General features: G+C 44.0%; 63 protein-coding genes (2 of these 63 cut by a window edge). 13 read left to right on the top strand and 50 right to left on the bottom strand.

Translation table 11 applies throughout. From position 1 onward, the window contains the following. From IE165_RS11085 to rplC, 28 genes are all read right to left on the bottom strand, one after another. Positions 1–482 carry the 5' end (the start) of a DNA-directed RNA polymerase subunit alpha gene (locus tag IE165_RS11085; RefSeq protein WP_189626678.1) on the bottom strand. It extends 511 nt beyond the left edge of the window, so the window shows 482 of its 993 coding nt (coding positions 1–482); its start codon is at positions 480–482; its stop codon lies beyond the left edge, outside the window. A 90-nt stretch (positions 483–572) separates the two neighbouring features. Further along, complete coding sequence (rpsD, locus tag IE165_RS11080) at positions 573–1,181, bottom strand: 30S ribosomal protein S4 (protein ID WP_189626677.1); 609 nt, start codon at positions 1,179–1,181, stop codon at positions 573–575. 66 nt (positions 1,182–1,247) lie between these two features. Further along, a complete protein-coding gene (rpsK, locus tag IE165_RS11075) occupies positions 1,248–1,637 on the bottom strand; it encodes a 30S ribosomal protein S11 (protein ID WP_037498983.1) in 390 nt (129 codons plus the stop codon). 10 nt (positions 1,638–1,647) lie between these two features. Beyond that, complete coding sequence (rpsM, locus tag IE165_RS11070; RefSeq protein WP_189626676.1) at positions 1,648–2,025, bottom strand: 30S ribosomal protein S13; 378 nt, start codon at positions 2,023–2,025, stop codon at positions 1,648–1,650. Between the two features lie 30 nt (positions 2,026–2,055). Further along, positions 2,056–2,172 carry a type B 50S ribosomal protein L36 gene (ykgO, locus tag IE165_RS11065; protein WP_013665024.1) on the bottom strand — a complete coding sequence of 39 codons (117 nt, stop codon included), beginning with the start codon at positions 2,170–2,172 and terminating at the stop codon, positions 2,056–2,058. A gap of 47 nt (positions 2,173–2,219) precedes the next feature. After that, on the bottom strand, positions 2,220–2,438 hold the full coding sequence (infA, locus tag IE165_RS11060; protein ID WP_002997456.1) for a translation initiation factor IF-1: 219 nt from the start codon (positions 2,436–2,438) through the stop codon (positions 2,220–2,222). Positions 2,439–2,511: 73 nt separating this feature from the next. Continuing rightward, the gene (gene map, locus IE165_RS11055) at positions 2,512–3,294 is read right to left on the bottom strand and encodes a type I methionyl aminopeptidase (RefSeq protein ID WP_189626675.1); all 783 of its coding nucleotides are present in this window, start codon (positions 3,292–3,294) and stop codon (positions 2,512–2,514) included. 3 nt (positions 3,295–3,297) lie between these two features. Further along, positions 3,298–4,641, bottom strand: coding sequence for a preprotein translocase subunit SecY (gene secY, locus IE165_RS11050; protein WP_189626674.1), 1,344 nt, complete (start codon positions 4,639–4,641; stop codon positions 3,298–3,300). 6 nt (positions 4,642–4,647) lie between these two features. Further along, entirely contained in the window at positions 4,648–5,094 is a 447-nt protein-coding gene (gene rplO, locus IE165_RS11045; RefSeq protein ID WP_189626673.1) for a 50S ribosomal protein L15, read from the bottom strand. Between the two features lie 111 nt (positions 5,095–5,205). Beyond that, positions 5,206–5,385, bottom strand: a complete 180-nt coding sequence (gene rpmD, locus IE165_RS11040) for a 50S ribosomal protein L30 (RefSeq protein WP_189626672.1) — start codon at positions 5,383–5,385, stop codon at positions 5,206–5,208. A gap of 5 nt (positions 5,386–5,390) precedes the next feature. After that, positions 5,391–5,909, bottom strand: coding sequence for a 30S ribosomal protein S5 (rpsE, locus tag IE165_RS11035; protein WP_189626671.1), 519 nt, complete (start codon positions 5,907–5,909; stop codon positions 5,391–5,393). Positions 5,910–5,920: 11 nt separating this feature from the next. Beyond that, on the bottom strand, positions 5,921–6,274 hold the full coding sequence (rplR, locus tag IE165_RS11030) for a 50S ribosomal protein L18 (RefSeq protein WP_189626670.1): 354 nt from the start codon (positions 6,272–6,274) through the stop codon (positions 5,921–5,923). A 5-nt stretch (positions 6,275–6,279) separates the two neighbouring features. After that, positions 6,280–6,834 carry a 50S ribosomal protein L6 gene (gene rplF / locus IE165_RS11025; protein WP_189626669.1) on the bottom strand — a complete coding sequence of 185 codons (555 nt, stop codon included), beginning with the start codon at positions 6,832–6,834 and terminating at the stop codon, positions 6,280–6,282. A 21-nt stretch (positions 6,835–6,855) separates the two neighbouring features. Continuing rightward, on the bottom strand, positions 6,856–7,254 hold the full coding sequence (gene rpsH / locus IE165_RS11020) for a 30S ribosomal protein S8 (protein WP_189626668.1): 399 nt from the start codon (positions 7,252–7,254) through the stop codon (positions 6,856–6,858). A 140-nt stretch (positions 7,255–7,394) separates the two neighbouring features. Further along, entirely contained in the window at positions 7,395–7,664 is a 270-nt protein-coding gene (gene rpsN / locus IE165_RS11015; protein ID WP_189626667.1) for a 30S ribosomal protein S14, read from the bottom strand. Continuing rightward, on the bottom strand, positions 7,657–8,226 hold the full coding sequence (gene rplE / locus IE165_RS11010; protein ID WP_189626666.1) for a 50S ribosomal protein L5: 570 nt from the start codon (positions 8,224–8,226) through the stop codon (positions 7,657–7,659). The genes rpsN and rplE overlap by 8 nt, the downstream gene beginning before the upstream one ends. After that, complete coding sequence (rplX, locus tag IE165_RS11005) at positions 8,226–8,567, bottom strand: 50S ribosomal protein L24 (RefSeq protein WP_373297921.1); 342 nt, start codon at positions 8,565–8,567, stop codon at positions 8,226–8,228. The genes rplE and rplX overlap by 1 nt, the downstream gene beginning before the upstream one ends. A 2-nt stretch (positions 8,568–8,569) precedes the next feature. After that, complete coding sequence (rplN, locus tag IE165_RS11000) at positions 8,570–8,938, bottom strand: 50S ribosomal protein L14 (protein ID WP_037498951.1); 369 nt, start codon at positions 8,936–8,938, stop codon at positions 8,570–8,572. Continuing rightward, positions 8,938–9,192 (bottom strand): 30S ribosomal protein S17, encoded by a 255-nt coding sequence (gene rpsQ / locus IE165_RS10995; protein ID WP_066754754.1) that lies wholly within the window; start codon positions 9,190–9,192, stop codon positions 8,938–8,940. Before rpsQ ends, rplN begins: the two co-directional genes overlap by 1 nt. A gap of 14 nt (positions 9,193–9,206) precedes the next feature. Beyond that, the gene (rpmC, locus tag IE165_RS10990) at positions 9,207–9,428 is read right to left on the bottom strand and encodes a 50S ribosomal protein L29 (protein ID WP_189626665.1); all 222 of its coding nucleotides are present in this window, start codon (positions 9,426–9,428) and stop codon (positions 9,207–9,209) included. Between the two features lie 94 nt (positions 9,429–9,522). Next, positions 9,523–9,945: a 50S ribosomal protein L16 gene (gene rplP, locus IE165_RS10985; RefSeq protein ID WP_189626664.1), complete on the bottom strand. Its 423-nt coding sequence runs from the start codon at positions 9,943–9,945 to the stop codon at positions 9,523–9,525. Between the two features lie 58 nt (positions 9,946–10,003). Beyond that, positions 10,004–10,801 (bottom strand): 30S ribosomal protein S3, encoded by a 798-nt coding sequence (gene rpsC / locus IE165_RS10980; RefSeq protein WP_189626663.1) that lies wholly within the window; start codon positions 10,799–10,801, stop codon positions 10,004–10,006. Positions 10,802–10,813: 12 nt separating this feature from the next. Continuing rightward, a complete protein-coding gene (rplV, locus tag IE165_RS10975) occupies positions 10,814–11,245 on the bottom strand; it encodes a 50S ribosomal protein L22 (protein ID WP_189626662.1) in 432 nt (143 codons plus the stop codon). Positions 11,246–11,252: 7 nt separating this feature from the next. After that, a complete protein-coding gene (rpsS, locus tag IE165_RS10970) occupies positions 11,253–11,519 on the bottom strand; it encodes a 30S ribosomal protein S19 (protein ID WP_037498931.1) in 267 nt (88 codons plus the stop codon). Continuing rightward, positions 11,519–12,346 carry a 50S ribosomal protein L2 gene (gene rplB / locus IE165_RS10965; protein ID WP_189626661.1) on the bottom strand — a complete coding sequence of 276 codons (828 nt, stop codon included), beginning with the start codon at positions 12,344–12,346 and terminating at the stop codon, positions 11,519–11,521. The genes rpsS and rplB overlap by 1 nt, the downstream gene beginning before the upstream one ends. Positions 12,347–12,352: 6 nt before the next feature. Then, the gene (gene rplW / locus IE165_RS10960; protein WP_037498924.1) at positions 12,353–12,643 is read right to left on the bottom strand and encodes a 50S ribosomal protein L23; all 291 of its coding nucleotides are present in this window, start codon (positions 12,641–12,643) and stop codon (positions 12,353–12,355) included. Between the two features lies 1 nt (position 12,644). After that, on the bottom strand, positions 12,645–13,274 hold the full coding sequence (gene rplD / locus IE165_RS10955; protein ID WP_189626660.1) for a 50S ribosomal protein L4: 630 nt from the start codon (positions 13,272–13,274) through the stop codon (positions 12,645–12,647). Between the two features lie 5 nt (positions 13,275–13,279). After that, a complete protein-coding gene (gene rplC / locus IE165_RS10950) occupies positions 13,280–13,897 on the bottom strand; it encodes a 50S ribosomal protein L3 (protein ID WP_189626659.1) in 618 nt (205 codons plus the stop codon). A 155-nt stretch (positions 13,898–14,052) separates the two neighbouring features. Here rplC and IE165_RS10945 point away from each other — a divergent pair, with 155 nt between their 5' ends. Further along, positions 14,053–14,235, top strand: coding sequence for a hypothetical protein (locus IE165_RS10945; RefSeq protein WP_189626658.1), 183 nt, complete (start codon positions 14,053–14,055; stop codon positions 14,233–14,235). Positions 14,236–14,267: 32 nt separating this feature from the next. Here IE165_RS10945 and IE165_RS10940 read toward each other — a convergent pair whose 3' ends face one another. From IE165_RS10940 to IE165_RS10900, 9 genes are all read right to left on the bottom strand, one after another. After that, positions 14,268–15,500: a glycoside hydrolase family 88 protein gene (locus tag IE165_RS10940; RefSeq protein ID WP_189626657.1), complete on the bottom strand. Its 1,233-nt coding sequence runs from the start codon at positions 15,498–15,500 to the stop codon at positions 14,268–14,270. A gap of 207 nt (positions 15,501–15,707) precedes the next feature. Next, positions 15,708–16,067 carry a CoA-binding protein gene (locus IE165_RS10935; protein ID WP_189626656.1) on the bottom strand — a complete coding sequence of 120 codons (360 nt, stop codon included), beginning with the start codon at positions 16,065–16,067 and terminating at the stop codon, positions 15,708–15,710. Positions 16,068–16,081: 14 nt separating this feature from the next. Beyond that, on the bottom strand, positions 16,082–17,269 hold the full coding sequence (locus tag IE165_RS10930; RefSeq protein WP_229826511.1) for a serine hydrolase domain-containing protein: 1,188 nt from the start codon (positions 17,267–17,269) through the stop codon (positions 16,082–16,084). 194 nt (positions 17,270–17,463) lie between these two features. Continuing rightward, positions 17,464–19,125: a dihydrolipoyl dehydrogenase family protein gene (locus IE165_RS10925; RefSeq protein ID WP_189626655.1), complete on the bottom strand. Its 1,662-nt coding sequence runs from the start codon at positions 19,123–19,125 to the stop codon at positions 17,464–17,466. 44 nt (positions 19,126–19,169) lie between these two features. Beyond that, positions 19,170–20,165 carry a pyruvate dehydrogenase (acetyl-transferring) E1 component subunit alpha gene (gene pdhA / locus IE165_RS10920; RefSeq protein WP_189626654.1) on the bottom strand — a complete coding sequence of 332 codons (996 nt, stop codon included), beginning with the start codon at positions 20,163–20,165 and terminating at the stop codon, positions 19,170–19,172. A 143-nt stretch (positions 20,166–20,308) separates the two neighbouring features. Next, on the bottom strand, positions 20,309–21,700 hold the full coding sequence (hisS, locus tag IE165_RS10915; protein WP_189626653.1) for a histidine--tRNA ligase: 1,392 nt from the start codon (positions 21,698–21,700) through the stop codon (positions 20,309–20,311). Between the two features lie 42 nt (positions 21,701–21,742). After that, the gene (rnc, locus tag IE165_RS10910) at positions 21,743–22,495 is read right to left on the bottom strand and encodes a ribonuclease III (RefSeq protein WP_189626652.1); all 753 of its coding nucleotides are present in this window, start codon (positions 22,493–22,495) and stop codon (positions 21,743–21,745) included. Between the two features lie 81 nt (positions 22,496–22,576). Continuing rightward, entirely contained in the window at positions 22,577–23,830 is a 1,254-nt protein-coding gene (fabF, locus tag IE165_RS10905) for a beta-ketoacyl-ACP synthase II (RefSeq protein ID WP_189626651.1), read from the bottom strand. Between the two features lie 22 nt (positions 23,831–23,852). Beyond that, a complete protein-coding gene (locus IE165_RS10900) occupies positions 23,853–24,092 on the bottom strand; it encodes an acyl carrier protein (protein ID WP_189626650.1) in 240 nt (79 codons plus the stop codon). 260 nt (positions 24,093–24,352) lie between these two features. Here IE165_RS10900 and IE165_RS10895 point away from each other — a divergent pair, with 260 nt between their 5' ends. From IE165_RS10895 to IE165_RS10880, 4 genes are all read left to right on the top strand, one after another. Beyond that, complete coding sequence (locus tag IE165_RS10895) at positions 24,353–24,859, top strand: IPExxxVDY family protein (protein WP_229826510.1); 507 nt, start codon at positions 24,353–24,355, stop codon at positions 24,857–24,859. Positions 24,860–24,977: 118 nt separating this feature from the next. Continuing rightward, the gene (pyk, locus tag IE165_RS10890) at positions 24,978–26,408 is read left to right on the top strand and encodes a pyruvate kinase (RefSeq protein ID WP_189626649.1); all 1,431 of its coding nucleotides are present in this window, start codon (positions 24,978–24,980) and stop codon (positions 26,406–26,408) included. 288 nt (positions 26,409–26,696) lie between these two features. Further along, on the top strand, positions 26,697–29,375 hold the full coding sequence (locus tag IE165_RS10885; protein ID WP_189626648.1) for a TonB-dependent receptor: 2,679 nt from the start codon (positions 26,697–26,699) through the stop codon (positions 29,373–29,375). Then, complete coding sequence (locus tag IE165_RS10880) at positions 29,368–30,234, top strand: GLPGLI family protein (RefSeq protein WP_189626647.1); 867 nt, start codon at positions 29,368–29,370, stop codon at positions 30,232–30,234. The genes IE165_RS10885 and IE165_RS10880 overlap by 8 nt, the downstream gene beginning before the upstream one ends. 34 nt (positions 30,235–30,268) lie before the next feature. Here IE165_RS10880 and IE165_RS10875 read toward each other — a convergent pair whose 3' ends face one another. Both IE165_RS10875 and IE165_RS10870 read right to left on the bottom strand, forming a co-directional pair. Then, complete coding sequence (locus IE165_RS10875) at positions 30,269–30,634, bottom strand: MmcQ/YjbR family DNA-binding protein (RefSeq protein ID WP_189626646.1); 366 nt, start codon at positions 30,632–30,634, stop codon at positions 30,269–30,271. Positions 30,635–30,636: 2 nt separating this feature from the next. Further along, positions 30,637–31,188 (bottom strand): thioredoxin family protein, encoded by a 552-nt coding sequence (locus tag IE165_RS10870; protein ID WP_189626645.1) that lies wholly within the window; start codon positions 31,186–31,188, stop codon positions 30,637–30,639. Positions 31,189–31,412: 224 nt separating this feature from the next. Between IE165_RS10870 and dnaK the strand changes: the two genes are divergently transcribed. Then, a complete protein-coding gene (gene dnaK, locus IE165_RS10865; protein ID WP_189626644.1) occupies positions 31,413–33,320 on the top strand; it encodes a molecular chaperone DnaK in 1,908 nt (635 codons plus the stop codon). Between the two features lie 42 nt (positions 33,321–33,362). On the opposite strand, the gene IE165_RS10860 is transcribed toward dnaK, so the two are convergent. The 3 genes from IE165_RS10860 to IE165_RS10850 form a co-directional block, all read right to left on the bottom strand. Then, entirely contained in the window at positions 33,363–34,076 is a 714-nt protein-coding gene (locus tag IE165_RS10860; RefSeq protein WP_229826509.1) for a TIGR02117 family protein, read from the bottom strand. An 81-nt stretch (positions 34,077–34,157) separates the two neighbouring features. Further along, positions 34,158–35,072 (bottom strand): nucleotidyltransferase family protein, encoded by a 915-nt coding sequence (locus IE165_RS10855; protein WP_189626741.1) that lies wholly within the window; start codon positions 35,070–35,072, stop codon positions 34,158–34,160. Positions 35,073–35,129: 57 nt separating this feature from the next. Beyond that, on the bottom strand, positions 35,130–36,680 hold the full coding sequence (locus IE165_RS10850; RefSeq protein ID WP_189626643.1) for a helicase HerA-like domain-containing protein: 1,551 nt from the start codon (positions 36,678–36,680) through the stop codon (positions 35,130–35,132). 139 nt (positions 36,681–36,819) lie between these two features. On the opposite strand from IE165_RS10850, the gene IE165_RS10845 reads away from it, so the two are divergent. The 3 genes from IE165_RS10845 (at position 36,820) to IE165_RS10835 (ending at position 39,546) form a co-directional block, all read left to right on the top strand. Continuing rightward, positions 36,820–37,185 (top strand): hypothetical protein, encoded by a 366-nt coding sequence (locus tag IE165_RS10845; protein ID WP_189626642.1) that lies wholly within the window; start codon positions 36,820–36,822, stop codon positions 37,183–37,185. A gap of 108 nt (positions 37,186–37,293) precedes the next feature. Next, the gene (locus IE165_RS10840) at positions 37,294–38,847 is read left to right on the top strand and encodes a SulP family inorganic anion transporter (RefSeq protein WP_189626641.1); all 1,554 of its coding nucleotides are present in this window, start codon (positions 37,294–37,296) and stop codon (positions 38,845–38,847) included. Between the two features lie 51 nt (positions 38,848–38,898). Next, positions 38,899–39,546, top strand: a complete 648-nt coding sequence (locus tag IE165_RS10835) for a carbonic anhydrase (protein WP_189626640.1) — start codon at positions 38,899–38,901, stop codon at positions 39,544–39,546. A 36-nt stretch (positions 39,547–39,582) separates the two neighbouring features. On the opposite strand, the gene IE165_RS10830 is transcribed toward IE165_RS10835, so the two are convergent. After that, complete coding sequence (locus IE165_RS10830) at positions 39,583–40,857, bottom strand: hypothetical protein (protein ID WP_189626639.1); 1,275 nt, start codon at positions 40,855–40,857, stop codon at positions 39,583–39,585. A gap of 233 nt (positions 40,858–41,090) precedes the next feature. Here IE165_RS10830 and IE165_RS10825 point away from each other — a divergent pair, with 233 nt between their 5' ends. Further along, positions 41,091–42,761, top strand: coding sequence for a glutamine--tRNA ligase/YqeY domain fusion protein (locus IE165_RS10825; protein ID WP_189626638.1), 1,671 nt, complete (start codon positions 41,091–41,093; stop codon positions 42,759–42,761). Positions 42,762–42,850: 89 nt separating this feature from the next. On the opposite strand, the gene rimM is transcribed toward IE165_RS10825, so the two are convergent. Together rimM and IE165_RS10815 are read right to left on the bottom strand one after the other, a co-directional pair. After that, positions 42,851–43,384: a ribosome maturation factor RimM gene (gene rimM / locus IE165_RS10820; RefSeq protein WP_189626637.1), complete on the bottom strand. Its 534-nt coding sequence runs from the start codon at positions 43,382–43,384 to the stop codon at positions 42,851–42,853. 77 nt (positions 43,385–43,461) lie between these two features. Further along, the gene (locus IE165_RS10815; RefSeq protein WP_189626636.1) at positions 43,462–43,992 is read right to left on the bottom strand and encodes a 30S ribosomal protein S16; all 531 of its coding nucleotides are present in this window, start codon (positions 43,990–43,992) and stop codon (positions 43,462–43,464) included. Positions 43,993–44,251: 259 nt separating this feature from the next. On the opposite strand from IE165_RS10815, the gene IE165_RS10810 reads away from it, so the two are divergent. Beyond that, the gene (locus IE165_RS10810) at positions 44,252–47,641 is read left to right on the top strand and encodes a UvrD-helicase domain-containing protein (protein ID WP_189626635.1); all 3,390 of its coding nucleotides are present in this window, start codon (positions 44,252–44,254) and stop codon (positions 47,639–47,641) included. Between the two features lie 64 nt (positions 47,642–47,705). Then, on the top strand, positions 47,706–50,594 hold the full coding sequence (locus tag IE165_RS10805; RefSeq protein ID WP_189626634.1) for a PD-(D/E)XK nuclease family protein: 2,889 nt from the start codon (positions 47,706–47,708) through the stop codon (positions 50,592–50,594). Between the two features lie 24 nt (positions 50,595–50,618). On the opposite strand, the gene hpt is transcribed toward IE165_RS10805, so the two are convergent. Both hpt and IE165_RS10795 read right to left on the bottom strand, forming a co-directional pair. After that, positions 50,619–51,167 (bottom strand): hypoxanthine phosphoribosyltransferase, encoded by a 549-nt coding sequence (gene hpt, locus IE165_RS10800; protein WP_189626633.1) that lies wholly within the window; start codon positions 51,165–51,167, stop codon positions 50,619–50,621. A gap of 1 nt (position 51,168) precedes the next feature. Beyond that, complete coding sequence (locus IE165_RS10795) at positions 51,169–53,247, bottom strand: transglycosylase domain-containing protein (protein WP_229826508.1); 2,079 nt, start codon at positions 53,245–53,247, stop codon at positions 51,169–51,171. Positions 53,248–53,607: 360 nt separating this feature from the next. On the opposite strand from IE165_RS10795, the gene IE165_RS10790 reads away from it, so the two are divergent. Next, positions 53,608–54,669, top strand: coding sequence for an Mrp/NBP35 family ATP-binding protein (locus IE165_RS10790; protein WP_189626632.1), 1,062 nt, complete (start codon positions 53,608–53,610; stop codon positions 54,667–54,669). Between the two features lie 46 nt (positions 54,670–54,715). Here the strand turns inward: IE165_RS10790 and IE165_RS10785 are convergent, their stop codons facing one another. The 3 genes from IE165_RS10785 to IE165_RS10775 form a co-directional block, all read right to left on the bottom strand. Beyond that, positions 54,716–55,873, bottom strand: coding sequence for a beta-1,2-mannosidase (locus IE165_RS10785; protein ID WP_189626631.1), 1,158 nt, complete (start codon positions 55,871–55,873; stop codon positions 54,716–54,718). Positions 55,874–56,205: 332 nt separating this feature from the next. After that, complete coding sequence (locus tag IE165_RS10780) at positions 56,206–56,502, bottom strand: hypothetical protein (RefSeq protein ID WP_189626630.1); 297 nt, start codon at positions 56,500–56,502, stop codon at positions 56,206–56,208. Positions 56,503–56,669: 167 nt separating this feature from the next. Beyond that, positions 56,670–56,758, bottom strand: the end of a protein-coding gene (locus tag IE165_RS10775) for a DUF4302 domain-containing protein (RefSeq protein ID WP_189626629.1). 1,204 nt of this gene lie beyond the right edge of the window; the window shows 89 of its 1,293 coding nt (coding positions 1,205–1,293); its start codon lies off the right edge, out of view; the stop codon is at positions 56,670–56,672.

Genomic DNA, 56,758 nt, shown 5'->3' with positions numbered 1-56,758 from the left:
GTAACTTTATTTTCTTCAGCATTTACATAACCACGTCCCTTAGCTACTGACAGCTCCACTTCGATAGTAACCGCACTATCCATGTTGCAGATCACCAAATCAGGGTTTAGCACGGTAAAGTTATTGGAAAACTTCGTAATGTCACCGGCTTTAAACTGTTCCTGACCATTGATCACGACAAACACCTTCTCGTTATCTCCCTGTTCACCAGATTTCTTGAAACGCACTTGTTTCAAGTTCAAAATGATTTCGGTAACATCTTCAACGACACCTTTAATAGTAGAAAATTCGTGGGAAACGCCTGAAAACCTTACCGACGTAATTGCATATCCTTCTAGGGAGGACAATAAAATACGGCGCAAAGCATTACCAATAGTTACACCAAAACCTGGCTCTAATGGACGAAATTCGAAAGTACCATCAAAATCCGTTGATTTCTGCATGATAACTTTATCCGGTCTTTGAAATGCTAAAATTGCCATTTATTTCTTTTTAAAAGTTTTTATTAATAACGTAAAACGCAACAAAGTAAGCGCAATCCTATCAAGAACTCCGCTTACTTTAATTACTTATTATTTCGAGTACAACTCTACGATTAAGTTTTCTTTGATGTTCTCGGGAATATCTGCTCTTTCAGGGAAAGAGACAAATGTACCTTGTAGTTCGTTTGAGTTCCACTCTAACCAACTGAACTTGTTGATTTTTCTACCTTCTACAGCAGTTGAAATTGCTTCCAATGATTTAGAACGTTCGCGAACAGCGATTACGTCGCCAGGACGTAGGCTATATGATGGGATGTTAACAACTTCGCCGTTAACAGTAATATGCTTGTGGGATACCAACTGACGTGCTGCTGAACGTGTTGGCGCGATACCTAAACGGTAAACAACGTTATCCAAACGAGCTTCCAATAATCTTAAGAAGTTCTCACCGGTAATACCTTGTTTTGCAGAAGCTTTCCCGAATAATGTACGGAATTGACGCTCTAATACACCGTAAGTATATTTCGCTTTTTGTTTTTCTAACAACTGAATTGCGTATTCAGATTGTTTACCTCTTCTTTTTGAAGGACCATGTTGTCCTGGAGGATAATTTTTCTTTTCTAGTGCCTTATCAGGTCCAAATATTGGTTCTCTGAACTTACGAGCTATTTTGGACTTAGGTCCTGTATATCTTGCCATTTTTTTTTCTGTTTGAAGTATCTGTCAGCCTATAGCTGGAGAATCTTATCTTAAACAATCAACTAATTAAACTCTTCTGCGTTTTGGAGGACGACAACCGTTGTGCGGAAGCGGCGTGATATCCTTAATGGTAGTCACATCGATCCCAACAGTCTGTAATGTACGGATAGCCGACTCGCGTCCAGCACCCGGACCTTTTACGAAAACCTCTACTTTGCGCAAACCCAAATCGTGCGCTACTTTACCACAATCGTTTGCTGCTTGACCCGCTGCATAAGGAGTATTCTTTTTAGAACCTCTAAAGCCCATTTTACCAGCTGAAGACCATGAAATCGTTTGTCCCTGATTGTTTGTTAACGTAATGATGATGTTGTTAAAGGTAGCGTTGATATGAGCTTGACCAACAGGCTCGATAACGACGATACGCTTTTTAGTAACCTTTTTACTCTTAGCCATTTCTTAATTATTATTTAGTAGCTTTTTTCTTGTTTGCAACTGTCTTACGTTTACCTTTACGTGTACGTGAGTTGTTTTTTGTACGTTGGCCACGAACTGGTAAATGTTTACGGTGACGAAGACCACGGTAACAACCAATATCCATTAAGCGTTTGATGTTTAACTGGACTTCTGAACGCAACGCGCCTTCCACCTTGATCTCATCATTGATGATGGTACGGATGGCCGACAACTGATCGTCATTCCATTCTGAAACCTTAACGTCTTCACTGATACCTGCTTTTTCCAAGATGTATGCGGCAGTAGCACGACCAACACCGAATATGTAGGTAAGGCCTATTACGCCTCTTTTGTTTTTAGGTAAATCTATACCTGATATCCTTGCCATAGTATTCTTTAAGCGATTATGTGTTTTTAACTAGCCCTGACGTTGCTTAAACTTCGGGTTCTTTTTGTTGATTACAAAAACTTTTCCTTTGCGACGGATAATCTTACAGTCCGCGCTGCGTTTTTTTATAGATGCTCTTACTTTCATTGTAATAATATTTTAAAAGCTGAAAATAGTGACCAAAGACAATGCGTTTATTTATAACGATATGTGATTCGTCCCTTTGTTAAGTCGTAGGGCGACATCTCCAATTTCACTTTGTCTCCTGGAAGAATCTTGATGTAATGCATACGCATTTTACCCGAGATGTGCGCGATAATCTCGTGCCCGTTCTCCAATTCCACCCGAAACATCGCGTTTGAAAGTGCTTCCCTAATTATACCGTCTTGTTCTATTGAGGCTTGCTTAGCCATATGCTCTTACTTAATTTACATGTTAGCCTGCACAAACAGGAGTGCAAAGATAAATAAAAATATTGAAAACCAATTACTTTTTATCCAAAACTTTCTCTACGTGCTCGAAGGTAAGAAGCACGTCCGGTCGTCCTTTTCGAATTGCGACCATCTGTTCAAAGTGCGCAGATAGCTTTCCATCGATGGTACTCACGGTCCATCCATCATCCCAAAATTTAACGCCCGCTTTCCCCTGATTGATCATCGGCTCAATACAAATAACCAAACCAGCTTCCAGTTTCGGTCCAGCACCACGTTTTCCATAATTTGGAACTTCAGGCTTCTCATGCAAATGAAGTCCTACCCCATGCCCAACCAACTCGCGTACTATACCGTAGTTGAACGGTGCAACATGTTCTTGCACAGCTGCAGAAATATCACCCACCCTCTTGCCTACGACAGCCTGTTCAACCCCTTTAAATAAAGACGCTTTAGTAACATCAAGCAATTGCTGCGCTTCAGCGGATACCTCACCCACACCAAACGTGTAGGCAGAATCGCTTATAAAGCCATTCAAGTTGACGCCTCCATCCACGGAAACCAGGTCTCCATCCTGGATTACATAGTCACTCGGAAATCCATGCACAATCTGATCGTTCACAGAAATACAGAGTGAATACGGAAAACCATGATAATGCAAAAAAGCAGGTGTACCACCGTGATCATGAATATAATCGTAAGCGAGCTTGTCCAATGACAAGGTAGTAATACCAGGTTTAATTTCCTTTGCTATCTCGGCAAGCAATAACGAGAGTACGTTAGCCGACTCTCGTATTTGCTCGATTTGATCTTCTGTTTTATAATAAACCTTAGACATTTATTAAATTGCTGATTGATCGATTCCTTCAACCGTAGCCGTTGAGCGGCCTTTTACACGACCAGTCTTCATCAATCCGTCGTAATGACGCATCAACAAATGACTTTCGATCTGCTGAAGGGTATCCAACACCACCCCCACTAGAATCAACAGTGATGTGCCTCCGTAGAAGTGCGCAAACTGGTTGTTCACGCCAAACTTACCCGCCAATGCCGGCATGATCGCGATGAACGCAATAAACACGGCACCTGGAAAAGTAATCCTTGAAATCACATTGTCTATAAAAGTGTTGGTGTCGTAGCCCGGTTTTATACCGGGGATAAAACCACCATTTTTCTTCATATCCTCAGACATCTGCTGCGGGTTGACCATAATCGCTGTATAAAAAAACGTGAAAGCAATAATCAATACGGCAAACGTTACATTATAAGCTACTGAAGTATAGTCCCGAAGCGCAAACAGGAAGTCTGACTGTAAATTTGGAAAAAACTGCGATAAAGCCATTGGCAAGAACATAATAGCCTGCGCGAAAATGATCGGCATAACACCCGCAGCATTCACCTTCAGTGGAATGTACTGACGGACACCTCCGACTTGCTTGTTTCCGACAATCTTCTTCGCATACTGTACAGGAACCTTACGAATACCCTGCACTACCAGAATAGCAAAGATGACGACAAAAAATAAGGCTACAAACTCTAATAGCAACGGGATAGGTCCACCACCGCTTGGGCTCATTCGCGACCCCCATTCGGCTACGATACCGGCAGGAAGTTGTGCAATGATGCCCGCCATAATGATCAACGAAATTCCGTTTCCAATCCCTTTATCGGTAATTTTTTCACCGAGCCACATCACAAACAAAGTACCTGCAGTCAATACGATGGCAGAAAGAATCGTAAACATCGGCTCAGCAAGCGTTTTAGCCTCTGCCGGAACCTGGGTTTTCACATAAGCAACAGCTTGTACCAAGGTGATAGCCAATGTTAGATACCGCGTAATCTGTGTCATCTTTTTACGACCAGACTCGCCTTCTTTCTGCATTTTCTGAAATGCAGGAACCGCAATCCCCAATAATTGAACAACGATCGATGCAGAGATATAAGGCATCACGCCCAAAGCAAATATTGCTGAACGCGAGAACGAACCGCCAGCGAACATATTGATCAAATCCAATATGCTGTTGCCATCGTTGCTCTTAGCGCCTAATGCATCGGGATTGACACCTGGTAGAACCACGTGACAACCGATACGGTAGATTAGAAGAAGAAGTAAAGTCGTAATGATACGATTACGTAAATCTTCGATTTTCCATATATTGGTTAAGGTTGTGATTAGTTTCTTCATGTAATATTAAAGTTTTACGATAGAACCACCTGCAGCTTCAATAGCGGCTTGTGCCGAAGCAGAGAACGCGTGTGCACTCACTTCCACTTTAGCTGTGAACTCGCCACGACCTAAGATCTTGATCAAGTCATTTTTAGAAGCCAGGCCATGAAGACGTAATGCTTCGAAATCGATAACCGTTAAATTGTGTTTCGCTACCAAAGCCTGAAGAACATCTAAGTTTACGCCTACATATTCAACACGGTTGATATTCTTGAAACCAAATTTAGGCACACGACGTTGAAGCGGCATCTGACCACCTTCGAAACCAATCTTCGTGGATGTACCCGAACGTGAACCAGCTCCTTTGTGACCACGTGTTGAAGTACCACCACGGCCAGAACCTTGACCTCTACCAATACGCTTCTTGTTTTTTACAGAACCTTTAGCTGGTTTTAAATTACTTAAATTCATTTTGTTTAAGATTGTGTTACGCCTTCGCTCTCACTAAACAGGTCGTAACGATTAAAAATAGAAATAATAAACGGGAATGGAAAGAGCCGTAACGACTCTTTCCATGTCCAATTAAATAGTTTCGATAGCTACCAAGTGGTTTACTTTTCTAACCATACCAATGATGGCTGGAGTAGCTTCAATTTCTACTGAGTGGTTGATACGTTTCAATCCTAAGGCCTCAATAGTTTTCTTTTGGCGCTCGCTTCTGTCGATAACGCTCTTTATCTGGGTGATTTTTATTTTTGCCATGATAATTAACCGTTAAATACTTTGTTTAAATCGACGCCGCGGTTCTGAGCTACCGTGTATGCATCACGAAGATTTCCCAACGCATCGATGGTCGCTTTTACCACGTTGTGTGGATTGGACGAACCTAAAGATTTTGCCAATACGTCTTTGATACCAGCACTTTCCAGGACAGCACGCATAGCACCACCCGCAAGTACCCCTGTACCGTGTACTGCAGGTTGAACCAACACACGTCCACCAGAATACTTACCGTATTGCTCGTGAGGCACGGTACCATTGATGATCGGAACTTTAATCAAGTTCTTCTTTGCATCATCGATACCTTTTGTGATCGCCTCGGTTACCTCTTTCGCTTTTCCAAGACCGTATCCCACGATACCGTTTTCATCGCCCACAACAACGATAGCAGAAAAACTGAAGGTACGACCACCTTTGGTCACTTTCGCCACCCGTTGGATGCTTACTAAGCGATCTTTTAACTCGATTTCGCTTGATTTTACTCTTTTTATATTGCTTAATGCCATGTTTTTCTTGATTAAAAGTCTAAACCGCCTTCGCGAGCACCTTCAGCCAATGATTTTACACGGCCATGGTATAAGTACCCATTACGGTCAAAAACTACTTTGCTAATTCCTGCTGCAACTGCTTTTTCTGCCACCAACTTACCGACCGCTTTAGACTGGTCTATCTTCGTTCCAGACGCTGCGAATTCTTTTGAAATCGAGGACGCCGACACGAGAGTCTTACCATTTGTATCGTCGATAATTTGTGCATAGATACCTTTGTTGCTTCTGAAAACAGATAACCGTGGACGTTCAACCGATCCAGCAAGGCTTTTTCTGATTCCTTTTTTGATTCGCTCTCTGCGAGATGTTTTATTTGCTGCCATGGTTATTATTTTTTAGCTGATTTACCTGCTTTTCTTCTCAAAATTTCACCCGCAAACTTAACACCTTTACCTTTGTAAGGTTCTGGTTTACGGAAGCTACGGATTTTTGCGGCAACCTGACCGATCAATTGTTTATCCGCAGATTCCAAAACGATCGTCGGGTTTTTACCTTTTTCAGCCGTAGTTGATACGGTAATTTCCTTTGGCAACACGAAAACAATCGGGTGAGAGAAACCTAGGGTTAGCTCTAATGTATTTCCCGTGTTCGAAGCACGGTAACCTACACCCACCAATTCTTGCGTAGTTTTGTAACCTTCTGTAACACCTACAACCATATTATTGATCAAGGCGCGGTACAATCCATGTAACGCTTTGTGTTTCTTCTGTTCAGTAGGACGTGTTACGACAATATTACCTTCTTCTTGTTGAACGGTAATGTCACGATCTACTTGTTGCGTTAATTCGCCCTTTGGCCCTTTAACCGTAACCAGATTTTTATCTGACACAGTAATCGTTACTCCCGAGGGAATAGCGATAGGCGCTTTTCCAATTCTTGACATTCTTTTGTGTTTTTACCTAGATTAATAAACGTAACATAAAACCTCACCACCTACGTTCTGTAGACGAGCCTCTTTATCTGTCATTACCCCTTTAGAAGTGGACAGGATAGCGATACCCAAACCATTCAAAACGCGCGGCATGTTTTCCACACTTGCATACTTTCTTAAACCAGGTTTACTCACACGTGTCAACGTACGAATAGCCGGAATTTTGCTAACGGGATGGTATTTCAAAGCGACTTTGATAGACCCTTGAGGTCCTTCTTCCTCGAATTTGTAGTTAGCAATATAACCTTTGTCGAAAAGAACTTTGGTGATCTCTTTTTTAAGGTTCGATGCAGGAATTTCAACAACCCTGTGGTTGGCCTTGATGGCATTCCTTACTCGTGTAAGGTAATCCGCTATTGGATCTGTATTCATTAGATATTAAATTATGACAATGGTTTCCTGAACTAACCTAAATCCCGGACCTGTTGTCTGTACATAAAATTTGCGATACAAAAAAACCCGATAAACCCATTGCGGGTTTATCCGGGCAAAAGTAATTTATTTTTTCCTGATTACCAAGAAGCTTTTTTCACTCCTGGGATCTTACCGTCTAGTGCCATCTCGCGAAATGTAACACGAGAGATACCAAACTGGCGCATATATCCTCTCGGACGACCAGTTAATTTACAACGGTTGTGCAAACGTACCGGTGAAGCATTCTTTGGTAATTTGTCTAGCGCTGCATAATCGCCCGCCGCTTTCAAAGCAGCACGCTTTTCTGCAAACTTAGCTACCAATTTTTGACGCTTTACTTCACGCGCTTTTAATCCTTCTTTAGCCATTGTTGTTTGTGTTTTGATTTTTGAATGGTAAACCGAACTGTTTCAATAACTCCAATGCTTCGATATCATTACCTGCAGAAGTTACGAACGTAATATCCATACCTTGGATCTTGTTGATCTTGTCGATGTTGATTTCCGGAAAAATGATCTGCTCGGTGATACCCAAGTTATAGTTACCTCTTCCATCAAAGCCTTTGTCGTTAATACCACGGAAATCGCGGATACGAGGCAACGATACAGCGATCAAACGGTCAAGAAATTCGTACATATTGTTGTCACGTAATGTTACGCGCGCACCAACAGGCATTCCTTTACGCAATTTGAAGTTGGAGATATCCTTTTTTGACTTGGTCGAAACCGCTTGTTGTCCCGTGATCAACGTCAGTTCGGAAACCGCGTTATCGATCAGCTTTTTATCAGCAGTAGCAGCACCAACACCTTGAGATACTACGATTTTTTCCAGTTTAGGAACTTGCATAACGCTCTTATACTGGAATTTTTCTTTAAGCGCCGTACGGATTTCTTCCGCATATTTCGCTTTTAATCTTGGTACGTAAGTCATTATTTAATTTCCTCCCCTGATTTTTTTGCGTAACGAACAATTTTGCCATCCGCATTCACGCGACGCCCAACGCGAGTAGTCTCGCCAGTTTTGGGATCGATCAATGCTAGATTAGAAATGGTGATGGCAGCTTCTTTCTCGATGATACCACCATTAGGATTAGCTGCGCTTGGTTTGGTGTGCTTTTTAACGATGTTAGCGCCTTCCACGACAGCTCTGTTAGCATCCACCAAAATTTGCAACACTTTTCCTTGCTTACCTTTAGAGTTACCAGCGATAACTTTCACTAAATCACCTTTTTTGATTTTGATTTTGTGCGTTGTTTTTGTTTTCTGTGCCATAATTATAAAACCTCCGGTGCTAGTGATACAATTTTCATGAACTGTTTCTCACGCAACTCACGAGCCACAGGCCCGAAAATACGCGTTCCGCGTGGTTCATCATTATTATTCAACAATACTGCAGCATTGTCGTCGAATCGGATGTAAGAACCGTCTTTACGACGGATTTCCTTCTTCGTGCGAACAACTACCGCTTTGGAAACCGACCCTTTTTTTACGTTTCCTGAAGGTATAGCGCTTTTTACGGTAACAACAATCTTATCACCGATAGATGCGTAACGCTTACGCGTACCGCCCAATACGCGGATTACTAAAACTTCTTTAGCTCCAGAGTTGTCGGCCACATTTAATCTTGATTCCTGTTGTACCATTATTTAGCCCTTTCTAAAATTTCAACCAATCTCCAGTTTTTTGTCTTACTCAGCGGACGAGTCTCCATAATTAATACCGTGTCGCCGATACCGCAGGTATTTGTTTCGTCATGAGCTTTAAATTTAGTAGTTTTTTTCACGAATTTCCCGTAAATAGGGTGTTTAACCTTACGTTCAACCGTTACTACGATAGACTTATCCATCTTGTTGCTAACTACTAAGCCGATTCTTGTTTTTCTTAAATTTCTTTCCATTTCGACTTTACGTTTTACGCCTCAGAGGCTGTTTCCTGTGATTTTGCTTCGTTTTTACGCTTAGAAACTTCCGTCGCGATGCGAGCGATGTTTCTACGCGCCGTTTTAATAACGTTCGGGTTTTCCACAGCAGAAACAGCATGTGCAAATTTCAACTTGTTAAGGGCAGCTTTCTCTTCTTTAAGACGAGCTGTAAGTTCCTCTTGTGATAATTCGATGATTTCTGAATTTTTCATTTTCTTTCAGTTTGTGCAGGGTTATCAATGCTGTTTATAAGGTGCCTTGTGGGTAACGGCCACAAGGCTAAACGATTGACATTACCAGCGATTTTTATGCTTCTACGTAATCTCTACGTATAACAAACTTAGTTTGAACCGGCAATTTTTGAGCAGCTAAACGTAGTGCTTCTTTGGCAATTTCCAAAGGCACACCTTCTGCTTCAAATAACATACGGCCTGGACGCACTACGGCTACCCAGTATTCTGGAGCTCCCTTACCTTTACCCATACGTACCTCTGCAGGTTTTTTGGTAACAGGCTTGTCAGGGAAAATACGGATCCACACTTGACCTTCACGTTTCATGTAACGTGTTACGGCGATACGTGCTGCCTCAATTTGGCGACTCGTGATCCATGCTGGCTCCAGTGACTTGATACCGAAAGAACCGAAAGCTAAATCCGCTCCACGAGAAGCGTTACCTTTCATACGGCCTTTCTGCATCTTTCTGAACTTTGTTCTTTTTGGCTGTAACATGTTCGTATTTTATTTAATCCGCCTTCCGGCGGATAGCTATTGTAATCTATTAAACTTATTATCCTCTGTTTGAACCACCACGGTTGTTTCCGCCACGGTTGTTGTTTCCGCCACGGTTGTTTCCGCCACGTCCACCTTTACGGTTATCGCGTTCACGACGCTCGCCACCTTCATTGCCACCACGCGTTTTCGTGTTCGAAGTTTGTCCGATGTTAGGAGAAAGATCACGTTTACCGTAAACCTCACCTTTACAGATCCAAACTTTAACACCGATCTTACCGTAGGTGGTCAATGCTTCAGCTAGTGCGTAATCGATATCAGCACGTAATGTATGCAGGGGAGTTCTTCCCTCTTTGTACTGCTCGGTACGTGCCATCTCGGCACCACCCAAACGGCCTGAACACATTACTTTGATACCTTCAGCGCCCATACGCATTGTGGATGCGATGGTTGTTTTCATTGCACGACGGAATGAAATACGCGCCTCAAGTTGTTTCGCGATACCTTCTGCTACCAACTTGGCATCCAACTCGGGGCGTTTGATCTCGAAAATGTTGATTTGAACGTCTTTTTTCGTCAATTTCTTCAACTCTTCTTTGATCTTGTCAACCTCTTGACCACCTTTACCGATAACGATACCTGGACGTGCCGTGTGGATAGTAACCGTGATGCGTTTTAAAGTTCTTTCGATAACAACTTTTGCCACGCCACCTTTTGCGATACGTACAGAAAGATATTTTCTAATTTTTTCGTCCTCAACTAACTTATCAGAATAGTTGTTGCCTCCGAACCAGTTAGAATCCCATCCTTTGATGATACCTAATCTGCTACCTATTGGATTTGCTTTTTGTCCCATTCTTATTTTAAATTAGTTGTTAACGTTGTTTAAACTGTCTACTACCAAAGTTACGTGGTTTGAACGCTTGCGAATTCTGTAACCGCGACCTTGTGGAGCCGGGCGCAATCTTTTCAATTGACGACCACCACCTACAGATACCTCTTTGACAAATAGCGAGCTATCTTCTAAAGAAGCGCCTTCGTTGCTCGCTTCCCAGTTTTTGATAGCTGACAGTAATAATTTCTCAACACGAGCTGCGGCCTCTTTACCGGTGTGTTTCAAGATGTAAAGAGCGGTCTCTACTTTCTCGCCACGGATAAGATCTACCACTAAACGCATTTTACGAGGCGAAGTAGGGCAGTTCAATAACTTGGCAGTAGAAGCTCCTCCTACTTGAGCTTTTGCCTGCTCTTTACGCTGTCTGATAAGGACAGACTTTTTGAGTTTTTTTGTTGCTTCCATTACCTAATTATTTTTTCTTTTCTGCGTGGCCTTTGAATGTACGCGTAGGCGCAAATTCACCAAGCTTGTGACCAACCATATTTTCTGTTACATAAACAGGGATAAATTTATTCCCGTTGTGCACTGCGAAGGTATGGCCAACAAAATCAGGTGAAATCATTGATCTGCGAGACCAAGTTTTGATAACTGATTTTTTGTTTGTTTCATTCATAGAAAGAACTTTTCTCTCTAAGTTGTGATCGATATAAGGACCTTTTTTAATTGAACGAGCCATTATTTTTTCCTTCTCTCAATGATGTAACGATTCGATGTTTTCTTCTTGTAACGTGTTTTGAAGCCTTTAGCCAACACACCTGTGCGTGAACGTGGGTGACCTCCGGAAGTACGGCCTTCACCACCACCCATTGGGTGATCTACCGGGTTCATGGCGACACCACGAACGCGAGGGCGACGACCTAAGTGGCGTTTACGACCCGCTTTACCTAACACTTGGTTTGCTTTCTCTGCATTGGATACGGAACCAATTGTTGCCACACAAGTCAACAAGATCATACGAGTCTCACTTGAAGGCAATTTGATGATGGCATACTTACCGTCACGGGCTGACAATTGCGCGTATGTTCCTGCAGAACGTGCAATTGAACCTCCTTGTCCGGGGTTCAATTCAATGTTATGAATAATGGAACCTAACGGAATGTTAGCAAGTGGCAAGGTATTACCAACCTCTGGGGCTACTTTATCACCCGCAATCACTGTTTGTCCAACGGTTAAACCAGCAGGAGCTACAATGTAGCGCTTCTCGCCATCTGCGTAGTGCAACAAGGCAATACGAGCAGTACGGTTTGGATCGTACTCGATGGTAGCTACTTTTGCGGGGATGTCTTTTTTATCGCGTTTGAAATCTATTAATCGGTATGATTTTTTGTGTCCCCCACCGATGTAACGCATAGTCATTTTACCGGATTTATTACGACCGCCTGATCTTTTGTTGCTGCCTACTACCAACGACTTTTCAGGAACGTTTGTAGTAATATCAGAGTAGTCTGCGCCTACTCTGAAACGCGTACCAGGGGTAACCGGTTTGAATCTTTTAACTGCCATTTCTTATTATAGTGTACTGTAAAAGTCAATAGTTTCGCCATCTTTCACCGTGATGATGGCTTTTTTATACTTAGGGCTTCTCCCAGAAACGAAACCTGCTTTTGTGTAACGGCTTTTTGCTTTACCAGCTACAACCGCAGTGTTTACTGCCAACACAGTTACACCGAACATTTCTTCAACAGCTTGTTTGATCTGGATCTTGTTAGCTCTGTGGTCAACCTTGAAAGAGTAACGGTTTAACTTCTCCGTTAACAACGAAGCTTTCTCAGTCAAGATAGGTTTTTTGATAATTTCCATATTACTTAGCGAATGCTTCCTCCAAAGTTTTAACAGAATCTGCAGTTAACAAAATTTTCGTAGCGTTCAACACATCGTATGTGTTCAAATCTGAAGCTGCGATCACTTTTGCTTTCTTCAAGTTCCTGCTTGATAAATAAACATTGTTATCGTATGCTGGCAAAACCAATAAGGTTTTTTCGTCAGCAACGTTCAACGCATTGATCAAAGACACATAGTTTTTAGTTTTAATGGATTCGAAGCTCACCGCGTCTAACACCAAAATATTGTTTTCTTGTGCTTTGTAGCTCAATGCTGATTTACGCGCCACCTGCTTTAATTTTTTGTTCAATTTAAAGCTGTAGTCACGTGGTTGAGGACCGAATACACGACCACCACCATTAAACAATGGAGATTTGATAGAGCCCGCACGAGCACCACCAGTACCTTTTTGTTTGTGTAATTTGCGCGTAGAACCCGCGATTTCGTTACGTTGTTTAGATTTGTGAGTTCCTTGGCGTTGGTTCGCTAAGTATTGTTTCACATCCAAATAGATCGCATGGTCGTTAGGCTTTACACCGAATACTGACTCAGGCAGTTGCACCTTGGCACCTGTTTCTTTACCTGATAAATTTAATACGTTAACTTCCATCTCTACTATTTGTCTACGATTACATATGAACCTTTAGCTCCTGGAATGGAACCACTAACAACGATTAGGTTTTGATCAGCGTAAACTTTCAAAATCTGTAAGTTTTGAACTTTCACTCTGTCACCACCTGTACGACCCGCCATCCGCATTCCTTTGAATACGCGTGAAGGCCAAGAAGAAGCACCCAATGAACCTGGAGCACGTAGCCTGTTGTGCTGACCGTGGGTCGCACCACCTACACCACCAAATCCGTGACGCTTCATTACACCTTGGAAACCCTTACCTTTGGAAGTACCGACTACGTCAACGTACTCGCCTTCAGCAAAAATAGTTACATCCACGATGTCACCTAGTTGTTTCTCATCTTCGAAAGTTTTGAATTCAACTAGCTTACGCTTAGGAGTCACGCCCGCTTTTGCGAAGTGTCCTTTTAAAGGCGCTGTTGTGTTCTTTTCTTTGGCATCATCATAGCCAAGTTGAAAAGCCGCATAGCCATCCTTCTCTACCGTACGTATATGCGTTACCACGCACGGCCCAGCCTCAATTACTGTACAAGGGATATTCTTCCCTTCCGCATCGAACAGGCTGGTCATTCCTACTTTTTTACCAATAATTCCTGACATGTTATAAATAAAATTAATTAAACGTCCTTCGAAGCAGTAGGGCTTCGCTCAAGACACAATTTCCCCTAAGGGACTGCAAAGGTAAAGTATTTTTTGTAACTATCAAATAATTAGTGTATTATTTTTTTAGGATCGATAACGCACAACGCAGACATGTGTTTGGCAAATTAGGTATGGGCAAGTTGGCAATCGTCATGATTGCAAAGCCTTCCTACATATCGAAACAACACCGACCCAACGACGACGGTGAAAGCAGCGGCGTGTTGGTGATCCATAGACGTTTCACGGGAAAACCCCCTGCTGCGGCATTACCAAATAACATAGGGCACTTAGCTTAGGACATATTAAAATTCCTATGCCACCTTAAAGATCAGGATGTAACCGGAAGCCCTTCCAATAGACGCTGGTATCTGATCAATGCTTCCACATAATAATAATCAGCGTAGGTTAAGGGAACATCCACTTCCGAGTTCGCTGGAAGTGAACCCACGCTATGCTGGAGAATGAACCCTCCATTAGATCCTAACGGCGCTAAATACGGTTCTTTGGAAAGGCTTTCGATGATAAGCTCTGCAGCGCGTAAATATTTAATAGCCTCTTCTTCCGATACATATTGTGACAACTCCAACAAAGCTGAGGCATTCAGTGCGCCTGCCGAAGCATCGCGCAGATCTCGCCGTGCGAAAGTTCGCGCTGAGGGATCAACCTTATCTTTGTCAAAATCCCAATAAGGAATAAGGTCAGATGGCATCGCCGGATGGGTTAAAATAAACTGTGCCACATGTTCTGCCTGCTCTAGATACTGCTTATCGCCAGTCTCTCGAAACATCATCGTATAGCCATACAACGCCCAAGATTGGCCTCTCGCCCATGAAGATTCATCGAAAGCTCCTTGATGGGTTTTCTTTGCCAACACATGTCCGGTCTGTGGATCGTAATCTGTAACGTGGTAGGAGCTGTAGTCTTCGCGAAAATGGTTCATCAACGTAGTATTGGCATGTGTAACAGCAATATCGGCGAAGCGATGGTCGTTCGTGATCTTCGACATTTTCATCAAGAATTCCAGATTCATCATATTGTCGATGATAACAGGATATCGCCATGGCTTGTGATCCCACGAGCGAATGGTATTTGTCACACTACTGAATCGGGAGGCCAAGGATTCGGCACCTGTTGTCAATATATCCCTATAACGGGCAGAATCGTGCGTCAATCGTAGCGCGTTACCGAAACTACAGTAAAGCATAAATCCCAGGTCGTGTGTACCTTTGTTGAACTTTTCCTTTTCTAGGGGCTCCAACTTTTCAAGAGCCAGCCGCAACAATTCCTGTTTGTGTGTTCCTTCGTAAAGATACAATAAGGTGCCTGGATAAAACCCTGAGCACCACCAATCTGAATTAGAAAAATGATGCTGTCCGGCTTCGAAAGTCCGAGGAAACTGACTGGCGGGCGTATGTGCCGCAAGGGTTAAAATCTGCGAAGAGGCATGCTGAAGCTGCGCGCTTATGAATTTCTGTTGTAGCCGCAAAGGCGCGACAACTTGCGAGAATACAACATCTGTCGTAGCGATGAAGAAAAAGGTAATAAGGGATATTATACGCATATTGATTAGCTTTTCAAGTTAAATATATGCCTTTTTAGTCCATTCAACAAGTACCGCCACGGACAGACACGGAGCGATAACGTTTTCTAAACGAATACAATCGATTGCTTAGATTTTTTTGTCGACGATTTTGTTACGCCATGGTCACATAAAAAACACCGCACATTTTCCATTGTGCGGTGTTTCAAGATCTGTACTGCAGCGTTGTTAATATTGCCCAGTATTTAACATCACAAGCGTGCACGCTTCGATACTCGAAATCCCCGCCGCACTAAGCTTCGAACGCAGCTCTTCGTTTTCTGTTCCGGGATTAAAGATGACGCGTTTGGGTTTTGTCTGTAAGATATAATCGTAATATGGAGGTTGATTTTGTGGGCCTACATATAGTGTGATCGTGTCAATATCGGTATGGGGTTCGCCAGCATTTTCTATCTCCACACCCGCCACCGCGCCTACTTTACGTCCGACGTTGACAATTGGATACCCTTTTCGTGCCAGCTTATTGGCTACTAGATAAGAATATCTTGCTGGATTGGTACTTGCCCCTAAAATAAGTGTCTTTTTCATAACCTTCTTTAAAATTAATTAACGATAAAATCGCCATTTGCATTATATGCATTTTGTCTCAAAATAGGCATTTTAAGGATCTTATACAAATCGTCCAACTTCACTAAACTTCCGTTAGCCATATTGGAAAGGAGCACGATGGTAATATCGTGCGTCAAATCCCGCACATATAAGTTACGGAAACCATGCCACCAGCCAGTATGGTAGACAATTTGGGCATCTTTCGGAGAGAACGTACGCCAACCATAACCGTAACTAAAAAGACTGCGTTTGGCGTCGCTGCGCGGTACGTAAGCGGAATCGAGCAGGGCTTTATCCAGCAAACGCCCCTGTTTTAAAGCGATGTCCAGCATAAACAGGTCTTGTACCGTACTGTAAATACCTTTATCCCCTACTGGACCATCTAGAAAATTCTGAACAACAGATCTGCGCCATACTTTGTCATGGCCGATGACATTGGTCGGTATCTTTTCATACACCGCTTTGGAGAGCACCGCCGTATGCTTCATGCCAGCCGGATCAAATATGGTTTCTTTCATATACACACCAAAATCCTTACCTGTTATTTGTTCGATAATCGAGGCAAGGACCATAAAGTTAGAATTGTTATACAAAAAACGACCATCTGGCGCACCATAACGTGCGGGTTTATGCTCCGCAAGCAGCTTCATGGCATCTTTGTTGCTCATCGCCTTCTTCTTGTCCGGCCAAACATCCTCTGCAAAATATACATAGTTTGGAAGCCCGCTTCGATGACTAAGCAGCATTTTAATGGTCACCCCAGGATAAGGGAAGTCCGGAAAAAAATCATTTACAGTCTGATCAAGCCGCAGCTTACCTTGCTCAACAAGTTTTAATGTCCCTAAAGCCGTTAACGGTTTCGAAAGCGATGCAAGCTCAAACTTAGAATGGATGTCCAAGCTATCTTTGAGCAGATAATCTGCCCAACCAAACGTATTTTGGTAGACAATCTTCCCGCCCTTTGCTACCAATACCGCCCCATTGAATGCTGATTTCTTGTGCAACTTCTGCATGAAAGCATCAATTTCCTTATCGGCATTCGCCGAATCGTAGACTAAGGCTATGCTATCCTTCTCAACTTGCTTTTGTATGATTTCCTTTTGCTTTGCTTCTGGTGATGAACAGGCCACCAAACCTAAACATACAGCTATATATGCTGCGCCTAAAAATTTTATGCTCACTACGCTCTCTCGTATATATGATTTACAGTATTAATCCAGAATGATCCAAAATAGCACTTATTAACAGAAAAGTCAATAAAAAACAAAACTCTATATTCGTTGCGACTAAATTTTTACAGCTTCGATTTTGTACGATATAATAAAAAAAAGCACTTTGGATGGACCAAAGTGCTTCTTTATACTTCGTTATTTATCTAGGCCAGCAAACGGATAGGCGCTTCCAACAAACCTTTTAATGTCTGTAGGAACGCTGCTCCTGTTGCACCATCCACGACGCGGTGGTCGCAGCCCAACGTTAATTTCATGATATTGCCCGGTACAATGGCTCCATCTTTCACGACAGGAATCTGTTGAATGGCTCCCACAGAAAGGATAGCTCCATCTGGCGAGTTGATAATCGACGTAAACTCGTCGATACCGAACATACCTAAGTTGGAAACGGTGAAGGTAGAACCTTCCCAATCAGCAGGCTGTAATTTCTTTGCTTTTGCTTTTTGTCCGTATTCTTTAACTTCCGCAGAAATATGGGAAAGTGATTTACCATCTGCAAAACGTACTACAGGTACCAATAAACCATCTTCTACCGCCATAGCAACACCTACATTTACGTGCTCATTGAAACGGATCTTATCCCCTCTCCAAGAAGAATTAACAGCAGGATGTTGCTTCAAGGCAACAGCAACCGCTTTGATCACGATATCGTTGAAAGACACCTTAACCGGTGCTACCGTATTGATTTGGCCACGTGCAGCAATAGCATTGTCCATATCGATAGAAATCGTCAAATAGAAGTGAGGCGCGGTAAACAACGACTCACCTAAACGACGTGCAATGGTTTTACGCATTTGCGAAATACCCTGCTCGGTATATTTTTCTTCGCCGATAAATTGTGGCAAAGTAATGGATTTTGTCTCCGTAGCCGGAGCTGCCGATTCGGCCGCTGCTTTTGGTACCTCCGCCTTCGAAGGCACAAAACCCTCCACATCTTTCTTCACGATACGCCCACCATCAGCAGATCCCTTAACCTCATTTAAGTTGATGCCTTTATCCTTCGCAATTTTACGCGCCAATGGAGATGCCTTCACACGGCTATCATCATCACCTGCTTTTGCTTCGGTAGATACTTGCTCCTCCTTGGTATCCGTAGCCTTCTCTTTATTATCCGTCGCTTTCTCCGCTTTCGCTTTTGGCGCTGAGCCAGAAGACTTCTGTTTCAAAAGGGGTGCAACATCTGTTCCCGCAGGCCCTACAATCGCAATAATATCATTTACCTTCGCTGCTTGACCTGCTTCAACACCAATATGCAAGAGCGTACCTTCCGCGTAGGCGGTAACCTCCATCGTGGCTTTGTCGGTTTCTACGTCCGCGATCGCATCGTCAGACTTGATGGCATCCCCCACTTTAAAGTTCCATTGGGCGATTACCCCCTCCGTCATGGTGTCGCTCAATAGTGGCATGGTAATAACCGTGCAGTCTAAATCCTCGGCCGACACATCGCTGTCTGCGCCTGATTCCGATTCATTCTTATCTTCCACAGCCGTTTCAGCGGTTTTCTCTTCTTTCGGCTCATCTTTGCCTGCTGCCTCGTCGCCATCCAAAAGCGCTTGGTAATCTTCGCCCTCTTCACCCAAAACAGCAATAACCGCGTCAATAGCGACGGCTTCACCTTCTTTAGGTCCGATGTACAATAAGGTACCTTCTTGGTAAGACTCAAAGTCCATCGTCGCTTTATCGGTTTCCACTTCGGCGATCAAATCCCCTGAGCTTACTTTATCACCGACTTTCTTGTGCCATTTAGCGATCACCCCTTCGGTCATGGTGTCACTCATTTTCGGCATTTTTACTACTTCAGCCATTTGTATAGTAGATTATATCTTTAAGTTAAAGTAATTCGAATTAATTAGTCCATTATAAAAGGATAGTCCTCTTGCACATAGACATCTTTGTAGATTTCAGAAGCATCTGGATAAGGAGATTCTTCTGCAAATTTAACAGAATCCTCTACAATTTTCTTGATCTCTGCATCCACTTCTGCAAACCAAGCGTCATCTGCGTATTTGTTTTCTACGATAGCCGCTTTGGTAGACAACAATGGATCTCTACCTTTAAATTCTTCCAACTCCTCTTTGGTACGGTATTTTGCTGGATCGGACATCGAGTGTCCTTTGTACCGGTATGTACGGATCTCTAAGAATGTTGGTCCTTCACCTGCGCGTGCACGTTGCACAGCTTCGTCCATCGCATTATGAACGGCAACCACGTCCATCCCGTCTACTGGAGCACTAGGCATATCAAAGCCATGTCCCATTTTGTAGATATCCATCATATTGGTTGTACGCGCGACGGACGTACCCATAGCGTATCCATTATTTTCGCAAACGAAAATAACAGGAAGTTTCCAGGTCATCGCCATATTGAGCGTCTCGTTGAAAGCACCTTGACGTACAGCGCCATCCCCCATGTAGCATATATTCACATTCGTATTGCCTAAATATTTCTCCGCAAATGCAATACCCGCACCCAACGGAATCTGACCGCCCACGATACCGTGGCCACCCATCATTTTATGCTCCTTGGAGAAAAAGTGCATCGAGCCCCCCTTGCCTTTCGAACATCCTGTGATTTTTCCAAACATCTCTGCCATACATGCATCTGCTGAAACACCCTTTGCCAATGCATGTGCGTGATCTCTGTAGGCTGTAATAACGGAATCCTCAGGTTTAATAACCGACATCGTGCCCGCCATAACAGCTTCTTGACCGATGTATAAGTGACAAAAACCACGGATTTTTTGCTGCCCGTATAACTGTCCTGTCTTCTCTTCGAATTTACGCATAAGCAGCATAGATCTATACCACTCTAGATATGTTTCTTTTGTTATAGGTGTTGAACTCATTTCAAAGTATTGAATTTCTTTACTAATACGACCACAAATCTAATCATTTATTACGATATTTCGGACAAAATAAAGGGAGGAAATGGCGCTTTTTTGTCAAAATAGTGTTTCATCAGATACTTTCATTTTCAAAAAAATATCGCTTAGCCTACCTCTTTCTGCAACATGTTTAGCAGCTCCTCTCTGCGCACTTTGCTTTGTTCACCTGTACGCATATCCTTTAGCGAAAGATTGCCAGACGTCATCTCTTCTTCACCCACCAACAATACATACGGAATCTTTTTTTCATCCGCATAGCCCATCTGCTTTTTTAATTTTAAAGCCGCCGGATAAAGTTCTGCCGCGATACCTACCGCGCGAAGGTCTGCTAAAAGACGAAGCGTGAAAGGCTCGATAGACTTGTCAAAATTCACCAACAAAAGCTGTGTTGTAGTCGCTGAAGACGAAGGAAAGCGGTTCAGCTCCTCTAAAACATCGTAAATACGGTCCGCACCAAAAGAAACGCCCACGCCAGTCAGTTCTTTTCCACCAAACATACCCGTCAAATCGTCATATCGACCACCGCCACCGATACTTCCCATCGCGACCTCATTGGTCTTGACCTCAAAGATACAACCCGTATAATAATTCAACCCTCGGGCTAAGGTAATATCGACTTCTACGTGCTTTTCGATAACATTTGCGGCACCAAAAGCATCCAGATACGCGAAAACCTCTTCCAGCTCCGCAATTCCTTCCTGTCCTTGGGGGGATGACCTTAAGATTTCTTTTAATGACGTCAACTTCTCGGCATTACTGCCTCCCAACAAAATGATAGGCTTCAACAGTGCCAAGTCATCCACGGTAAAACCACGCTCGAGCAACTCCTTGTTTACCCCATCCAAACCAATCTTGTCCAGCTTGTCAATGGCTACTGTCATATCCACGATCAACGCCGGCTTGCCAATGACCTCTGCTATTCCGCTCAAAATTTTGCGGTTATTGAGCTTAATCGTGAAATCGGTCAATCCAAGTGCTAGAAAAGCCTCGTGATAGATCAGCATGAACTCGGCTTCATTCAGCAGCGAGGGAGACCCCACCACATCTACATCGCACTGATAAAACTCGCGGTAACGTCCTCGTTGCGGGCGATCGGCGCGCCAAACCGGCTGGATTTGGAAGCGTTTGAAAGGCAGTGCTAACGCATGCTGGTGCATCACCACGTATCGTGCAAAGGGCACTGTCAAATCATACCGTAACGCTTTCTCAGAAATATGGGAGATAAGCTTATGGGCACTTTTCTGTTCCAATAAATCCGTGGGTGCTTTAGCCAGATAATCGCCCGAGTTCAAAATCTTGAAAATTAACCTATCACCTTCCTCCCCATATTTCCCAGTCAATGTAGACAGGTTCTCGAACGAAGGTGTTTGAATTTCATTGTAGCCAAACTTTTTAAATACAGACTTGAGGGTGTCAAATATATAGTTGCGCTTTTCCATCTCCAGAGGAGAGAAATCGCGGGTGCCTTTAGCTAAGGAAGGTTTGATAGTTGCCATACGGCAAAGGTAAGATATACGGACGAAAAGCGAAAGCTCAGATTACCGGGAAAACTCTTCGGTTTCGAATATTTTAAGCAATTCGCAAGCTTTCTCAGCGGCTAATTTTTCGGCACTTTTTTTATTGAAATCTCGGCCGTGTCCGCAAACCTTTCCATCGATCAAAACTTCTACATAAAATAATTTCGACGAATCACTGGGAGGATTGAGCACCTGCACAAACTGGATTTCCTTGCCATAATGTTGGCACCACTCGATAAGACGGCTTTTGAAATTCGTCTCGGTGACTTCCAACATGTGGATATCGACGTGCGGTTTGATAATACGGGTAAGCAAAAATTCGCGGGTAAATTTGTACCCCTTATCGACGTACACTGCCCCAATTACCGCTTCAAACGCATCGCCCAAGAGCGAACTCTGTTTGTTCGGATAGCTGATCATACGGGCATCATACTCCATGAATTCATTAAACCCAAGCTTGCGGGAAAGCTGGTTCAAGTTTACACGGCTTACTATTTTTGAACGCAGCTCGGTCAAAAAACCCTCGTCCTTATAAGGGTATAATTTAAAAAGCAGCTCGGCAACCACGGAGCCCAACACCGCATCTCCCAAAAACTCCAGGCGCTCGTTGCTATTTTTCACGCCATCTTTGATCGCTGTTGCGACAGACTTATGGCGAAATGCCATTTGGTACAATTTAATATTGCCCGGAACAAAACCAAGAATGTTCTTCAGTTTACGGATGTAAGCCCTGTGTGGTGAAAAATATAAGTAGTAAATCCTTGAGAAAGGCATGCTGCAACATAAATAAGCAATAGGCAGTTCCTGATCGGAACTACCTATTTCACTGTATCTAAATGATCATTTTAACTTTAGCTAAGCGTGATACTTCTTGACGATGATAGAGGCGTTATGGCCACCAAAACCAAAGGTATTGCTTAGCGCGGCATTCACCACGCGCCTTTGCGCGGTATTGAATGTAAAATTAAGATTATTATCGATTTGCGGATCATCGTTAAAATGGTTAATAGTTGGTGGCACGATATCATTTTTCACCGATAGAATGGAAGCTATTGCTTCTATCGCACCCGCTGCGCCCAACAAATGTCCCGTCATAGACTTTGTCGAGCTGATATTCAATCTGTAGGCCTGCTCACCAAATAAGTCGATGATCGCTTTCGTCTCACTGATATCACCCACTGGTGTGGATGTACCATGCACATTGATATAATCAATGTCTGTGTAGTTGAATTTAGCATCAGCGATCGCTTTACTCATAGCCAACTTCGCACCCAAACCTTCCGGATGGGAAGCGGTAATATGATAGGCATCAGCGCTCATGCCTCCCCCAGCAACCTCGGCATAGATCTTTGCGCCACGTGCCAGTGCATGTTCTAAACTCTCCAAAATAATGGCACCGGAACCTTCACCGGAAACAAAACCGTCTCTGTCCTTATCAAACGGGCGTGAAGCCGTAGTTGGATCGTCATTTCTTGTCGATAGCGCGTGCATGGCATTGAAGCCTCCAATGCCCGCCTCGTTCACTGTCGCTTCTGATCCTCCCGTGATGATGATATCAGCCATCCCCATACGAATATAATTGAACGCGTCGATCATCGCATTGGTAGAGGAAGCACAGGCTGAAACGGCTGAAAAGTTCGGCCCACGCAAACCATGGCGCATCGAGATATGCCCGGGAGCAATGTCTACGAGCATCTTAGGAATAAAGAATGGATTGAAACGCGGTGTACCATCGCCTTTGGCGTAGGTTGCCACCTCATCCAAAAAAGTTTTTAGACCACCGATTCCCGAACCCCAAATTACACCAATGCGATTGGTATCCAACTGGTCAAATTGCAGTTCAGCATCTTTGACCGCCTCATCTGTGGAAGCTATTGCATACTGAACAAAAGGATCGACTTTGCGAGCCTCTTTACGATCCATAAAATCATGTGGATCAAATCCCTTCACTTCACAAGCGAATTGGGTCTTAAATTTTGATGCATCGAAATGCGTAATAGGAGCAGCACCACTTACACCATTAACCAAACCGTCCCAGTATGCTGAGACCGTATTGCCTAGTGGTGTAAGAGCGCCTAACCCTGTTACAACTACTCTTTTAAGCTCCATTAAATATGTTTGGCCTAATAAATTAGTTACTAACGTTCTTTTCTAAGTAAGAGATAGCTTGACCTACAGTACTGATGTTTTCAGCTTGGTCGTCAGGAATAGCTACGTTAAATTCTTTTTCGAATTCCATGATCAACTCAACTGTATCAAGTGAGTCTGCACCTAAATCATTCGTGAATGAAGCTTCTGGTGTCACTTCGTTTTCGTCTACACCTAACTTTTCAACGATAATTGCTTTTACTCTTGATGCGATATCTGACATGATTTTATAGTTTAATTGTTTAATAAATCTGTGCAAAGAAAAATAAATTTCCCCAAATATCAAACCTTTTTGGATTGAAGATTTGAAATAAGAACGTTTTTATGCGGGCTTTGTTTTAAAAACAGGCGCTATTAGCCCCTTATCCAATATTAATAATTTTTTTTTTAGCATCCAAGAACTTTGTTCAACATTAGTTTTTACGTATAAAATTGGCGGAGCTTGCGTATTTTTTCCTATTTTCGATCTTAACTATTACAGGTGTGAGTACGATAAAAAAACAGGTAACGCTCGATTTAGACTTCGATTTGGAGTTGGATTTCGTGTTGGTGGGCATCAGCACCGCTCTGCGCGATTACCGCCTTTGCCATTTTATCTACAAATGCACGGGCTTGGCTTTTCGACGCGGAAAAGAAGACTATGTTGACCATAAAGGCTATCTCAAGGAAAAGGAAAAAGATGAAATGGATTACCATATCATTTTCGAAAAAACCAGGCAGCGCGGTTTGATCAAACATTATTTTACAATATATCGATATTGTGACATAAATTTTGAGTTTGAATTTTATCTGCTCAATAACCGAAGCATCGAAGGCAGTCTATTGGTACCTGAGCTACCCAATTTTGATTATTTTTTAATGATCAAGCACTATATTGATACGGAAGACCTCCGCCTGCTCTTGGAAGAGCTTAAAGGAATCAATGAGGTGATGTTGACAAAAGAATTAGACCCCACCTCATTGAAATCCAAAGAAAATCTTATATTTTAGCACTTTAACGATAGCAAAGTGTAAATTTTACACATTAGTAAACCTAACTTAAAAACAGATTGCTATTTTTGCGTCACAAGTTTTACACAAACGAACATACATTAATAAAATATTGTAAATGAATAAGATTCAAAAAAGGACAAAAATCGTTGCCACACTTGGTCCAGCATCGTCGGACAAAACCATATTGACCAATTTGATTGCCAAAGGTGTGGATGTTTGTCGGCTGAACTTCTCGCACGGAAGTCAGGAAGACCATTTAAAAGTGATCAATACCATCAAAGAAATCAATAGTGAGCATCCCTTCAATGTCGGTATTCTAGCAGATTTGCAGGGACCAAAAATCCGTATTGGGAAAATGAAAGAAGGCGGGGCGGTATTGATCAACGGCTCCGAAGTCGAGATGACGACCGAAGAGCTTATTGGTGATGAAAACCGCATATATATTACCTATGAGAATTTCCCGAACGACGTAAAAGAAGGCGAGATTATCCTTTTGGATGATGGGAAACTGCAATTGCGCGTGCTATCTACCAACCACAAGGACTCGGTAAAATGCGAAGTTGTGCACGGCGGGGTCCTTACATCACGTAAGGGTGTCAACCTTCCCAACACCAAAGTATCTATCCCCTCCCTGACAGAGGAAGATCTAGACAACCTTAATTTTGCATTGGACCACGGCGCAGATTGGATTGCCATGTCCTTCGTACGTTCTGCCGAGGATATTTACCAGTGTAAGGAAATTATCAAAGCGAAGGGCAGCCATGCCCTGGTTATCGCGAAGGTTGAAAAACCGGAAGCCATTGACAATATCGATGCGATTATCGAAGCGACGGATGCGGTAATGGTCGCTCGTGGAGACCTTGGCGTGGAGATGCCTATGGAGGAAGTTCCGGGCCTACAAAAGATGATCGTACAGAAATGCCGTGACCTGTCCAAGCCGGTTATCATTGCCACACAAATGTTGGAGAGCATGATTACCACCCCACGTCCTACGCGTGCAGAAGTTAACGACGTGGCCAACTCGGTACTAGATGGCGCGGACGCCGTTATGCTGAGTGGCGAGACATCTGTGGGCGAATTCCCGGAAATTGTCATCGAAACCATGGCAAAGATTATTACGCATGTCGAGCAGACTTCCTATCCTTATTACAGCAGTAAATCAAGTGTACATGTCACTAAAACCCGTATCCCGGATGCAATCTGCGGATCATCGATTCACTTAGCTGCGAGTACAGAAGCTTCTGCTATCGCTGTCATGACTTCTTCCGGATATACAGCTTTTGAGATTTCAAGCTACCGCCCCAATGCAGATATCTACGTTTTCACCGGAAACAAGAATTTGCTTAACCTCTTAAGCCTCGTTTGGGGTGTGCGCGTGTTTATCTACGAGAAATTTGAAAGCACGGACGGAACAATACAAGATGTGAACACATTGTTGAAAGAAAACAATTTGGTTACCTCTGGACAAATCGTTATCAACACATCATCAACGCCGTTGCATGAAAAAGGAAGAACGAACACGATTCGTGTTTCCGAAGTTAAATAACGACCATAGCGGTTACGAGCTAGGCTATTTCAGCCGGTAACAACAAGGAGCTTTTCCAAAGAAAAAGCTCCTTGTTCCTTTTTATCCCTCTTTTTTCCTACGCAATGCCTAAAACGGTAATCTTTCCAAGCGTGGCGTCCAGCCAAATGAACCCCAATTTAAAACATTGTTTACCTTCCAAAGCTTCATAAACGGGTCATACACGGCTTTGTATCAAAGCTATTACATCTTTCTATTTAACATTAATTTACTCTATTTCTTCCTTTCTTTGCGCTACTAACATTACTTATGAAAGGAAGCCTTCTACTGTTTTTTCTGCTCTTCATCCAGCAATTATTTGCTCAACACAGCGTCAGAGGTATTGTTGTCGATCAAGCGGATCACGCAGCCTTAATGAATGCCTCTGTTGTGTTGCTTGATAGCGATTCCATTATGCGCTATTTTACACGGGCGGATGAAAAAGGAAACTTCCTACTAGATAAGGTTGGCAAAGGCGACTACCTCCTGCTCGTCACCTATCCCAAATTTGAAGTATTTAGCAAAAAAATAGCGGTACAACAAAACACTCTCCACTTAGATACGGTAAAAATCAGCTCCCAATCCACTCTGCTGGAAGAAGTGGTGATTAACCAAAAGATACCCATCAAGATCAAGGGAGACACCATAGAGTATGATGCTGGAAGCTTCGAAACGGAAAAAAACGCCAAACTAGAAGATCTGCTCCGCCGCTTGCCGGGACTGACGGTCTCTGCTTCGGGAGAGATTACCGCGCAAGGAAAGACTGTTTCTAAAGTATTGATCGACGGGGAGGAATTCTTTGGATACGACCCAAAGATAGCCATTCGAAATGTACGCGCCGACGCGATTGACAAGGTACAGGTCTACGAGCGCAAATCCGAAGAAGCGGAACTGACCGGCGTCGATGATGGTGTACGCTTGCAAACCGTGAATGTCGTACTCAAAGAAGAAGCTCGAAAGGGAATCTTCGGGAATGCTAACGCCAGCATAGGTAACCATTCGCTTTTTGATGCCAATTTGTTCGCAGCGAAATTTAACCAAACAGAACGGGTCGGTGTAACGGGAAGCTGGAATAACATGGGTAACACCGGCGATGCCAGCAGAATAAGAATGAACAACCAGATCATTGGCGATCCAACCTACAAAAGCGCAGGCGTCAACTACGAAAACAACTTTCTCAAACGCAAGTTGCATCTAACTTCCAGCTACAACTTCAATAACAACAGCCTGGCCAACGAATCCAACAGTTACAACAAACGTGTACTGAATAATGACATTACACAGGAGACCACGCAGGACGAAAGCTCATGGTCGGACAATAAAAACAATGTCTTGCGAGCAAGAATGCGTTACAAAATAGACTCGCTGAGCAACCTAGATGTCCAATTGAACGCGAATCAAGGCGCAACCGAAAGTGCCAATAAATCGAACAGCACAACCATCAGGAACGAAAACACGCGGGCGAATGACTTTATTAAAGACAATAGCAGCCAGTCTGACACGGAAAACATGGATTTGCGGGTAGACTACCGCAGAAGGCTCAACAAAAACGGCCGTAGCATGAATATACACTTAAATACACAGTTTGATAACGCTGATGCCAGCAGTCTAATCGATGAGAAAACCAACTATTATGATAGCCTTGGAAACTTTCAACGTTCTGTTATCATTGACCAAACCCGATTGACAGAAAACACCAACAATCGAATAGGTGCATCCGTCAACTTCAGCGAGCCAATAACGAAGCAGCTAAACTTAACAGTCGGCTATTCATTCAATACGGGCAAGCGCGGTGGATTGGTCAATGCGTACAATAACAACATTGATGCTGGTGGACCGCAACTGGACACCTTGTATTCGAAAAACCAAACTGATCTTTCGCGGAACAACGGTTTAGACCTTAATCTCACCTATTATACTGAAAAGTTGAACATCAACTTATCGAATAGAACTTCCTATCGCTACCAAGAATTAAAAGATAGCTATCGTGATATTGATCTGAACCGAAATTTTTGGCAAAATAACCTTCATGCCAATATCACCTATCGGGTCAGCAACAGCAAAAGCTTCACATTAGGGTACCAAAACACCGCTAACGTCCCGAGCTTCTCGCAACTACAACCCTTACAACCGCCCACCAACGATTTATATCGTCAACTTGGAAACCCAAACTTGACAAGGGAGACGAATCATGCGTTGAATGTCAATTTCAGTAAGTTTAGCCTACTCAAAGCTTCCTCTTTGAATATAAATGCCCAAACATCCTTTACCAACAATGCCATAGTGAATCGCTCCATTATCGATTCCGTAGGACGCACAACCGCATCCTACGTTAACATCAGCGACCATACCAACTGGAATGCCCGTATGAACGTGAATTACGGACGGCCTATTTTCAGCGGCATTGTCCAGTTTGGGCCTTTTGCCAGTTTGTTTTACGACAACAACTACCAATATATCAACGGCGACCTCAATAAAAACAATACGGCAAATGCCAATCTTGGGATCAGCGCCAACAAGGAGAATAGCAAGCTGGTCGACTTCAATATCAATGTCGGCGTCGGCTTAACGAAAGAAGCCAATACGATACAAACACAATTTAATAACACGGCATTCCGATCATCAACCAATGCCGATCTGAAGTATATCCTACCCTACAAATTAAGTTTGTCACAAATCATATTTTACAGCTATACAGGCAAGACAAAGGTATTTCCCGAACCTATTCAACAGTTCTATATGAATGTGGAACTCACACGCAAGCTATTGAAAAGTGAAGCCTTGCTTGTCAGTATTAAAGCCTTCGATGTTTTCAATAGCTACAACAACATCAGGCGTTCGGCAGGCAATAGCAGCTTTTCGGAGACGCAGCAAGCTATGCTATCTCAATATGCTATGTTAGGATTAAAGTGGGATTTCAACAAAAATTTAGGCAAGAAAAATGATTAAAAAGATCTATACATTGCTGGCGTTAGTTTGCTATTTTCTGCTGACAGTACAGGCACAGCACGCTTATTTCCCCTCGAAAGGCATCATCAGCTTCGAGAAGGAGGTTTATCTGCGTGCGCGTATCCGAGAGATGTCCAACAATTCCAACGGACAAAACCGAGGCATGATGATGCGCTTTGGAGGCAACATAGACGAAATTCCGGAAAAAAACACGTCCTTTTTCACCCTGCAGTTTGATGAAGATGAAACCCTTATGCAATCCGTAGAAGCGGAAGAGCAACGTGGCACGACGCGAGCAAACACTGCAGGATCGGGGCGAGGCGGGCGTTCAAACAACATCAATCGTCGTCCAGGTGCAATGGTGCGTTCCAGTATGCGCGGTGGCAGCCGAGAGAAGGTTTTCTATCAAAATATTGCAACCGGAAAATCCGCTCTGCAGATCGAACTGGATGAAAAGTATTTGTTGGAAGATAGCTTGCAAGATATTACCTGGCGTTTCACGGACGAATACCGTGAAATCGCCGGCTATTCTTGCAGACGCGTAAACGGAGCCACATCAGACTCCCTATACCTCATCGCGTTCTATACCGATCAAATACCCGTTGCCGGCGGACCTGCGCTTGCACACGGACTCCCCGGCATGATTTTGGGTTTGGCTATTCCCGAAATGCACATCAATTACTGGGCACGGAAAGTAGACTTCACTGTGGACAATGTTCCATCCAGCTGGAAAGACAAGAAAGTAAAAGCGATGAGCATGCAGGAGTTGTTCCAATCACTAGGAAACAATCGCATGTTCGGCGGAGGATCTGATCCAAAGCAAATCAAACGAAATTTATTGGAAAATTTGATCTATTAAAAGGCCGTTCCGATTTGCCCACAGCGTTTCATCGCTAGGGCAAGCTTGATATTGCCGTTTTGACAGATTTTGTAAGGGACTGAAAAACCAAATGATAACTGTGGTCGATCAGGTCTTCAATAGCGGCGTCAGGGAGCGCTCGATTGCAATGTACCGTATTCCAATGCTTCTTATTCATATGGTAGCCCGGCAACACCGTAAAGGGATAATCTGCACGCAATTCAAGCGCACGTTCGGGATCACATTTCACATTGAAAGTAAGCTGATCGATTTGATCCAAACCGATCAAAAGGAAGACCTTCCCACCAACCTTAAATACAAGGGTGTCGGGGCCAAAAGGCAGCTCTTCTGACACGGCCTTTTTTCGTAGGCAATACTCCCGAAGCTGTTCGACATCCATACTTAAGTTAGTTTGGCAATGAGTTCATCTTGCAAAGCGATGCCTTTATCTTCGTTATACCATTTCTGCAGCACCTCTTTTATCTCTTCGAAACTTTTGCTTTCTGCTTTCATCGATTCGAAGATTGCCTGTAGAGCCTGCGGCCTGGGACCCCAAATCACTTTATCATGCCCTACGTCATTCCGAATAATCAATTTAGGTATGGATTTACCGCCGTTGGTGAGGTAATCGTCGATAAGAAAAGGGTGGGTATCTCGCAGTTGGATATCAAAATCAATATTGGGATTGTTTTTAACAATTTGGTAAAGCTGAGCCACCGAGTGAGCCGCATCGCCACACCAGGGCTCCGTGATAACGATCCAATGCTGATGTTCGGTGATCGAGGCCACAAGATTTTTCATCACCGCTGAAGGCTCGAAACGTTTTAGCCAGCGGTTCATACGAGACCAGTTGAGTTTTGTATAATTGAAATATTCTACGTCATCATAAGGAGGGTATTCCGCTGGAGACGCTAAAATCTGTTCGAAATAATCTAAGTATTCCTGGAAAGTCATGTCATCTTTGTTACTTTACGAAAGTAGCAATTTATTCCCGGTTATAAAAAAAATGGGTGAATCCGGCCAACATATGACGACGCACTAACGAAAATGACAGTTTGGCAGAGCGAAGCGACAGAAAAATGGACATAAATTATGTTTTAATGACGATTTGCAGGTTGGCATAGCTGTTGATAAGAAGTTACCGGTAATAAATTTGTAAAATAATAACAAAACGAGATATGTCAAAAATTATTGGAATCGACTTAGGTACTACGAACTCCTGTGTTGCTGTGATGGAAGGTAATGAGCCCGTAGTAATTGCAAACAATGAGGGAAAGCGCACGACGCCATCCATTGTTGCTTTTGTAGAAGGTGGCGAGCGTAAAGTTGGCGATCCTGCAAAGCGTCAGGCAATCACCAACCCTCATAAAACAGTATATTCTATCAAACGCTTTATGGGTTTATCATTTGATGAGTCTATAAAAGAATCACAACATGTTCCCTACAATGTTGTCAAAGGGGATAACAACACCCCGCGTGTAGAAATTGACGACCGTAAATATACACCTCAAGAAATCTCGGCCATGATTCTTCAGAAAATGAAGAAAACAGCAGAAGACTTTTTGGGTCAAGAGGTAACCGAAGCCGTTATTACGGTGCCTGCTTATTTTAACGATGCACAACGCCAGGCGACGAAAGAAGCTGGTGAAATTGCCGGATTGAACGTAAAACGTATCATCAACGAGCCTACAGCTGCAGCCTTGGCATATGGCCTTGACAAAGCACATAAAGACATGAAAATCGTTGTGTTTGACTGTGGTGGCGGTACACACGACGTATCTGTTTTAGAGCTTGGCGACGGCGTATTTGAAGTAAAATCTACAGATGGTGACACACATTTGGGCGGCGATGACTTTGATAACGTTATCATCAATTGGTTGGCAGAAGAATTTGCGAATGAAAACGGTGGTTTCGATTTGAAAAAAGATGCCATGGCGCTTCAACGTTTGAAAGAAGCAGCCGAAAAAGCAAAAATTGAATTGTCAAGCACGACATCCACTGAAATTAATCTACCGTATATCACCGCTGATGCGACCGGCCCTAAGCACTTGGTACGCACATTATCACGCGCGAAATTCGAATCATTGGCGTCTGATCTGATCAAACGGACGATTGAGCCTTGTAAATCGGCACTTAAGAATGCGGGTTACTCGACTAGCGATATTGATGAAATTATCTTGGTAGGTGGTTCTACACGTATCCCAGCTATCGTGGAAGCAGTAAAAAGCTTCTTTGGAAAGGAGCCTTCGAAAGGCGTTAACCCTGACGAAGTTGTTGCATTAGGAGCTGCGATCCAAGGTGGTGTACTGACTGGTGAAGTGAAAGATGTATTGCTATTGGATGTTACACCGCTTTCTTTAGGTATCGAGACTATGGGTGGCGTGATGACGAAGTTGATCGAATCCAACACGACCATTCCGACCAAGAAATCGGAAGTGTTCTCTACAGCATCTGACAGTCAGCCGTCGGTGGAGATCCATATTCTACAAGGAGAACGTCCAATGGCTTCGCAAAACCGTACAATCGGTCGCTTCCATCTAGACGGAATTCCTGCAGCACCACGCGGAGTGCCCCAGATTGAAGTAACCTTTGATATCGATGCCAACGGTATTATCAAAGTATCTGCAAAGGATAAAGCAACCGGCAAAGAGCAAAATATCCGTATTGAAGCTTCTTCTGGTTTATCCGATGAAGAGATCCAAAAAATGAAGCAAGAAGCGGAAGCGAATGCTGAATCCGATAAAAAAGTCAAGGAAGAAGCCGACAAAATCAATGCGGCCGACGCCCTTGTATTTTCTACGGAAAAACAATTGAAAGAATACGGAGACAAAATCTCTGCAGACAAGAAAGCTCCTATTGAAGCTGGACTCGAAAAACTAAAGGCAGCTTATGCAGCGCGTAATTTCGCAGACATCGACACCGCATCTGCTGAATTGCAGACTGCTTGGAATGCCGCATCGGAGGAGATGTATGCCGCTTCACAACAAGGTGGTGCACAACCGCAAGGTGCTGATGCTGACCAAGCACAAGGAGGTAAGCAAGGCGGCGATGATGTGCAAGATGTAGAGTTTGAAGAAGTGAAATAACGAAACTATTCTTCTTGTAAAATAGTAAAGCCCGAAGTATAATTACTTCGGGTTTTCTTGTGATGGATAATACTGAAGAATTCCACCATCAAATACAGTCCACACACCGGCGGGCATGTTCGCATACTTCAACGCGTTATTGGTCCAGGTGTTGCATGAAAAAATAAGGCTATACGCTCCTTTGGCTTCGTAAAAAGCATCGTCCTCATTGTATTGCGCATTGGTTTCTATCCGTATAGCCTCCCCATGTGCATTGGTTTTCAGGCTAGCCAGCACGTATGACACAAGACGGCGATATTGCGCTGGGGTTACCTGTGTCCGGCGGCAAAGCTGATTTTCCGACATCGCCTTGTAATAGGTCACGTGTAGAGCGGTCTCCCCAATCCCTAAACCAGCAACCAGGGCCGTTTTCAGTTTCAAATCCTTCCATTCCGGCGTATTTAGATAAAACCCTTTATCTCCCCACCCGATGGCGACCCAATTCTGCACCGTATCCCGGCCTTTTGTATTCCCGAAAGGAAAAACGAGGTCCCACTTCATGCTATCTTGTCGAACCGGCATAACGATATCGGTATGCACACCGTTCGATAGCACATAAACCGTGATGCCATCTTCGGCATAGCCCATCACTGCGCGCGAGGCAGGGATACGGGATAGCATAAAATCAGCAGAAAGGTACAGGGCAATACAGAGCATTAATCCGAGTATAATGTATCCCATCACAGCCATCAATTGTACTATTTTTTCGTTCACCATACTGAATACCTAATACGCTAAGCAAAAAAGCTGCCCCCAAACCTACGTGCTGGGGGCAGCCTTTTCGACAAATATATTATCTTAAAACAACTTTTCCGGATAAGCTCCTTCAGCCAGCAACGCAGAAATCGACTGCTGTACCATGGCCTTATCTTCTTTGTAGGTCACGCCAAACCATTTCGACGAGGTAGGAATAACCTTAAAGTCGGCCATGCCTCTTTTTACCATATAATCTGGTACGGTAGGAATAAAAAACTCGGACTTTGGATTGTCTGCGTTAGAGGCTACAAAATCTTGGAACATTCCAGCTGCAACATCAAAGATTTTGGGTGTGAAGCCCCAAAAATTCATCGAAACACGTGTCTTTGGATCCAGATCGTGTTTTACACCATTTTCCTCGTAGACAATTTTTCGGTTTCCTTGATCATCATCCGTATAGTAAATATTGGTTCGCTCCGTTACAGACTTCATATGGCCGTTTTCGTCGACCTCGCAAACGCCACGCGATACATATCCGTAGTCGGACATCGTATTACCGACCTGAAAGCCCATCAGTGCCATCTTGTCGTCGGCGACATCGGTCGTTAAAAACTGCGCCATTTTAACGAATGCATCTGTCCCATAGAAGTCATCGGCATTAATTACACAGAATGGTTCATTGACCTTATCCCTCGCGCTCATCACGGCATGGGCTGTACCCCAAGGTTTACTACGTTCAATGATACGATCGATCCCGAATTTTGTTAGGTCATAGCTTTGAAAAGCATAATCGACCTCAATCTTGCCACGCAGCTTCTCATCGAATACCTCGCGCATCTTCTCCAAAAATTCTTCCCGAATAATAAAGACGACCTTACCAAACCCAGCTTTGATGGCATCGTAAATCGAATAGTCGATAATGGTTTCTCCATGGGGGCCAAACGAGTCTATTTGTTTCAATGATCCATATCGACTTGCCATTCCCGCGGCAAGAATCAGTAGTGTTGGTTTATTCATCATTTATCTTTTTTAGTCATGATTACAATCTTAGCTTGACAAAGATACTCATATTATTTATTTCTTTTTGAAAATGGCTCCCAAGATGCCTGACGCTATCTTCCCTATCAATTTTACCCCTTCGCGTGCCAAGGCGCGAGACGCTTGCGTCTGCGCTGCCTCCAGGGGTGTCTGCCGCCGGTTTCCACCGCCGCTACGAGTAGCTTTGGACGCAGTTCCTTGCGTTTTGCGCTGCTGTTCCTCCGTACGAAAAAGCGCCATTTTCTCGTCAATGATCTCACTCGCGCTACGCCTATTTACAGGCACCTGATATTTTCCCAGCAGCTCCGAGTTGCGGACGGTTGATGCATAGGTATCCGCATTGCAAGGGCCCATTACAGCACGCGCGGCCACCAGGTGTGTCGCCACCACCTCTGTTGGGATACCTTTATCATTTAGTACAGTAACCAAGGCTTGCCCCGTTCCCAACGACGTTAATATGCTATCGATTTCATAAAACCTCGATCGCGGATAGGTTTTTACCGTCTTCCGCAAGTTTTCGGCATCATTGGGTGTAAAGGCACGCAAAGCGTGCTGGATACGGTTCCCTAATTGCCCCAGCACTGATTCGGGAATATCAGAAGCCGCCTGCGTGCAGAAAAACACGCCTACGCCCTTGGAACGAATTAATCGAACGATCTGTTCCACCTGCGATAAGAATGCCTTGGAAGCCCCATTAAACAAAAGATGGGCTTCGTCAAAAAAGAACACCAACTTGGGCTTTTCCAGATCGCCAACTTCAGGCAACTGCTTAAAGAGCTGGGCCAGCAGGCTCAGCAAAAATGTAGAATATAGCAACGGTTGATCTTGTATATCGGCAATATTCAATAGATTGATTACACCTCGGCCGTCGACCCGTTGGAAAAAATCAGCGATCTCAAATTCCTTTTCGCCAAAAATATGCGCTATCCCCTGTTGCTCTGCAGCCACGATCTTCCGCAAGATTGTCCCTGATGTCGCTGTGCTTATTTTACCGTAATCGTCTTTGATTTCTGCTGCTCCAGGCCCTTCGCTCAAGTAGCTTAGCAACTTCTTTAGATCATTAAGATCTATCAGTGGCCATTGTTGATCCGCCGTAAACTTAAAAATAGCAGCCAATACGCCTGCCTGCGTTTCGTTAAGACCTAGGACACGAGCCAGCATTACCGGGCCGAAATCTTCCACCGTGATGCGCATCGGGACACCCAATTTTCCACTCAGCGAGAAGAGTTCGACCGGAAAACCAGTCGCTTCAAAGGGAACCCCAACTAGCTCACCCCTTTCGATCAGCGCTTCGTTCGCCTTACCCGACTCAATAAGGCCCGATAGATCGCCCTTCACATCGAGCATAAACACCGGAACGCCCGCATCCGACAACTGCTCGGCTATCAACTGAAGCGTTCGGGTCTTTCCGGTTCCAGTAGCACCCGCAATCAAACCATGCCTGTTCATCATCTTCAATGCTAGGCTAACCTTTGCATCACGGAGCACCTCGCCACTCAAAATACCAGCTCCAAGCTGTATAGATGCTCCTTTCGGACGATAAGAGGCAGTTATTGCGTCCGTGAACACTTTTTTGATATCTTCCATATAATCATCATGTTGATACGACGAGCCACGCACACCGCATCACGTAATAAATCTTTACCTAAAGATAGCTTTATATCAAAATTTAACAAAAAAAATTAAATCATGCCTATCGTTTCTTTTCCGAAGTAAATTTGTATTTTTGATAGAGACAAAAGTATTTATCGTGTTGAACAAGATCACGCATACGAGCGCTGCAAAGTACTGCCTAGTCGTCTTCTTTTTGAAGATGCTGATCGCAGCAACGCCGGTATTTGTAAATGTGTTGGATCGTGGTACGGTGCTACAAGTCGTCTTGCAATTAGAGATGGAGAATACGTCCAAGGCGGGCAGTTTTGGCGAAGATCTTCACGAATCCAATTCCAAGTTTTTTAATACTATGATGTCGGATCATTTGTTTTTCTACCCCCTGGTTGAAAACAACGGTAAGCAAAAACACTATCTGAAAAATGAAAAGTTGATTCAAGCTTTCCATGCCAACGTCCCCACACCGCCTCCTAACGCTTAACGCTACATCGCATTTTGGCTGTCTATGGCCTACCGAGCGTCAATCATACGTTTCGGCTTTTATACTGTAAAATTCATGAAATAACGGAGTAGAGTTAAGTTAAACCTTATGTTTGGAACGCGTATGTCTGCTTTTCTAAAGCTGACGAAAAGAGACTTAAAATATGATTTCCCATCCAGTGTAGTGGTGTTCCTTGTTGCACTACCATTGTGTCTGGGAATAGCAATGGCATCAGGCGCACCATTGTTTGCTGGCATTCTGACAGGCGTAGTTGGCGGCTTAGTGGTGGCAGCCATCAGTAAATCCCCGCTCAGTGTTAGCGGTCCCGCAGCGGGACTGACCGTCATTGTACTTAGTGCGATCGAAAAACTAGGGGCCTACGAGACCTTCTTGCTAGCCGTAGTGATCGCCGGTGCTCTGCAGTTGATCCTTGGCGTGTTGCGGGCCGGAATAATCGGAAACTATTTCCCATCCGCTGTTATCTTAGGAATGCTTGCTGCCATTGGTATCACGATCATTCTCAAACAAATTCCGCTAGCGTTTGGCATGACCGAGTCGCACGCTTTTGAAATCGATAACGGCGGCGGGATTGCGGCTTTTAAAGACACCATGCTACCCGCCGTAAATTGGGGTGCAACATTGATCTGCTTTCTTTCGCTTAGCATACTAATCTATTGGCCAAAGGTCAAGGGATTAAACAAAATCCCGGCACCGCTTTTGGTCGTTCTGCTGGGGGTACTTGCAGCCTTTCTTTTTCGAGGAAACAGCATGAAGCTTACGGCGCAGCACTATGTGGCCATACCGGTAGTAAGTTCCTTTCAGGAGTTTACCGGCTTATTCATATTCCCTGATTTCACACAGGTCCTGAATAAGGATATGTGGATTGTTGCCATTACGATTGCGATAATTGCCAGTTTGGAAACTTTGATAAGCATAGAGGCCGTAGACAAGCTAGACCCACTCAAGCGCAACACACCCACCAATCGAGAGCTTATGGCGCAAGGTATCGGCAATATGGCCAGTGGGTTACTCGGCGGGTTACCGTTGACATCTGTTATTGTCCGCTCCTCTGCGAACGTGCAAGCGGGTGGACGAACAAAGCGGTCGGCCATGTTGCACGGCATCTGGCTTTTGATTGCCCTGCTGGCGATTCCGACCGTTATAAATTTGATTCCGCTATCCTCTTTGGCAGCGATATTATTGCACACCGGCTACAAACTTGCTAATCCCGTTTTATTTAGACATATGTTCAGAAAAGGCTTGGATCAGTTTGTTCCGTTTGCGGTTACCGTGACGGCGATTGTGTTTACCGACCTTCTTTTAGGCGTAGGAATTGGAATTTTGGTTGCCATATTTTACATTATCCGGGCAAACATGCAAAATGCTTTTCAGCTCGAAATCAGTGAACAAAATGGTGAAAAAACTGTTATTATGACATTGGCGGAGGAAGTTTCTTTTTTAAATAAAGTGCCTATACAACAACAGTTGTATAGCTTGCCGAAAAATGTGTATCGTATCCGTATAGATGGCGAACAGAGCAGATTTATTGATAAGGACGTTATTGATGTTTTAAAAGATTTTGAGCTCCATGCCGTCAGTAAAGGAATCGCTATACAACTGCATGCCATTACGTACAAAAAACAACAATTGAAAACAAATTAGTAAACTATTAACTTGGTTGGCGACCATGTCAACCACCTTAATTAACAAAACATGGGAAATAAAGAATTAGAAACAGGTTTCCAGCGCATATTAGATGGCAACAAAGGCTGGATAGATTTTGTAGCAAAGGACACGACAGGTCGTTTCGAACAGCTGGCGAAGGGTCAAAACCCGGAGATATTATGGATTGGCTGTGCAGACAGCCGGGTCCCAGCCAACGAAATCACCGGAAGAAAGCCCGGCGAAGTATTCGTACACCGCAATATTGCGAACATGTGTGTCCACTCCGACATGAGTATGTTATCTGTACTGGACTATGCTGTAAATGTACTAAAGGTAAAACATATTGTTGTGGCGGGTCATTACGGATGCGGGGGTGTCGCAGCTTCTTTAAGCCGCAAGCAATTTGGAATCATCGATAACTGGCTTTGCCACATCAAGGATGTTTATCGGTTGCATGCAAAAGAAATAGATGCCATAGCAGATGAAGAGGAAAAAGTTAATCGCCTTATCGAATTGAACGTAAAAGAGCAGGTATTTAATTTGAGTACAACATCCATTGTACAGAATGCTTGGAAAAACGGACAAGATTTAGCTGTGCATGGCATGGTCATCAATATTGGTACCGGAGAACTTATCAGTTTAGAGAACTCCATGTATGGAAACGAGTCCTTGGGCAATGTATTTGCCTTTCAATAATTAATTTACGCGCAGCTGCATTTGCGGCTGCGCATTTTAATGGATAAATATCCCTTCCTGAGTTACCGCTTTGACGTATGGACTAGCATACAGATCGAGTACAACAGCGAATTGATAACGGGTAACATAGGCTGATCGATCGAAAACTCCGGTAAATCCTAGTTTTGTAGACCATTCCTTTTCAATTTGGCGATCCACTTCCTCACCACGCAGCCCCACAAAACGTAGCAACGATAAAAGATCGTTCCACGTGAGGTAATCCCCTTTATGATCTGCAAACCACAACTGGCTACGCGAGAATAAGCGATGGAATATTGGCTGGATATGGCCAAAGCCAATGCGCTCATCTTTCCCAAAAAATAGTCGGCCATCTCGGTATTCTGGCAAAATAATACCGGATAGACCAAAACGTTGTATCGCATAGAAATGCGCATCATCTATGGGTATATCCTGATAGGAAATAATACGCATGCCATAGGTCATTAACTCGGTTTGCAGTTTACGGACATCAATTTTATCCGTTGACGTTTTAAAAAATGCAACATAGGCTGCTGCAGCTCCCATCGCCTGCCCTAGCGCAGCACACAAACCCACATTTTTTGATGCACCGGCTACCAACGGCTGTAAAGATTTTTTGGAAAAGAACCCCTCATACTCGGTTTGCAAAAGCTGTGGCAAGGTGATCGCGACAGCGCTCTGACCCACCGATCCCGAAAGCACCAACGTGCGAACAGTTTGCAAAGAAAGATGTTGCGTGCCTACCGTGTCAAGCGTCCTAGATATAGTTTCGGTCGGTAACATGGCGGCAAGTTGCTGTCCGTCTGACAAATCCAATACGGCGCGGACTTGGAACCGTTGTTTATTCGCAAGCACGACCTGCCAATTCTTTCCATCCGGTTTCAGCGCATCGACACGCTGGCCCCGCAATACCAACAGATCTTTATGTTTCGCCAAATCCCGTTCAATAGCATTCAAGAACAGCCGTGGGTTCATATTTTCTTTTACCGATTGTGCCAACGAATCATTTGGACTTTTCGACAAAGCCATATCCATGAGCACATGCAACCATATACCGCCATCGAGGCCTTGCGGTTCATCGATGCGGACAGCATGCCGTGAAAACTCGGGCACTAAAGTATCTGTATCGGCCACCCATAACGTGGGTACCCCAGATAGCGCGCTTTGGATTGCCGCTGTATAGGCCATAATATCAGATCCATAAACCAAAACTTGCGGCTTCTTTATTTTTTGCGCTACACTTTGTTGCGCAGAAACGAGGACAAGAAGAAGTAAAGCGTATGCATATTTCATTGTATGAGCAGATAGACCGTCTAAATCGTTAAAAATACATATTATAAATAGCTATTCCGCGTAAGATCTGTTAAAATTCGGTTAGACCATGCGTGTAGCGTAGGTCACGTTCTATTTCAGATCGCGAAAGCAGATATTATAAGTGGGCAACAACATTTTTAGCCGCCTTCAGAAAGCATATAATTTTAGCTAAGTGGCGCTATAAATCAGGTATTAATCTTTAACTTTGCAGTATGTTGAACGACGAAAAACCACTGAATTTTATCGAGGAGATTATTGAAGATGATCTCCATAACGGCAAGCATGGAGGGCGTGTTCTGACCCGCTTTCCGCCCGAGCCGAACGGATACCTCCACATCGGACACGCCAAATCTATTTGTTTAAATTTTGGCTTGGCCGAGCGATACCAAGGCAAAACCAATCTTCGTTTCGATGACACGAACCCTGTTACGGAGGATACAGCGTATGTAGAGAGTATTAAAAAAGATATACAGTGGTTGGGGTTTCAATGGGCCCAAGAACTTTACACATCTGATTACTTCGAGACGCTGTATAATTTTGCCGTGGATCTTATCAAAAAAGATCTTGCATACGTCGATGATAGTACAGCCGAAGAAATTGCCGCAGCAAAAGGCACTCCAACAGAACCGGGTGTACCAACCCCTTACCGCGACCGATCTATAGAAGAGAACCTTCAGCTCTTTCAAGAAATGCGTGAAGGTAAGTATAGGGACGGGGAGAAAGTTTTGCGTGCAAAGATTGATTTGGCGAATCCTAACATGCATCTACGGGATCCGCTGTTGTACCGGATAAAACATGCACATCACCACCGCACGGGCGACGCTTGGTGCATCTACCCGATGTATGATTTCGCGCACGGACAGTCTGATTCGATCGAGCAAATAACCCATTCCATCTGTACACTCGAATTTATTCCGCACCGCCCCTTATACGATTGGTGTATCAATAAACTGGAAATTTTCCCCTCCAAGCAGTATGAATTTGCACGTTTGAACCTCTCTTACACGGTCATGAGTAAGCGTAAGCTGCTGCAATTGGTGAACGAGAAGTATGTAGAAAGCTGGGACGACCCACGCATGCCGACTATTTCGGGCTTGAGAAGACGTGGCTACACGCCCGCGTCTATCCGTAATTTCTGCGATCGCATCGGCGTGCAGAAACGTGAAAACATGATTGATGTCAGTCTGCTGGAATTTTGTATTCGCGAGGACCTAAACCACTCCGCTTGGCGGCGTATGGCCGTTCTTGATCCGATCAAAATGGTGATCACGAATTACCCCAACGATCATGTTGAAGAACTTATCGGGGAGAATAATCCAGAAGTGGAAGGTGGCGAAGGCACACGTGTTATCCCATTCAGCAAAGAGCTTTGGATAGAGCGTGATGACTTTATGGAAGAGCCGCCAAAGAAATTTTTCCGATTGGGTCCGGGTCTTTCCGTACGGTTGAAACACGCCTATATCGTGACCTGCAACGACTTTGTGAAGGATGAAAATGGTAAGGTAATCGAGATTTACTGTACCTATGCTCCCAATTCCAAATCAGGCGAAGACACATCCGGCTTGAAGGTAAAGGGGACGATCCATTGGGTATCTGTGGAACATGCCAAAGAGGCAGAAGTACGTTTATACGATCGTTTGTTCAATGATGAAAATCCTGCTGCAGCTGAAGACTTCAAGCAATCGATCAATCCAAATAGTTTAACGATTATCGAAAAGGCTTATATTGAGCCAGATTTGATGGAAGCCACGCCAAAAAAAGGCTATCAATTTATCCGTCTTGGTTATTTCACCTTGGACAGCAAGTCGACTACCGACAATTTAGTATTCAACAGAACAGTGACTTTGAAAGACTCTTGGGCAAAAGAGGTTAAGAAGGGCTAAAACAGGATACTTAATAAAAAAGGAAGGCTAGATTCATCCGCAAAGGCGGAAAGAATCTAGCCTTTTTGTTACTAAGCATAAATTAACCGCTATTCCTTGGTCTCCCGGTATAGATCTACCAACCCTTCAGGCAAATCTACTTCGATAATTTTCGCTTCGGCATCGATTCCGAGGATCAGGTCGTCATTCAGGGGAAACAACAGTTCCTGTCCGTTGAAATCTACCGTCGCCATAAATTGCTGAGGAAGCTCCTGCACATGGGTGATCTCACCAATCTCCCCTTCTTCTTCATCGATTACCAAAAAGCCAATCAAGTCGGAATATCTGAAATCTTCGGGATCACGCTCCGGCATTTTATCAAGTGGCAGATATGCTTTTTTCTTCACTAAGGGCTGCGCCTTATCGATATGGTCAACATCTTCTAGATTGAGGTACGCGGTACTATTTTTCTGTAGTTTGATGGTATCTACAAAGTAGGGAACCAACTTTTTGTTTATTTCCAAAAATAGCACATCAAACTCGAGATCCATGTAATCCTCAAATTCGAAATACAACTGTAACTCACCCTTCAATCCGCGCGTTTTGGTGATATATCCTATATAAAAAGCCTCTTTCAATTCCATGATCTACTAACTACTAAAAAAAAATAAAAAGCCGAATCCTAAGGGTTCGGCTTTTTTGAATCTGTATGAATACAAAATTATCCTTCAGTTTCTTCTTCTGCAGGCGCTTCCGTTTCTGCTTCCTCAGCAGCTGGCGCTTCTTCAGCAACAGGGGCATTTTTCGCCGCTACCGCTGCTGCTTTGTCCGCATTTTTCTTCGCTTCAGCAGCTAAAGCAGCTTTCTTAGCATCGTCTTTAGTTTGCGCTAAGCTTGATTTTTTACCTTCAACTTTTGCATCGTTTCCTTCCGACCATGTTGCAAATAGCTCTTCCGCTTTAGCATCGTCAAATGCACCTTTTTTAACACCACCTTGTAAGTGTTTTTTGTAAAGTACACCTTTGGCAGAAAGAATCGTACGCGCCGTATCCGTAGGCTGTGCTCCTTTGTTTACCCAATCCAACGCCTTGTCAAAATCCAAAATGATGGTTGCAGGGTTTGTGTTCGGGTTGTAAGAGCCAATACGCTCGATGAATTTACCATCACGTGGAGCACGTGAATCGGCTACTACTACGTGGTAAAAAGGCTTTCCTTTTTTACCGTGTCTTTGCAATCTGATTTTAGTTGCCATGTTTTATTTGTGTTATGTATTCAACATATCCCCCGTGCTTCATGCAAGAGGGGATGCAAAGATAATAATTAAAATGTGAAAATTAAAAAGTAAAAAGAGTGTGCTGAAAATCGCATTGCTCCAAAAAGATACATCCGACCTACTTAGCCTTCCAATAAGGCCTTATTTTCAGCCCGATTCATAGTCATGTGGAGAATTGTCGAACAACTTTGACAGCTGCCCCCTTCACAATCCAGTCTTAACTTCTTACCTTCATAGCATGATTGCTGTTGCCCCATTAAAAATATTAAAGGCGTCGGCAGGGTCTGGAAAGACTTTCAGCTTAACCCTGCATTACATCACCCTGCTGCTGTCCAATGAAAACAGCTATAGGGAAATCTTAGCTGTGACCTTCACAAACAAGGCGACCGCTGAAATGAAAGAACGTATTCTAACGGTGCTGCAGGCGCTTGCCTTGGGCGATCAAAGCAGTAAGATTGATGATTTTCGACAACTGCTGCTGCAGCAATCTTTCAGCTGGAACGCTCAACAGCTGCAAGAAAAAGCACATCGCGTATACCGCAAGATCTTGCACAACTATGGTCATTTTACGATCAGCACCATTGATGGATTTTCGCAAAAAGTGATCCGTAGCTTCACTTACGAGCTCAACCTAGACGCTGCCTATAAGATTGAAATGAATACGGCAAAGGTTAAACAGGATCTTTCTATCATGCTCAACCAGTTGCTCGACGATAGACCCGACCTACTGGCTTGGATCATGGATTATGCCGACAAGAAGATTGCCAACAATGAAAACTGGAACTACCGACAGCAGCTTCTTAGTCTAGCAGGGCTTATCTTCACAGAAAATTTCCAAGAATTTGATGCACACCTCAGCGTTGCCAACCCACATGAACTCTTCAGTCTGCTCAATAAGGAGATCCAATCGAAAACCGATCTTTTTTTGGATAGCTTAAGCACAAGCATCCAAACATTTGCACAAACCTTTCAAAGCTTTCAGCTATCGGCAGAGGAGCTCAAGGGGAAATCACGCAACAAACTGTTTTCGGCCAGTAAAATCAATCCGAAGATCCACAAAGAAACACCCAGCTCGTTACAAAAAGTTTTCGACAAATACCTCGACTTGCCGAACAACGACGACGCCTTCACGATGGCCGACAAGAGCCATCGTGAAGACGTCCGTGCGGCGCTCTTACCGATTCTGAAACAAATAGAAGAATTGTATAGCCTCTTCCCGACCTTTATCGCGTATCAGGCGGTGGCAAACAACCTCTACTTCCTTAGGCTGCTAAAGGAGATGAGTGATCTTTTGCGTCTCTGGCGAAAAGAAAATGCAGCCCAGCTTATATCTGACTCGCAGATATTACTGAACCGTTTGGGTTTAGACGCTCAAAATGATCCAACTTTCATATGGGAAAAGATAGGCAATCGGTACCGTTATTTTTTGTTTGACGAATTTCAGGACACCTCGCGTATCCAGTGGAAAAATTACAGCCCTTTGCTGATCAATGCGTTGGGCAATGCACAGCAAAAGGTCAGCGAACACTTGGTTGTGGGCGATGTGAAGCAGAGTATCTACCGTTGGCGAAACGGCGATTGGCGTATCTTGCTGCAGCAAGTAGAGCAGCAGGTTGCCACAGCCTTCCACCTTTCGGCAGCGCAAAAGGCGCAATTCATTGAAAACGGATCGCTGGCGATCAATTTTCGAAGTTATCCGAATATTATCCGTTTGAACAACCATCTGTTTGAAATCTTGCCAAAAATGCTGCAGGAAGTGCTTAACCAAAAAGTCGAAGAAAGTTTGGAAAGCGATATGGAAGCGAAGGCATGGTGGTTGGCATCAGGCAACAGTGACATGCTTATAAAAGCCTATGCGCAAAGCCAACAAAACATCCCGGAGCATCGCTTGCATGAATCACATCAGCAAGGCAGCATAGAGATACAATACCTTCCTGTTAGCGATGGCCGCTGGCGCAGAAATCAAGTCGTGGAGGCGGCGCTGAAGCTCATGTGTGAAAAGATAGGAAATTGGTTAAAAACGGAACGCTATCAACCCAAACAGATCGGTATCTTGGTACGCAGCAATGCGCAAGCAAGACTTGTCATAGAAAGGTTGATGGACTATAAAAACCAAACAGACGCCACGTTTGAGGTTATCTCGGGGGATGCGCTATCATTGGCCGCTAATGACGCGATCTTATTACTGTTAGAAACGTTAAAAGCTCTTGTTTACAGTTCCGATAAACATACCATCTATCGCGCGAAGATGGCCCATCTCTACCAATTGATCAAAAGCCAAAAGCCATTCGATGCCGCCTATTGGATGGCATTTAAGCAAAACGATCTTCAGGCGTTGCGCGCAATTTTACCGACAAAACTTATAGACCAGTGGCCGTTGTTACAGCAGTCACCATTGGTGCATCTGGTCGAACAGCTCATCGAAATATTTGGCCTACACGAAGAAGGGAACATTCATCTACCCTACATCTTGGCATTCAAAGATATGGTATCCAATTTTTCGGCCAATGGCGAGCGCGGTATCACCCAGTTTTTGCAATATTGGGAAGAAGATGGCCAAATGGCGTCTTTACCGTTTAATGGCAAGGTAGATGCGATCGAGGTAACCACGATCCACAAATCCAAAGGTTTGGCCTATGAAGTGGTTATCCTTCCTTTCTGTTCTTGGGATCTGGACGGTAAGCTAAATGGCGACTTTTGGATAGATACCGCGGAAACACCCTTCCATAGCTTAGGCAAGATTCCTATCAAATATAACAGCAGTGTTGGCAGATCCATTTTCTACAAGCAGTATTTTGAAGAAATGCTCTTTAATTACATGGATGCTCTGAACACGCTTTATGTGGCCACCACGCGTGCCATTCAACATCTATATATCCTTGCACCATCTTTCAAGGAAGTTGAGGATAAGAAGAGTGGTGCCATCCACATGGATATCAAAAATGAATACATCAGCGACCTGCTGTTTAAAAGTTTAAAGGCTGACGATGCACCTTTTCCGTTTGCTAACGACCATCTTCTGATTGATGCCGATCCCCCACTTTCCGTTGCACCGGACCGTTATCAAAACGACTTATCGGACCACGCTTCTTCTAACCAACGACACATTGCTCTCACGAGCTATCCTATATCCCATGAACTAGAAAAAGCGTTCGAGAGGTCGACCAAACGGCATGTAAACGACATATTAATGCTGGAGAAAGCTGCGCAGTATGGTATCCTTGCGCACGAAATAATTTCGGAGGTCTCCGAAGAACGGGGTATCATACCGATGATAGATCGCTATATTCAAGAAGGTATCCTTACGACTGGGGATCGTCCGCTTTTACTGGAGGAGATCCATCGCATTTGGCATCATCCACAAATACACCAATGGCTCACCGGCTCGTATAAGACTTGGAATGAAGCGAGTATCATTTTAGAAAGCGGAGAAACCATCCGTCCCGATAAAGTGTTCACCAGCCCTGATGAAACGATCGTTCTGGACTTTAAATTTACAAAAGGAGACTACGCCGAGCATCAATGGCAAGTAGACCATTACAAAAAAGCCTTGATCAACCTTGGCTACCGGCAGGTGCGCGGCTACCTTTATTATGCCAAGACCAACGAACTCGTCGAAGTCATCTAAGTTTATGTGACATGTGCAACAATCAACAATTATATATGCCGTTATTACGATTTAAATACGTCTTATGAATGCTCCATTTCTACGCCTAGTTGCAGAAGATATTGAAAAACGATTTGGCAACGAACTTGCGGATGTGGCGATCGTGTTCAACAATAAACGCCCTATCACCTACCTCAAAAAACACCTTTCTGAGGTATATGGCCGCGCCATTTGGTCGCCACAGTTCTTTACCATCCAAGAATTTTTGCGCCAGGCCACCCAAGAAACGGAGGCCAGTCCATTGACACAGTTCTTTTATCTTTTTGAACTGCACAACGAACTTCTGTTGCAGGAGGGTGCTAGCCCAGAGACCATGGAAGAGTTTTATCCCATCGCAGAAATTATCTTGAGCGATTTCGGACAACTGGACTATGAGCTGGTCAATATTGACGAAATTTTCATGGAGCTGTATGATAGCACCCAGATCGACATCGCGTTCCAGCATTTTACGGACGAGCAACAACGGTTTATCAGACAATTTTGGCAATCCTTTAGCACCGCCAGCCATAGCGGCATGCAGCAACGTTTCCTAAGCTTGTGGAAACGCCTTCCTGTGTTGTATCGACGATTTAAGGAGAAGCTCAAGCAGGAAAAGCAACTGAACTATCCGACCTTATACCGTGATCTTGTGGAAGGAAACGTAGCCGATCCAAACTTCGTGCAGCGTTACCAATGCGTTTTATTTGTTGGCTTTAATGCGCTCAACAAGGCCGAAGTCCACCTTTTTAAAACGTGGCAAACCGAGCAGTGTGCAATTTTCTATTTTGATACTGATGCCTACTATGTAGATGATCAGCAGCAGGAAGCAGGTTTGTTCATCCGCCGTAACATATTAGACCACGGATTGATGAATGCGCTAGGGGAAGCGCCACATATCATCGGCAACCGAACGTCTGCGGTGCATCTGTATGCCGCCGCAGGAAAAAACAGCCAAACAAAGCTGCTTCATGATATCCTGAAAGCACAGCAGGACGCAGAACGTAGTACCGCCATTTTACTGGCAGATGAGAGTTTGCTGGTCCCCTTGTTACAAAGTCTTCCAGATACCAAACCCAACATAACCACCGGCTACCCTTTGATCCAGTCGCCATTATATGGATTGCTGGACCTGTGGATGGAAGTACAGGAGGAACTTTCGCATTTTAAAAAGAAAAAAATATCTTTTCAACTTCTTGAAACATTTGCCAACCATCCGTTGGTTAAGCTCGCCAGCGAGCAACGATCGCAACTATTGCATAACATAGCCGACAAGCAGCTTTTCGAAATCGACATCCAGGATATTATCGTTGCCGACAGTGTGTTGCCACATTTTTTCGAGGCTGTAGCTGACCCAAAGCAATTCATTCCTACGTTAAACGAGCTACTAGATCAATTGCTTGCATCGCAGGATCAAGAAGATCGGATTGGTCAAATCGAAAGCAACCTATTGGTAGAAACCAAAAAAGTACTCAACCAACTTCAATTGGGCATGGTCAACCTTCGTCCAACATCGATATTATTTCAAATTGGCCTCATTCGGAAGGCCATACAACCTATCAGTTCGGCCATCGAGGGCGATCCGCTTCGCGGACTACAGATCATGGGCCTTTTGGAAAGCCGCTGTTTGAATTTTGACCAGGTTTACATTCTTGGCGCGAACGAGGGTATTCTGCCTAAAACTTCAAATGCCCCCACCTTCCTGCCGAACAGTCTGCGCTTGGCCTATGGTCTCCCCGTCATGGAAAACCAAGACGCCCTGTCCGCTTATCTTTTCTATCGCCACTTCCAGTATAGTGAAGGTATTCATATTTTCTACAACAGTTTGGTAAGCGAAAGTAGTAGCGGTGAAGAAAGTCGCTTTGTGAAACAATTGCAGTTTGAAAGTAAATTTCGGTTTGTCCAGCATACACAGCAGCAGCCCATCCGCTTCCAGCCCTCTCCTAGCGAATTGGTTATTGAAAAAAATGATCTTGTATGGGAAAGTATGCAGCGCTTGTACTTCCAGCAACGCCGAAAAATATCTGCCACAGCGATTACGACATACCTGCAGTCTCCCTTGCAGTTTTTCCTAAAACATGTCGCGCAGATAAAAGAACCGCCCGTCATTTCCTATGAATTTGAGATGAATAGGCTTGGCACCGTAATTCATCAAGTCATGGAACTCATCTTCAAACCGTATAAAGGTCTCACCAGCTGGACAAAAAGTGAGGTACTTCGCGAAAAAAAAGAAAAGGTGGACGAATTGGTTGTTCGGGAAATCGGTAATCAATACCTTTCTGCCTATACAACACTGGACGAACTGAACAGCATGCAACGTATCATGCATAAAATAGCCAGTGCTTATGTGCACATGTATCTCGATTATGATATGGAAAACTATCAAGCATTCCGTATTATCGAGCTGGAAAACGATGAAGACTATCTCCTTGACTTTCCGATCACCGTGGATGGCCGACAAGAAAGCGTACGTCTATTTGGTATTATTGACCGGGTAGACGAAGTCATTACCGCGGATGGGCAGGTTAGCACGCGTATTGTGGATTACAAAACAGGGGGCGACAGTGTTGTTTTCAACAGTTTGGATAATGTATTCTGTCCCAACACCACGAACAAAGCTTTGCTACAGACCCTGTTCTATGCCTATGTTTTCGAACAGGTGACAGGGAGGACACAACTTGAACCCCACCTTTATGTTGCTCGGAAAATGCGGGAAGACGGCACGTTGTTCCATACCGCAAAAGATACATTGGAAGGCGAACAGCTTCAAATGGCGAAAGACACCTTTGTACCCTTCTTGCGCAAAACACTGGAGGAAATATTCGACCCCAACATACCGTTTAAGCATCATGCGAATGCTGTCGTCTATCCTTCAGATCCGTATACGCTGTTCTACCGCAACGCGACACCATTGGACGAGGAAGAAGGTAATCCCTAGATTCACTGTTACTGCTGATGCATATTACTTATTGCTTTCGGGCACGTTTTTAAAGATATCGCGAAGGTTACGGCATTGCCCCTTGTAGTCGAGGCCGTAACCTACCACAAATTCCTTTTCGATCTCAAAACCGACATACATAATATTGTCAAACTCGTGCTGAAGACAGTCGGGCTTCATCAACAGGGCACATACAGCGATACTCGCGACATGCAGTCTCTCCAATGCCGCAATCGTATACTGCAGGGAGTTTCCAGAGTCGATAATATCTTCAACGATAACAATCTCTCGCCCTTCCAAGTTCATACCCACGCCGAGCAATTCGTTTATCTTGTCCTGCTGCGTTCCTTCATAGGAAGCCAACTTTACAAACGAGACCTCGCAAGGAACATGTACCTGTTTCATGAGATCGGCCATAAACATGAAGCAGCCGTTCAACACGCCGATGAAGACGGGATTCTTATCCGCGTATTTCACACTGATGTCTATCCCCATCAACCTGATGCGCTTCTTGATCTGTTCGTAATCGATAAACAGTTCAAAGTTTAGGTTGTCAATTTGTATGTGCTTCATGTTAGTTTTGTTCTTCTTTTTTATCTTTTCCAAAGAGCTTTTCGAGCAGGCTTTTACGCGTCGCCTCGTCGGCCTCCAATTCTTTCATGATGGCTTCCTGCTCGGGGTCAACTTCCATGAGGGTGGTATCCACGATGCCCTTTGGACGTGGCGGACGCAAATTGGGTTGCAAAACTACCTCATAAAATCCATAGCCTGCCGGCACAGACTCACTGTTCAACTGCTGTAGTTTGGTCATGATGTAGCCATAGGTGTTGAAATGTCGCTGCACCCAAGGCTTTAAATGTCCCGTGTAATCAAAGGAGGATAATCCCGTCTTTGGGCGGGGGATTATGCTCGAAAGGTAAAGGCTTTCACCAATGTTCAACTCGGCTGGCGTCTTCCCAAAATAATAGGCTGCAGCCTCCTTAATACCGTACACATTACGCCCCCATTCGATCACATTCAGGTACACCTCAAACATCCGATCCTTACTGACCTGTTTCGACGCCTCCATCAGCCATACGAGCAAAATCTCCTCAAACTTGCGCATCATATTTTTGTTGCGGTTCAGGTAAATGTTCTTGACGAGCTGCATCGAAATGGTGCTCGCTCCTCTTTTAAAAGCTTTTTCTTTGATATTTGTCGCGATGGATAATTTGAAGGCTTCCTCTTCGAAACCATTGTGTTTGTAGAAATAGGGATCTTCCGTATTTAACACTGTCTTTTTCAGTATGGAAGATACTTCGTTTAGCGGCGTAAAATTTGGGTTGGCCGCGCCGAGCGTGATATCCCGCATCAGGACGGTGTCTTCGAAAGCTTTATACACAAACGCAGTGTTCATATCCCTAATATTTGCTTTTCCCCACTGCACAACTTTCAACTGCCGATCATCCATTTTCGACTCAAAGCGGATATTATCCGGGTCGTCGAAGTTGACAGCAAAGTCGAGATCGTACGCAATTTGTCCCGAAACTCGAACCCCGTCCAACGTCGGGAAGAGCCCCTGCGGAATGGCATCGAACAAGCTTTGTGCTTCAAATTGTCCGGTATGTATCGACAGACTGACTGCCCTATTCGGTTTTGGAACATATTTTACATGGGGGCTGAAGGCAAACTCTTTAATATGTATCGCACTGGAAGGATCAACTTCTATAGCCAGCTTACCAATATTGATCTGGCCTTGGCCCATCGCTTCGGGCAGTACAATAGCCTCCTCCGAAAGCCTTCTATGCTGTACATGCAAATTCTCAAAAGACCATTTTCCGGCGAGTGTAAGCGAATCCTGACTTTCACGGCGAACTTTGTCCAGCTCAAACATAATTTTATCGAAGCTGACGCGCAGTCCAAGCTTGCGACGTAGAAAAGGTAGTTCGGTCGTCTTTTTTTCGGAAGACACTTCTACCCGAAGTTGTTGCCTATCAGGATTTACATGCCCTGCAAGGTTCCACTGCGCATCGTGATCGTTCAGAAAGAGGCTGGTTTGAAAGTCGCCACCATCAATAATGGCTTCCGGCAATCGTATCCGTTGCTGCAGGCTATCGTCACAATAGGATAGTTCAAAATTCTCCAAATCCATATCGCGCGGAATCTTAAAGAAAACCTGCTTAATCAATCCGTCGATCAATGCGGCATAATTCCGCTTATTGTCGCTCTCTTCTGCCAAAGGTTCCTTTTCCTTTTTCCGAAAGAGGAAGTCATAATTGCTGATGGAATCATGTTTCACCAACGTCACCCGTGAATTTTTCAGCGAAAGGTTCCCGATTTTTACATCGCCAAACAAAAGCGGCCACAACCTAACCGATACGGCCATAGATTCTATGCGGGCTAGCGTATCCCGATCTTGCGGCAGCAGTTCAATATCGTTGAACGTCACGGTTGCCAGCCCCGTAAACCGATAGTCGCTTACTTTAAAATCCACTTGGTAGCGCTCATGCAGTGCCTTTTTGGCCTTTGCCATTGCACGATCGAGCATCTTCCCACGGACGGAAAGCGCAATCCCTAATCCGATAAGCAAAACCAGCAGTACCAATCCACCGATTATCCACGCTATCTTTTTCTGCTTCCTCGATAGGGAGGGTATTTTTTTGAGAATATCCATACGCTATAAATCGATCTAAACTTAACCAATTTGATTTTTCCGGCAAAAATTATTTTTTTGCCGCTTGCCAAAAATAAAGAAAAGACTTCTGCGCACCTTTGCTTTTCCTGAAGTCAAATCAAAGGTGCAATCGATGTCGCGGCAGGCAATCATCCTCTCGCATTAGGATGTATGCGAACCGAGCGCTAAATTTGCCCAATAAATGTGCCGCATCTTCATGGGACAATCTCGCACCTGCGTAGTTGGCAACAACCCAGAGCGGATCCTCAACGTACAGTTTTTCTCCGTTAAAGAACTCTAAACATACAGATGACATGTTTTTAAGCACCAATCTCTATCTTTGTGCAAGATAATGGTATTATGATTACGAAGGAACAAGTATTGCACGCATTAGGCCATGTGGAAGAACCGGATCTAAAGAAAGATTTGGTTACCTTGAACATGATTCAAAATATAGAGATTTTGCCCAATAAACTGAAGTTTGATGTTGTGTTGACTACCCCGGCATGTCCCTTGAAAGGACATATCGAGCATGCCTGCCGTAATGCGATCGCGTTGTTTGTTAGTAAGGAGATCGAGGTAGAAATAAATATGACCTCTCGGGTGATTAGCACAGAATCCGCACAGCTTGAAGGCATTAAAAACATCATCTTGGTCTCATCTGGGAAAGGCGGTGTAGGTAAATCTACGGTGGCCAGCAACCTGGCTTTGGCTTTGGCTGAAACCGGAGCAAAAACGGGTCTTTTGGATGCCGACATATACGGACCATCCCTGCCTATTATGTTTGGTTTGGAGGGTGCGCGTCCGGCTTCCACACAAACAGCGGAGGGCAAGAATAAAATTGTGCCAATGGAGAAGTTTGGCCTGAAGCTGTTATCCATTGGCTTCTTTACCGACCCCAATCAACCCATTCCTTGGCGTGGCCCCATGGCCACCTCAGCCATTAAACAGCTTTTTGGTGATGCCGACTGGGGTGAATTGGATTACCTTGTTGTTGATATGCCGCCGGGTACGGGCGATATCCACATCACCGTGGCACAGTCTTACCCTATTTCCGGCGCGGTTATCGTAACCACACCGCAGCACGTGGCCTTAGCCGATGCCATCAAAGGGATTGGTATGTACCAAATGGAAGGCATCAACATTCCGATATTAGGCATTGTTGAAAATATGTCATACTTCACCCCGGCAGAATTACCGGACAACAAGTACTATATCTTCGGCAAAGATGGAGGAAAGCGCTTATCGGAAAGTAATAACGTTCCGTTTCTTGGCGAGATCCCTTTAGTCAAATCTATTGCCGATGCAGGTGACAACGGGTTTCCTATTTTATTAGACGCTGATGAAGTCGCTGCACAGGCATATAAAGACATCGCAGGACGTGTAGCGCAAGAGCTGAGTATCCTCGCGAATAAGGCTTAGGTTGGACCGTTCATGTTTTGATTAGCTATACGCACGATCGGATCGGCTATTGCGGTAGCGGATCGGCTGCTGCAGGCGCAGCTGGATCGAACACAGCCACGGCAACTTTGGAATCGGCACAGCCATAATATAAAAACCATTTGTTCTTAAAGTATACCAATCCTTCAATGAATACGGTACCATCGACATATTGGCCACTTTTTTCAAAATCTTCCATCGGTCGTAGGAAAGGTACATCAAGTCGTCCAATAACCTTGGTTGGATCATGCGCATCAAAGAGTACCTGACCCGCGCTGTAAGTCTTTTGATTAAATCTTTTATCGCCATGGTTGGCGTTATTTTTACCGTTGTAAAGCAATAGGATACCATGCTCGGTGAGTACAGCCGGTGGGCCACACTCTGTCAGGTCGCTATCGAAGAAACCCCTTCGAGGTGAGATAAATGCTTTTAGTTCCCGGCGTTCATCAACCACAGGCTCCCAATCGATCAAATTATCAGATGTTGCCCCGTATACGCCATATTCTCCCCAATACATCCAATATTTGCCATTGATCCTGGCAATTTGTTGCCTACCATTTTTTACTTCGGTAACGATGGATGCCGACTTATGGAATTTATCGACTATTATATCGCTATTTCTTGCTCTAGCGAAGATTGGTCCATGTTTTTTCCAGTGAACAAGGTCTTTGGAGGTAGCCACACCCAAACGAGCTGTCTTTCTATTCCACTGCGTGTAGAACATGACATAGAGGCCATCTGCTGTTACCGCCACACGGGGATCTTCCGTTCCGCCCGGCCATTCAAAATCTTTTTGGCTGTCATCTCCCGGATAGAAAACCGGCTCTTTCCTGCGATTGAAGAATATGCCATCCTTGCTTTCTGCATAACCGATACGGGACGTCCGGTGTCCAATCTTTACCCCTGTCTTATCTTCTGCTCGATAGAGTACAACGACCCTACCGTCCTTCACTGTCGCTGCGGGATTGAACGTATCATTGGATTCCCATGCAATTGCCTTGCCCGTCATCGGATCTTTAAACAGGGTGTGGTCTACTGGAGAAATTACCGGATTAGCACCCTTTGGACGAACAAAACCGCCAAACGCCCAGTCAGGCAACTTATTTACAACTTCCTGCGCCATTAAAGGGGCGGCTACTGTTGTCGAAAAAAACAGCAAAAGAGTGTTCAATAGGTATGTATTCATTGGTATATATGTAGATAGCTATAAATGTAAAAATTAATTAGCGATTTTGCTTAAAAACATCCATTATGATAACGCAAAATACACGATGAAAAACAAGTTGCATATATTAATATTTTTTATCCTCGTCGCTCTGGCATCTATATTAATTTCTTTCGGCTTAATCAAACTGTTAGGATCTGAATACAAGGATAAATTTTATACCAGTGTCACTGTCGGAGCTATTATTGGAGCCGTGACGGTGTTTTATATAAATCTACGAAGCGCTAAGATTGAAAAATAAAAGAAGCTTTTGAGATGGAGGCTCCTTTTATTTTGTTAGGCGTTTTCAAAAACTATTTCCAAGTTAGGATAATGAGCAGTACAGATAGCAACGAAAGTGCTGTTATGAAATACACACGTATGTTCAATCTCTTCCTGATTAGTTTATACATTCCAAATAGCAGCGCTGCCACAAGAAACGCGATAGTTGGAATGGTAAACAGCTCGACAAACACGCCGCTTATCACTTGGAAGAAATTGGGCAGCTCAATCTTGACGGGCACGTAGTAAAAGGCCATCAAGAGTAAAATATATGCGCTGGAGAATATGGTTCCGGTTAGTACCAATTTTTCTGCTTCTATTTTTTTCATAATTTTCCACCATTAACATCCTTTAAAGCGCTACAATAAAAGACAGCTATTCTTTGAAACAATTAGTAGGCATGAATGTCTACAACCCATCCAAGTATACCATACTATTTAATAAAATGCACTGTATTGCCCCTTCCTCGTAGATGAGAGGCAATACAGCGTTAAATCTAATTATTGAATGGATCATTTATATCTTCTAAAAATACCCTAAAGGTATTAGTTGGGATAGCGGTATCCGTCAATAGAACTGAATTTG

It is taken from the genome of Sphingobacterium griseoflavum, assembly GCF_014653155.1.
In the GTDB taxonomy this organism is placed as follows: Bacteria; Bacteroidota; Bacteroidia; order Sphingobacteriales; family Sphingobacteriaceae; genus Sphingobacterium; species Sphingobacterium griseoflavum.
This window is presented reverse-complemented; position numbering and strand designations above follow the sequence as displayed.

Excerpts from the sequence above, each read along its gene's own strand:
- rpsD (WP_189626677.1), bottom strand. The coding sequence starts at position 1,181 with ATGGCAAGATATACAGGACCTAAGTCCAAAATAGCTCGTAAGTTCAGA.
- rpsK (WP_037498983.1), bottom strand. The coding sequence starts at position 1,637 with ATGGCTAAGAGTAAAAAGGTTACTAAAAAGCGTATCGTCGTTATCGAG.
- rpsM (WP_189626676.1), bottom strand. The coding sequence starts at position 2,025 with ATGGCAAGGATATCAGGTATAGATTTACCTAAAAACAAAAGAGGCGTA.
- ykgO (WP_013665024.1), bottom strand. The coding sequence starts at position 2,172 with ATGAAAGTAAGAGCATCTATAAAAAAACGCAGCGCGGACTGTAAGATT.
- infA (WP_002997456.1), bottom strand. The coding sequence starts at position 2,438 with ATGGCTAAGCAAGCCTCAATAGAACAAGACGGTATAATTAGGGAAGCA.
- map (WP_189626675.1), bottom strand. The coding sequence starts at position 3,294 with ATGTCTAAGGTTTATTATAAAACAGAAGATCAAATCGAGCAAATACGA.
- secY (WP_189626674.1), bottom strand. The coding sequence starts at position 4,641 with ATGAAGAAACTAATCACAACCTTAACCAATATATGGAAAATCGAAGAT.
- rplO (WP_189626673.1), bottom strand. The coding sequence starts at position 5,094 with ATGAATTTAAGTAATTTAAAACCAGCTAAAGGTTCTGTAAAAAACAAG.
- rpmD (WP_189626672.1), bottom strand. The coding sequence starts at position 5,385 with ATGGCAAAAATAAAAATCACCCAGATAAAGAGCGTTATCGACAGAAGC.
- rpsE (WP_189626671.1), bottom strand. The coding sequence starts at position 5,909 with ATGGCATTAAGCAATATAAAAAGAGTAAAATCAAGCGAAATCGAGTTA.
- rplR (WP_189626670.1), bottom strand. The coding sequence starts at position 6,274 with ATGGCAGCAAATAAAACATCTCGCAGAGAGCGAATCAAAAAAGGAATC.
- rplF (WP_189626669.1), bottom strand. The coding sequence starts at position 6,834 with ATGTCAAGAATTGGAAAAGCGCCTATCGCTATTCCCTCGGGAGTAACG.
- rpsH (WP_189626668.1), bottom strand. The coding sequence starts at position 7,254 with ATGAATACAGATCCAATAGCGGATTACCTTACACGAGTAAGGAATGCC.
- rpsN (WP_189626667.1), bottom strand. The coding sequence starts at position 7,664 with ATGGCTAAAGAAGGATTAAAAGCGCGTGAAGTAAAGCGTCAAAAATTG.
- rplE (WP_189626666.1), bottom strand. The coding sequence starts at position 8,226 with ATGACTTACGTACCAAGATTAAAAGCGAAATATGCGGAAGAAATCCGT.
- rplX (WP_373297921.1), bottom strand. The coding sequence starts at position 8,567 with ATGGCACAGAAAACAAAAACAACGCACAAAATCAAAATCAAAAAAGGT.
- rplN (WP_037498951.1), bottom strand. The coding sequence starts at position 8,938 with ATGGTACAACAGGAATCAAGATTAAATGTGGCCGACAACTCTGGAGCT.
- rpsQ (WP_066754754.1), bottom strand. The coding sequence starts at position 9,192 with ATGGAAAGAAATTTAAGAAAAACAAGAATCGGCTTAGTAGTTAGCAAC.
- rpmC (WP_189626665.1), bottom strand. The coding sequence starts at position 9,428 with ATGAAAAATTCAGAAATCATCGAATTATCACAAGAGGAACTTACAGCT.
- rplP (WP_189626664.1), bottom strand. The coding sequence starts at position 9,945 with ATGTTACAGCCAAAAAGAACAAAGTTCAGAAAGATGCAGAAAGGCCGT.
- rpsC (WP_189626663.1), bottom strand. The coding sequence starts at position 10,801 with ATGGGACAAAAAGCAAATCCAATAGGTAGCAGATTAGGTATCATCAAA.
- rplV (WP_189626662.1), bottom strand. The coding sequence starts at position 11,245 with ATGGAAGCAACAAAAAAACTCAAAAAGTCTGTCCTTATCAGACAGCGT.
- rpsS (WP_037498931.1), bottom strand. The coding sequence starts at position 11,519 with ATGGCTCGTTCAATTAAAAAAGGTCCTTATATCGATCACAACTTAGAG.
- rplB (WP_189626661.1), bottom strand. The coding sequence starts at position 12,346 with ATGGCAGTTAAAAGATTCAAACCGGTTACCCCTGGTACGCGTTTCAGA.
- rplW (WP_037498924.1), bottom strand. The coding sequence starts at position 12,643 with ATGGAAATTATCAAAAAACCTATCTTGACTGAGAAAGCTTCGTTGTTA.
- rplD (WP_189626660.1), bottom strand. The coding sequence starts at position 13,274 with ATGGAAGTTAACGTATTAAATTTATCAGGTAAAGAAACAGGTGCCAAG.
- rplC (WP_189626659.1), bottom strand. The coding sequence starts at position 13,897 with ATGTCAGGAATTATTGGTAAAAAAGTAGGAATGACCAGCCTGTTCGAT.
- IE165_RS10940 (WP_189626657.1), bottom strand. The coding sequence starts at position 15,500 with ATGCGTATAATATCCCTTATTACCTTTTTCTTCATCGCTACGACAGAT.
- IE165_RS10935 (WP_189626656.1), bottom strand. The coding sequence starts at position 16,067 with ATGAAAAAGACACTTATTTTAGGGGCAAGTACCAATCCAGCAAGATAT.
- IE165_RS10925 (WP_189626655.1), bottom strand. The coding sequence starts at position 19,125 with ATGGCTGAAGTAGTAAAAATGCCGAAAATGAGTGACACCATGACCGAA.
- pdhA (WP_189626654.1), bottom strand. The coding sequence starts at position 20,165 with ATGAGTTCAACACCTATAACAAAAGAAACATATCTAGAGTGGTATAGA.
- hisS (WP_189626653.1), bottom strand. The coding sequence starts at position 21,700 with ATGGCAACTATCAAACCTTCCTTAGCTAAAGGCACCCGCGATTTCTCT.
- rnc (WP_189626652.1), bottom strand. The coding sequence starts at position 22,495 with ATGCCTTTCTCAAGGATTTACTACTTATATTTTTCACCACACAGGGCT.
- fabF (WP_189626651.1), bottom strand. The coding sequence starts at position 23,830 with ATGGAGCTTAAAAGAGTAGTTGTAACAGGGTTAGGCGCTCTTACACCA.
- IE165_RS10900 (WP_189626650.1), bottom strand. The coding sequence starts at position 24,092 with ATGTCAGATATCGCATCAAGAGTAAAAGCAATTATCGTTGAAAAGTTA.
- pyk (WP_189626649.1), top strand. The coding sequence starts at position 24,978 with ATGAATAAGATTCAAAAAAGGACAAAAATCGTTGCCACACTTGGTCCA.
- IE165_RS10885 (WP_189626648.1), top strand. The coding sequence starts at position 26,697 with ATGAAAGGAAGCCTTCTACTGTTTTTTCTGCTCTTCATCCAGCAATTA.
- IE165_RS10880 (WP_189626647.1), top strand. The coding sequence starts at position 29,368 with ATGATTAAAAAGATCTATACATTGCTGGCGTTAGTTTGCTATTTTCTG.
- IE165_RS10875 (WP_189626646.1), bottom strand. The coding sequence starts at position 30,634 with ATGGATGTCGAACAGCTTCGGGAGTATTGCCTACGAAAAAAGGCCGTG.
- IE165_RS10870 (WP_189626645.1), bottom strand. The coding sequence starts at position 31,188 with ATGACTTTCCAGGAATACTTAGATTATTTCGAACAGATTTTAGCGTCT.
- dnaK (WP_189626644.1), top strand. The coding sequence starts at position 31,413 with ATGTCAAAAATTATTGGAATCGACTTAGGTACTACGAACTCCTGTGTT.
- IE165_RS10860 (WP_229826509.1), bottom strand. The coding sequence starts at position 34,076 with ATGGTGAACGAAAAAATAGTACAATTGATGGCTGTGATGGGATACATT.
- IE165_RS10855 (WP_189626741.1), bottom strand. The coding sequence starts at position 35,072 with ATGAATAAACCAACACTACTGATTCTTGCCGCGGGAATGGCAAGTCGA.
- IE165_RS10850 (WP_189626643.1), bottom strand. The coding sequence starts at position 36,680 with ATGGAAGATATCAAAAAAGTGTTCACGGACGCAATAACTGCCTCTTAT.
- IE165_RS10840 (WP_189626641.1), top strand. The coding sequence starts at position 37,294 with ATGTTTGGAACGCGTATGTCTGCTTTTCTAAAGCTGACGAAAAGAGAC.
- IE165_RS10835 (WP_189626640.1), top strand. The coding sequence starts at position 38,899 with ATGGGAAATAAAGAATTAGAAACAGGTTTCCAGCGCATATTAGATGGC.
- IE165_RS10830 (WP_189626639.1), bottom strand. The coding sequence starts at position 40,857 with ATGAAATATGCATACGCTTTACTTCTTCTTGTCCTCGTTTCTGCGCAA.
- IE165_RS10825 (WP_189626638.1), top strand. The coding sequence starts at position 41,091 with ATGTTGAACGACGAAAAACCACTGAATTTTATCGAGGAGATTATTGAA.
- rimM (WP_189626637.1), bottom strand. The coding sequence starts at position 43,384 with ATGGAATTGAAAGAGGCTTTTTATATAGGATATATCACCAAAACGCGC.
- IE165_RS10815 (WP_189626636.1), bottom strand. The coding sequence starts at position 43,992 with ATGGCAACTAAAATCAGATTGCAAAGACACGGTAAAAAAGGAAAGCCT.
- IE165_RS10810 (WP_189626635.1), top strand. The coding sequence starts at position 44,252 with ATGATTGCTGTTGCCCCATTAAAAATATTAAAGGCGTCGGCAGGGTCT.
- IE165_RS10805 (WP_189626634.1), top strand. The coding sequence starts at position 47,706 with ATGAATGCTCCATTTCTACGCCTAGTTGCAGAAGATATTGAAAAACGA.
- hpt (WP_189626633.1), bottom strand. The coding sequence starts at position 51,167 with ATGAAGCACATACAAATTGACAACCTAAACTTTGAACTGTTTATCGAT.
- IE165_RS10795 (WP_229826508.1), bottom strand. The coding sequence starts at position 53,247 with ATGGATATTCTCAAAAAAATACCCTCCCTATCGAGGAAGCAGAAAAAG.
- IE165_RS10790 (WP_189626632.1), top strand. The coding sequence starts at position 53,608 with ATGATTACGAAGGAACAAGTATTGCACGCATTAGGCCATGTGGAAGAA.
- IE165_RS10785 (WP_189626631.1), bottom strand. The coding sequence starts at position 55,873 with ATGAATACATACCTATTGAACACTCTTTTGCTGTTTTTTTCGACAACA.
- IE165_RS10780 (WP_189626630.1), bottom strand. The coding sequence starts at position 56,502 with ATGAAAAAAATAGAAGCAGAAAAATTGGTACTAACCGGAACCATATTC.